31 protein-coding genes are annotated in these 47,968 nt (G+C 59.4%); 21 read left to right on the forward strand and 10 right to left on the reverse strand.

What is annotated here, in order from left to right; all coding sequences use genetic code 11:
* Window positions 1–210: 210 nt before the first annotated feature.
* The 3 genes from AAGA68_22700 to AAGA68_22710 form a co-directional block, all read right to left on the reverse strand.
* A complete protein-coding gene (locus AAGA68_22700) occupies window positions 211–1,089 on the reverse strand; it encodes a hypothetical protein (protein MEM9387881.1) in 879 nt (292 codons plus the stop codon).
* A gap of 745 nt (window positions 1,090–1,834) precedes the next feature.
* Window positions 1,835–3,046, reverse strand: coding sequence for a hypothetical protein (locus tag AAGA68_22705; GenBank protein ID MEM9387882.1), 1,212 nt, complete (start codon window positions 3,044–3,046; stop codon window positions 1,835–1,837).
* A gap of 675 nt (window positions 3,047–3,721) precedes the next feature.
* Window positions 3,722–4,933 carry a hypothetical protein gene (locus AAGA68_22710; protein ID MEM9387883.1) on the reverse strand — a complete coding sequence of 404 codons (1,212 nt, stop codon included), beginning with the start codon at window positions 4,931–4,933 and terminating at the stop codon, window positions 3,722–3,724.
* Window positions 4,934–6,337: 1,404 nt separating this feature from the next.
* Between AAGA68_22710 and AAGA68_22715 the strand changes: the two genes are divergently transcribed.
* The 7 genes from AAGA68_22715 to AAGA68_22745 all read left to right on the forward strand — a co-directional run bounded on the left by AAGA68_22715 (window position 6,338) and on the right by AAGA68_22745 (window position 17,168).
* Window positions 6,338–6,511: a hypothetical protein gene (locus AAGA68_22715; protein ID MEM9387884.1), complete on the forward strand. Its 174-nt coding sequence runs from the start codon at window positions 6,338–6,340 to the stop codon at window positions 6,509–6,511.
* Window positions 6,512–6,842: 331 nt separating this feature from the next.
* Window positions 6,843–8,150 carry a hypothetical protein gene (locus AAGA68_22720; GenBank protein ID MEM9387885.1) on the forward strand — a complete coding sequence of 436 codons (1,308 nt, stop codon included), beginning with the start codon at window positions 6,843–6,845 and terminating at the stop codon, window positions 8,148–8,150.
* A 3-nt stretch (window positions 8,151–8,153) separates the two neighbouring features.
* On the forward strand, window positions 8,154–9,716 hold the full coding sequence (locus AAGA68_22725; GenBank protein MEM9387886.1) for a hypothetical protein: 1,563 nt from the start codon (window positions 8,154–8,156) through the stop codon (window positions 9,714–9,716).
* Between the two features lie 370 nt (window positions 9,717–10,086).
* Window positions 10,087–10,953 (forward strand): hypothetical protein, encoded by an 867-nt coding sequence (locus AAGA68_22730; protein MEM9387887.1) that lies wholly within the window; start codon window positions 10,087–10,089, stop codon window positions 10,951–10,953.
* Between the two features lie 1,366 nt (window positions 10,954–12,319).
* Window positions 12,320–13,516 (forward strand): sodium/glutamate symporter, encoded by a 1,197-nt coding sequence (gene gltS / locus AAGA68_22735; GenBank protein MEM9387888.1) that lies wholly within the window; start codon window positions 12,320–12,322, stop codon window positions 13,514–13,516.
* 401 nt (window positions 13,517–13,917) lie between these two features.
* The gene (locus tag AAGA68_22740; GenBank protein MEM9387889.1) at window positions 13,918–16,380 is read left to right on the forward strand and encodes an Ig-like domain-containing protein; all 2,463 of its coding nucleotides are present in this window, start codon (window positions 13,918–13,920) and stop codon (window positions 16,378–16,380) included.
* Complete coding sequence (locus tag AAGA68_22745; GenBank protein MEM9387890.1) at window positions 16,377–17,168, forward strand: hypothetical protein; 792 nt, start codon at window positions 16,377–16,379, stop codon at window positions 17,166–17,168. The genes AAGA68_22740 and AAGA68_22745 overlap by 4 nt, the downstream gene beginning before the upstream one ends.
* 524 nt (window positions 17,169–17,692) lie before the next feature.
* Here the strand turns inward: AAGA68_22745 and AAGA68_22750 are convergent.
* On the reverse strand, window positions 17,693–18,961 hold the full coding sequence (locus AAGA68_22750) for a hypothetical protein (GenBank protein MEM9387891.1): 1,269 nt from the start codon (window positions 18,959–18,961) through the stop codon (window positions 17,693–17,695).
* A gap of 840 nt (window positions 18,962–19,801) precedes the next feature.
* On the opposite strand from AAGA68_22750, the gene AAGA68_22755 reads away from it, so the two are divergent.
* The 7 genes from AAGA68_22755 (at window position 19,802) to AAGA68_22785 (ending at window position 30,932) form a co-directional block, all read left to right on the forward strand.
* Window positions 19,802–20,116 (forward strand): hypothetical protein, encoded by a 315-nt coding sequence (locus tag AAGA68_22755; GenBank protein MEM9387892.1) that lies wholly within the window; start codon window positions 19,802–19,804, stop codon window positions 20,114–20,116.
* A gap of 82 nt (window positions 20,117–20,198) precedes the next feature.
* Window positions 20,199–22,073 (forward strand): hypothetical protein, encoded by a 1,875-nt coding sequence (locus AAGA68_22760; protein MEM9387893.1) that lies wholly within the window; start codon window positions 20,199–20,201, stop codon window positions 22,071–22,073.
* A gap of 295 nt (window positions 22,074–22,368) precedes the next feature.
* Window positions 22,369–22,515: a hypothetical protein gene (locus AAGA68_22765; protein ID MEM9387894.1), complete on the forward strand. Its 147-nt coding sequence runs from the start codon at window positions 22,369–22,371 to the stop codon at window positions 22,513–22,515.
* Between the two features lie 194 nt (window positions 22,516–22,709).
* Entirely contained in the window at window positions 22,710–24,554 is a 1,845-nt protein-coding gene (locus tag AAGA68_22770; protein MEM9387895.1) for an integrin alpha, read from the forward strand.
* Between the two features lie 403 nt (window positions 24,555–24,957).
* A complete protein-coding gene (locus AAGA68_22775; GenBank protein MEM9387896.1) occupies window positions 24,958–27,777 on the forward strand; it encodes a choice-of-anchor Q domain-containing protein in 2,820 nt (939 codons plus the stop codon).
* Window positions 27,778–27,788: 11 nt separating this feature from the next.
* Window positions 27,789–29,582 carry a hypothetical protein gene (locus tag AAGA68_22780; GenBank protein MEM9387897.1) on the forward strand — a complete coding sequence of 598 codons (1,794 nt, stop codon included), beginning with the start codon at window positions 27,789–27,791 and terminating at the stop codon, window positions 29,580–29,582.
* A gap of 294 nt (window positions 29,583–29,876) precedes the next feature.
* Entirely contained in the window at window positions 29,877–30,932 is a 1,056-nt protein-coding gene (locus AAGA68_22785) for a S41 family peptidase (protein MEM9387898.1), read from the forward strand.
* Between the two features lie 147 nt (window positions 30,933–31,079).
* Here AAGA68_22785 and AAGA68_22790 read toward each other — a convergent pair whose 3' ends face one another.
* From AAGA68_22790 to AAGA68_22800, 3 genes are all read right to left on the reverse strand, one after another.
* A complete protein-coding gene (locus tag AAGA68_22790; GenBank protein ID MEM9387899.1) occupies window positions 31,080–31,634 on the reverse strand; it encodes a nuclear transport factor 2 family protein in 555 nt (184 codons plus the stop codon).
* Window positions 31,635–32,021: 387 nt separating this feature from the next.
* Window positions 32,022–32,900, reverse strand: a complete 879-nt coding sequence (locus AAGA68_22795) for an aminoglycoside phosphotransferase family protein (GenBank protein MEM9387900.1) — start codon at window positions 32,898–32,900, stop codon at window positions 32,022–32,024.
* A 22-nt stretch (window positions 32,901–32,922) separates the two neighbouring features.
* Complete coding sequence (locus AAGA68_22800) at window positions 32,923–33,516, reverse strand: TetR/AcrR family transcriptional regulator (protein ID MEM9387901.1); 594 nt, start codon at window positions 33,514–33,516, stop codon at window positions 32,923–32,925.
* Between the two features lie 120 nt (window positions 33,517–33,636).
* Between AAGA68_22800 and AAGA68_22805 the strand changes: the two genes are divergently transcribed.
* A complete protein-coding gene (locus AAGA68_22805; GenBank protein ID MEM9387902.1) occupies window positions 33,637–34,026 on the forward strand; it encodes an MAPEG family protein in 390 nt (129 codons plus the stop codon).
* 383 nt (window positions 34,027–34,409) lie between these two features.
* Here AAGA68_22805 and AAGA68_22810 read toward each other — a convergent pair whose 3' ends face one another.
* Window positions 34,410–35,285: a MipA/OmpV family protein gene (locus tag AAGA68_22810; GenBank protein ID MEM9387903.1), complete on the reverse strand. Its 876-nt coding sequence runs from the start codon at window positions 35,283–35,285 to the stop codon at window positions 34,410–34,412.
* A 1,058-nt stretch (window positions 35,286–36,343) separates the two neighbouring features.
* Here AAGA68_22810 and AAGA68_22815 point away from each other — a divergent pair.
* From AAGA68_22815 to AAGA68_22835, 5 genes are all read left to right on the forward strand, one after another.
* Window positions 36,344–37,045, forward strand: coding sequence for a response regulator transcription factor (locus tag AAGA68_22815; protein ID MEM9387904.1), 702 nt, complete (start codon window positions 36,344–36,346; stop codon window positions 37,043–37,045).
* A gap of 4 nt (window positions 37,046–37,049) precedes the next feature.
* Window positions 37,050–38,330: a HAMP domain-containing sensor histidine kinase gene (locus tag AAGA68_22820; protein ID MEM9387905.1), complete on the forward strand. Its 1,281-nt coding sequence runs from the start codon at window positions 37,050–37,052 to the stop codon at window positions 38,328–38,330.
* Between the two features lie 119 nt (window positions 38,331–38,449).
* On the forward strand, window positions 38,450–39,229 hold the full coding sequence (locus AAGA68_22825) for an MBL fold metallo-hydrolase (protein ID MEM9387906.1): 780 nt from the start codon (window positions 38,450–38,452) through the stop codon (window positions 39,227–39,229).
* A gap of 12 nt (window positions 39,230–39,241) precedes the next feature.
* Window positions 39,242–39,880, forward strand: a complete 639-nt coding sequence (locus AAGA68_22830; GenBank protein ID MEM9387907.1) for a hypothetical protein — start codon at window positions 39,242–39,244, stop codon at window positions 39,878–39,880.
* Between the two features lie 160 nt (window positions 39,881–40,040).
* A complete protein-coding gene (locus tag AAGA68_22835; GenBank protein ID MEM9387908.1) occupies window positions 40,041–41,207 on the forward strand; it encodes an alpha/beta fold hydrolase in 1,167 nt (388 codons plus the stop codon).
* Between the two features lie 268 nt (window positions 41,208–41,475).
* Here AAGA68_22835 and AAGA68_22840 read toward each other — a convergent pair whose 3' ends face one another.
* A complete protein-coding gene (locus AAGA68_22840) occupies window positions 41,476–43,749 on the reverse strand; it encodes a hypothetical protein (protein ID MEM9387909.1) in 2,274 nt (757 codons plus the stop codon).
* Window positions 43,750–44,181: 432 nt separating this feature from the next.
* Between AAGA68_22840 and AAGA68_22845 the strand changes: the two genes are divergently transcribed.
* Window positions 44,182–45,078 (forward strand): hypothetical protein, encoded by an 897-nt coding sequence (locus tag AAGA68_22845; protein ID MEM9387910.1) that lies wholly within the window; start codon window positions 44,182–44,184, stop codon window positions 45,076–45,078.
* Between the two features lie 140 nt (window positions 45,079–45,218).
* Here the strand turns inward: AAGA68_22845 and AAGA68_22850 are convergent.
* Window positions 45,219–47,968: RHS repeat-associated core domain-containing protein (locus AAGA68_22850; protein ID MEM9387911.1), on the reverse strand; the 2,750-nt coding region annotated here is incomplete at its 5' end.

Raw genomic sequence — 47,968 nt, forward strand, 5'->3', positions numbered from 1 at the left:
ATTTTGTTTCGAATGATCCTCTGTGTAGACTCAATCACGAGGGTTATCTCCATGGTTTTGATTGAAAGTTCGCACTTCCATCAAAGTCGATAACCCTCACTTTTTTCAAGTCAGGTGTCAGATCAAGTCGGAACTAGCACAGGTAACGGTAACGTCGTCCTTCGCCCCCAAATGAACGCTCCGCACGCGACACCGACCGGGCTGCGGCAATCAGAGGGAAGCGTCTCGGAACCAAGTGCCAACGATCACCTTTTCATTGGTCAGCTCATCACCGACGAGCACGCATTCGCCGTCACTCACAACCGTCTCATGAACAACGCCGAACGGGCCGCCCGGTATCCCCGAAGCAGGGAGCCAGATGTTCCCGTCGAAGACTCGAGAGCTGTACTCAAAGATGCTGCTATCAAGATAGGTCGCGATCGCCCGCGCCTGGTCAAGATAGGCAACACGCACCCGTTGAGCGGAGTCGCCTTCGAGGGAGTAGATGGGCTCAGTCGTCCAACTCCGCGTGTCTGCGTCGAAGCGGACTGTGTAGAGAGTTGTCGGTTGTCCGGGAGTAGGGAGCTTGAACGCGTAGGTCACGTTGCCACTCGCACTGTAGTCTGCGTCCGCCAGCTCGGCGATCAACGCCTCGAAGTCTGATTGGACAAGTACCCTCGCAGGACGCTGCCAAACTCCGTTTTCTCGTCGGCTCATTCGCAGAATCAACAGCTGTAGATCACCAATCTGTACGCGTTGATAGAACGGAAGCGTGGCATCCCCGCTGTCGTCTATGACAATTGGGTAGGCCGTTGTGGCACCGGCTTGCGGTATGTAGGCGCGAGCACTTCCACGTACTCGCACGGCATCACTCCATCCATCTTCGGCGGAGATCCACGCACGAGAATAGATACCAGGCTGGATGCCACCGCGAACCCAGTAGTACACCTCGGTATGCTCTCGAGAGCGGCTGCTCACTACGGTGGGGATCGCCACGTTGGGTTGTGTGTCCGGCGAGATGAACTCTTGAGGACCCCAGGCACTCGATTCGTTGTCATACACGACGGAGAACACTCGGTTGCCCAAGCCGCTTTCCAGCATTGATGCCACGATCACGTTCCCACCGGCATCCGCTGCGGCACTAAGGTCCTGAAAGACCTCCTGAGGGGTCTCACCTCTGTAAATCGTGGTCGGACCTGTCCATTCCGATCCAGGCGCCTTCTGGAAGGCTTGAATTCTCCGTGTGTCGGACAGTTCGCGTACGACGACGGTAATCTGATCTTCCGAGTCAATCGTTATCGCGTTGTCGCCGAGTGAGCTACCTGGCTCATCTACTGAGTATACAAACTCATCGGTCCAGGCGCTGGTCGCCTGGCTAGATCTGACAACTCGTAGCGTGTCTCCACCGACTATCACAGCCCAGATATCGCCGTTGGAATCGACAGCTGGCTGTGAGAACACATCTCCGGCTGTGGCAACTTCTATCGCCGGTTCCCAAGCGCCGCCTGTGTGGTCAAGTGACTGCTCATGACTCACAACGTGAGTAGTGGTTGGTTCCACGGAAAGGACTGTTCCCGACGCACTGAACTCGTAGCGAACCGACCCTGTTTCCATAACGAGCCGGCCCCCAGGCTGTTCTCTCCACGCGAAGTGCGCTGCGTCTGTAGCTAGCGGAGATCTCCAGTGCAGTCGGCCGTCCGCACCCACCGCTTCAACCGTTTTTCCGCCAAGTGACTGCTGCAGAGCAAGTGGGGCACCTTGCCCGATCGCGCTGGAACACAAAAGCAGGACTGCCATCAGGCATGTTGCTTTTCTCAATGCCACAACTCTTGATCCCATGTGTTTCTCCACTTTGTTAGGGAGTTGTTGGCCTGAACCAGTTAGCTTCGACTTCCTCTTGCTCTACGAGTATCTGGTACAGCATCGCGACATCGCCCCTGGTCGCCACCGTCTCGTGAGATGCCATGAGCGGATTCCCGGGCAATCCAATCGAGTCGAGCCACTGCTCATCGTCATAGAAGCGCGACGCCGCACCGAATCGTTCGGCATCTAAGTACGTTGCAAGCGCTCTGTTAGGCGCCGTGAACGCCACGCGCGATCGCTGGCTTCCGTCTAGCGGATTGGAGTAGATGGAAGTTGTGCTCCAGGTATCGGAGCTCGCATCGAACTGAAATGCCCAAAGGTCAACAGCTAGGGGGTCGACCGCATTTCCTTGATGCTTGAAGACGATTGCCACGTTGCCGTCTTCATCGTAGTCAGAGTCGCCGAAGTCAGCTATGAAACCGTAGGCGAGCTCTCCGACGCTTACCCGCAACGTTACTGGCCTTTGCCATGCACCGTCCACGCGCCGAGTGGCGCGAAAAAGCCAGACAGTCGTAGCTCCGAGTTCGATCGGCAGATAATAAACGACAGTCGCGTTACCGAACCCGTCTAGGACTACAGGGTAGTCGGACGCACCACCGCCAACTGGGATTACCGCGCGTCGAGTTCCACCGACGAGAGTTGGCGATGTCCAGCCCTCGGAAGGAGAGAGGAAAGTCCGAGCATACATACCACTGCTTTCCCCACCTTCAATCAGATAGAACGCTTCTATAGAGTTGCCATCTCTGTTCGAAACGACAGTGGGAACCTTGATCCTGCCTGCAGCTGGCGAGATCCATTCAGGATTCATCCATGCGCCGCTCTCAGCGTCATAGACAACGGCGAACATGCGGTCTATCGAGGTCTCCAACATAGAAACAATGACTACGTTGCCGTCCGCGTCGGCTGCTGCGTTGATATCTTGGAAGAAGAAGTCCGGTGAACTCGCTTTGTACACAAGCTCTTCTTCCCATGCGCCGCCCGGTGAGTAGCGAAGGGCGCGCAGTTCGTTGGTGCCATCGAGAGTCCTAAAGGCAACGGTGATGTTGTCTTGCTGATCGATGACCATCTTCGTGTCGAGGACGAGGGCTGAACCCCCGTCGTACTCAAACTCGGTAGACCAGGTTCCACTCGCCGGGTCGCCGCGCACTATCGCGTAGCCGCTCCCCGCGAATAGCACAGCCCAAACCGACCCTGCGGAATCCACCACCGGCTCGACAAATATCTCGGCAGAATCCGAGATGCCTCCCGAGAGCTCAGAGATGCTATCCCACGTTCCGCCCGCGTCTACCGGACTAGCTTTCCCGTAGGCAGTTGCTGGAGACCCTACAGACCTAAAAACCCCATAGCGATTGACGGTTGCCTCGATCGCTCCATCTCGAATGACTGTCGCCCCATCGGGCGTGGAGTGCCAAGTTGTATCTCTGCTCCCCAGCCAATCAACTGACCAAAGCTTTTGCCCATTTGGTCGATAAGCCTCGAGCTTGGCTTCGGAAGCCTTCGCAATATGTAGGTGCTCCGCCGCTCCAGCTGCGCCGCACCCCAAGAGAGCGCCAATCAAGACGCCTTGTAGAAGACTTCGTAAGCGCTTCCGCATACTCGAAGTTGACATCGCCACAATCCCTCCATGGTAGTCTTCTGATTTCCGTGTAGTCACTAGCCCCGCACCCGCACAGCGCGCTCAATCGTCAATTGTACGGTAGCCGTCCGCCTGCCGTTCGGGCCCAATGAACTTGGGTGCATTTAGTACATCTCGAACGTAGTTGACGAGAGCAACTTACTCGTTGCGATACCAAGTGCCGAAGACTTCGTCGACTGGTTCCACACGGTCGCCTACGAAGGCCACATCACCCCCGCTTCCCACGTTCCACAGTGCATTCGGTTATCGCTCGTTGGTCCTGAACCAGCTGGCGACCACCTGCCCCTGTCCTTCGGGAATCTCCATGAGTATCGCCACATCGCCGCCGGTGGAGACTGTCTCGTGGGAAGCGACCAGAGGACTGCCAGGCAAGCCGGTGGATTCAAGCCATCGCGAGCCGTTGAAGTAGCGTGATGCTGCTCCAAATCTGTCCGCATCGAAGTAGGTCGCCAAAAGCTCATTCGGAGCAGTGAAGGCGAGACGGACCCTTTGTTCGGCATCATCGGGTTCGAAGTAGAGCGACTGAGAGCTCCAGCGTTCGGTGTCCACCGTGAGCTGAAACACCCAGAGGTCAATGGCGCCAGGGTCAACGATGTTCCCTTGCTGCTTGAACAGGAAGGCAACGTTACCTTCGGTGTCACTGTCGCCATCCCCTAGGTCGGCAACGAGACCGTAGGCCAAGTCACCCACGCTGACGCGCAACGTGCTTGGGGTTTGCCAGTCGGCATCGATACGCCTTGCTGCTCGGAAGAGCCACAGGGTAGTCGACCCGATATCTATCGGCACATAGTAGGGGACCGTGACGTTCCCAAGGTCATCCACGACCAACGGATAGTCGAGAGCAGCCCCAAGCGTAGGGACCGTTCCGTTACGCGTGCCCGGGACGCGTTGCGCAGACTCCCACCCGTCGGATGGTGAGATGAATGAACGGGTGAAAACTCCCGGGTTGTTCCCTCCCTCCACCACGAAAGAGAGTTCCAAGTGCGACCCGTTCGGGCTTGCCGCGACTGTCGGGACATCAGTGTCTCCCGGAGGTGAAACCCAGTGTGCTTCTCCCCAAGACTGGGTGGAGGCGTCGAAGATGACTGCGAACATCCGGTCCACGGTGGGCGTGTCCAACATAGAGACCACCACCACGTTCCCCGCGGAATCCGTCGCTGCGCCGATATCTTGAAAGAAGAAGTCGGGGGAACTCGGCTCGAACACGATCTCTTCTTGCCAATCCGCATCTCGCGGTTTCCGCAATATACGGATCTGGTTGGTGCCATCCAACGCCCGAAAGGCGAGCGTGATGTTGCCCAGGGGGTCGATGACCAACGATGCATCGAGTAGCAAAGCCGGTGTTCTGTACTGATAGTCCACTACCCACTCGCTAGTGACTGGGTCTCCCCGCACGATTTGAAACCCACCTTCAGCGACGAGTGTCGCCCAAACGGTTCCGTCGCTATCGGTCACAGGGGCTGTTCGAACGTCGGCTCCCTCGTCGGAGCTCTCCGTTATGGCGATCAGTTCCTCCCACGCGCCACCTGCGTCGAGCGGAGTGGACCGGCTATAGCGTGAGGATCCTCCCAGACGTGAAACTAGGCGACCGGCTGAGTCAATCGCGTATTCCTGCCCATCGCTAATCAGTGTGGTTGTCTTCCCAGAAGTGAAGCCCTGGGAGAATTCGGTGGTGCCGAGAAGCGGTGGTTCGGTAGTCCAAACTAATTGCCCATCTGCGAGCCTTGCTTCAAGCCCGCCTGCGGCGTTGGATGCGACGTACGAACTGCCTGCAGGAGGTGTGGCGTGCGAAACACCCGCGAGCAACCCGATAGCGACCATCACCAATATCGGAGAGGTGGCCAAGCTGGTAGATGTCATTCGCGATGTCGTCATAACCGAGTTCTCTTCCTTGAGTTGGTCTGGATGTGAGCGAGCGAATCGCGTCGTCAGCGTCGAGCAAGGGATCCGACTACCCAATGCCAACACCGGATTCCAAGCCGCGCCCCGAGGCTCCAAGTGGATTGCAGCTTGTCGGGCGGGAAGCGCCCGGCTTGGGCGGAAACCCCAGGCGCCATGCACCAAATTACCGGCCGGGTCTTCCCCGGCGCTTCGAGCACCGTCGTGGGCTCGTGGGGCCTGCCCCGCGGTCAAGACAGCAAGCGGCCCGTCGACATTACAGCGGTTGGACCCTAAACATCTGACGTACCAAGCACAACCTCATTCACACACGCAATAGTTCAATGGACCGGCTCAATCAGATAAGCCGTTGAATTCGGGAGTGCGTGGACTAGATGTCCGTACAGATACGCTGCGCATTTGCGTGCGATGCAGCGTGCGCCTGGCGCGCACGATATGTTCCGCGGCCTACGAGGAGACTCAACCTGCCGCGCGTCGCGCATGTGTAGGCCGCAAGCAAGTGCCTTCGTTCGTTAGGAGTGCAAGCTGCGGCTGCGGGTCGTGCTATCCAGTGTCCTCACGGATGCTGCTCGCTAGCGTCGGAGACTTACCGTTCGGAGGTCTCTCGCCTTGGGCGTCATTCGTCTATGTAAAACCGACCCTATGCGCGTGATAGGTTTCTCCATATGGCGATGATATGGCCGAGGACGTCTCTGATGCGTTGGCGCACGAAGTAGGGCTCATGGGCGGGCGCAGGACAGAAGAGGTGTCGGTGCGCGCACAAGGCGTGATTCCCCCTCAATAAGCCGATCAATACCCACCTTAGTGGGGACTGGCGACCTCAAGCCTGGCCGCAGGGATCGATAAACCTAGATGCGTTGCTTAACGACCCCAACGTGGATCATGTCGCGACCGCGGCGCTAACTTTTGCCGGTACGGTCGCAGAGCCGAAACTCATTACCGCAGTACGCGACTCAGCAGGTGCTGGAGGCATTGTACTTCAGATCGATCTGGCAACTCGATTGGGATGTGCCTGTGCCCATCGTTCCAGCGGGTCAGTTCCCGATCATCCTCGATGCGAACGGTGGCGACCCACTGGTGATCGTAGCGGGCATCGGTAGTGGCGTGTACGCTATCGGAAATCCACAACAATAACTTCGTGAAGTAGGGCGAGAGCTCCGCGCTTCCAAGGAGAGCCAAATTGACTACTCTTACATCTAGGTCAAGCAATACGGTGCTTTCAGCACTCCTGTTGGGCGCCGCGGGGCTGACCTTTGGAAGCGCGGGTGCTCTCGCGGCTGAGCGAAACGGACCCGACGCTCTCGGTGCTAACTCATCGCCGCACGCGGCGTACATGCTACGCGCAGGTTCGGTACCGATCTTCGATGCAGCAGGACGTCTCGTTCAGATCGATCGTGGCGAAGGATCTTCCGTCGATCCAGACCCCGTTGGAATCCTTCGTGATGCTGGGGGGGAGTGGTCCCTGTTGGCCGACGTGCTAACGCCCGAGGATGAGTCTGTGTTCTTCGGAACTGAACCCGTCCTCGATTCCCACGGGAACTTGTGGGCACTGGTCCTAGTGGAGGGAGAACTGCGGGTTCTTCGACGGGATGCGGCGAGCGCCGAGTGGTCGGTTGATACGACTTATCTCGCATCGGGGGCCGGCGAACAGGCCTTGCTGATTGATAGAGATGATCGCATCTCGGTGGTCTTCCGGGAAGGGAATCAAATCCGGATGCTTCGCTACGCCCCGGATCTGGGGTGGGCTCCGCCAGAAACGATCGTCACCGTTGAGGACGGATTCTTCCAAGACATCAGCGCTGGCCTGGATGCGGAAGGGAACATCGTGGTGCTCTATCAAATTGAGTTGCCGAGCACGTTCCGTATCGTCGGTGTCATCTTTGATGCCGCCTCTGGAACATGGTCTCCGCCTCAGCTGATTTCCGGGCGTCAGCAGCGAGTGGTAACAGTGCCGACTGTCGTTGCGAGCGACAACGGGGAGCATATGTTTGTCGCTTATCTCGACATTGATACTGCGAGGCGCCCAGGTTTGTATGCCAGGGAGTTCATTTCACCCAGCGAGGGATTCGGTGAGATCGAGCGTGTGCCTGGCACGGCAAGAGCCTCGCTGCCACAGTTGGGGTCCTTCGCAGAGTACTCAGCAGTGGTGGATGATCAAGGCGCTTTGACACTTCCGTTCTCGGTTGAGATCCCCTTTGGAGATGATCGTCTGTTTCTCTTCCGAGCTGCCCGGCGCGAGAACGGGGCCTGGCAAGCTCCGCAGACCCTACACATTTACATCGGCGACTTTCCGTTCTTCCTTGAGTTCGGAGATGCCGATACCAGTAGCGACGGAGATGTCGCGGTTATCCTAAGGCACAACGACAGCTTTCTCGACGAAGTCGTCTGGGCCTTTACCTACGATCAAGAGATCGATACTTGGAGACGAGACCTACTGTACGTCGCTGAAGGCGAATCGACGACCCGGGCGCGCATCGCGCATGGAGACGAGATTGGGGTATTGGCCTCGTACACTACAGGAGGCGTCGATAGAAGGTTCACGTCGCGTTTGTTCCGCAACAGCCAATGGCTCGACGCTCTGGGTGTAGCCGACGACGTATTCGCTTCCGCTATTCATGAGACGGTGCTTGCAGATGACGCGTTCGCCTTAGTGGGTGAATTCGGCTCTTTCTTCACAAGCGATGTCCGCATTTCATCGTCGGAGTTTGTGCCGCAAGCCGACGCCCCGCAGGATGACGATAGTGCCGGCGAAGGCCCTAAGCATCAGCAGTAGTTGATGAGCTTTCATATCGAGCAAGTACTCGGGTTAGTGTTTGGGGCCGCTCTCCTTTTTGGGCCGCTTGATGCGGCTGAACAACTCGTCTTATCGCAGTCGACGAACTCTCAGTTCGAAGCGTACCGTGCCGACGGCCAGTTGGTCTGGACAGCGGTACCGATTTTCGATGAAGCAAGACGTCTTATTCGAATCGAACGCAACGAGGGATCTCGAATCGCCCCAAGTGTAGACACTGGTATGCGAGACGCGGGAGGGGAGTGGTCCCCATTAGCCGAGGTGGTAACACTCGGTGATGAGTCCTTCTTCTTCGGAACCGAACCCGTTGTCGATTCCCAAGGGCACTTGTGGACGCAAATCAACGTGGAGCGAGAACTACGGGTTTTGCGTCGTGATGCCGTGAGCGGTGAGTGGTCAGTTGATACCACCTACTTGTCATCGGGGGCCGGCGAAGAGGCCTTACTGATAGACAGCAGTGATCGCATCTCGGTGGTCTTTCGAGAAGGGAATCAAATCATAGTGATTCGCTTCGCGCCGGGCCTGGGGTGGTCTCCGCCAGAGACAATAGTCACCGTCGAGGACGGATTCTTCCAAGACATAAGCGCTGGAGTGGATGCCCTAGGGAACATCGTGGTGCTCTACCAATTGGAGTTGCCGAGCACGTTCCGTATCGTCGGTGTCGTCTTTGATGCCGCCTCTGGAACATGGTCTCCGCCTCAGCTGGTTTCCGGGCGTCAGCAACGAGTGGTAACAGTGCCGACTGTCATTGCGAGCGACAACGGGGAGCATGTGTTTGTCGCTTATCTCGACATTGATACTGCGAGGCGACCAGGGTTGTATGCTAGGAAGTTCGTTTCACCCGATGAGGGATTCGGAGAGATCGAACGCGTGCCTGGCACCGCGCGGGCGTCCCTGCCGCAGCTGGGTTCGTTCGCCGAGTATTCGGCAGTTGTTGATGATCAAGGCGATCTGACCCTCCCATTCTCGGTTGAAATTCCCTTTGGAGATGATCGTCTGTTTCTCTTCCGAGCCGCTCGGCGCCAAAGCGGAGAGTGGCAGATTCCGCAGACGCTTCATGTGTACGTCGGCGACTTCCCATTCTTCCTGGAGTTTGGAGATGCCGACACCAACTCCGATGGAGACGTCGCGATCATCCTGAGGTACGACGATGCGTTTCTGGATGAAGTCGTATGGGTCTTCATGTTCGACCGAGAGAGCAACGAATGGCGGCGCGATCTGATCCACGGAAGAGTCAATGAGTCGACTACTCGCTCGCGCGTTGCGTTTGGTAGCGGGGATGAAGTACTCGCTACTTACCTCACGGGTGGGGTCGACGAACGATTCACTTCGCGATTGTATAGAAATGGCGAATGGCTGGATGCCCTGGGCGTTGCGGACGACGTGGTTGCTTCTGCGTTACATGAGACTGTGTTCGACGGTGACGCCTTCGCCCTGGTTGGCGAATTCGGTACCTTCTTCACAGGTGATGTGCGCGTGTTGTCGTCGCAGTTTGTACCCCAGGTGGACTCAGCGCAGGGTGAGGCGGGTTCCGATACTCAGCGCTAGCCTCGTCAATCACGTGGCGCTCGCGGATTCGCCGTGTGTTTTCTTCGCCGCAGTCTCCGGGAGCGGGCGGTGCTCGGCCGTTCTTTGAAAGTACTCGTACGCGATCTCATCTGGCAGACCGGCTGGTCATCTGGTCGAAGACTACGGCTGGGTGCCGGCGTTCCCTATTCGTGACTGCCAGCTAGGAGTCGGCTTGGGGTTGCTATCATCAGGCTTTTGCGCTCGACGTGGTGGAATTTGTCCAGCGTCGGGCTTGGCGGCAGAGTAGTTCGCGCGGAGATTTCGCAAGGTTCCGGTCACTCCTCTGCCAACGAAAGAAGAGGAACAGATGAGCATGCGCCATTCTTGTGCTCCCGTAGAGCAGGCTGCGATGAGCAGCTCAGTGTACCGCGCACTGTCGGGTATCCTCGTCGGCATGATCCTAGTTGCCGGGAGCGCGATCGCGTCGCCACCGGTGTCGATTGGCCTTAGCGAACAAGGTGTAGAAGCCACTCGCGAAGATGGTCTGGTGGTATGGCGCTCCGAGCAGTGGATGGGGACCAGTGCTCAGCTAGGTCTGTCGGCTACCGGGGCCGCTCACGCCATTCCCGCGGACAGTTCGATTCTGGACGGTATTGGGAGGCCAATCGAGGGTAGGGCGCAACGGCCTGCGGCGAAGGGACCAGGAGCCCCATTGAGTTCAGAGTGGGAGCGCCCGGTGATGATAAGCGGGGATGAGCAGGACTACCAGACAGCGACGGGACCGATGATTCAATCATCAGGAGATGTGGTTGTTGTATCCGTCGGTTTGTCGGCAGAAGACTTTGTGACTACGTTTGTACTCGAGCAGGCTCGATGGAACGCGGCGACAGAGACTTGGTCCGCGCCGGAAACCGTTTACTCCACTACGGACCAGATACTGGCGATGGTTGGCCGCATCGACTCCCAGGATCGAATCAGTGTTGTGTTCCGGGTAATTTCCGGTGTCTCGAACCGACTTCAGTCGATGCGCTACACACCAGAGCTGGGATGGAGCGGTCCACGGACGATCTACAGCACGACAAGCTTCTTCCAGCAAGTCGATCTTGCCGTAGACGAGGTCGGGAACGCTGTAGCCGTGCTCGAAGAGGATACGGACTCCGGCTCGAACGTGTTGGCTTTCACCTTCGACGCAGCATCCGAGGAGTGGGGTGGCCCAGAAGTTGTCTCCGTGCCAGGGGCGGAGCGAACGTCCTACCCCACCCTTGTGCAAGACTGAGCCGGTCGCTTCGTACGCCTTGTCTACTGGGTCAATAGCGAGAGCGGGTACGGCATCTATACGAGACGTTTCATTTCTCCATTGGAAGGGTGGGGTAGCACAGACTTAGTCCCCGGTACGCGGCGACTCGCGGGCTACCCAGGGGCCAGCGGCCCGGAGTCATTCATCCCAGCGACGGTTGATGACGGTGGAGTACTAACGGTCCCATTCTACGTACCGATCGAGCTTAGCCCCTTACGTACCCTGTGGGTACTCCGAGCTGCGCGACTCGATGGCGGTAGCTGGTCAGGCCCTCGCACCGTGCTCACGCACTTCGATGAAGATCCGTTATTCGTCAACTTCGCCGCTGCTGACTACAGCGTGGATGGTGACGTCATGATCGTATTCATGCGTGGCAACCGTGAGCCTTTCCGGACTGAGGTGAGAGCGGTGCGCTATGACGCGGCTTCCGATAGCTGGTCCTCTGCCATCATCCATGCGAACGTCGGTGGTCCTACTCAGGAAGCTGCCGTCAGTTACAGGCCGGACGGTAGTGCTGTGGCTATCCACAGGGACGTCAACCAGTGTTGCATGTCATCCCGCACGTTTCGAAATGCTTGGTCGCCGGGAATCGAAACAGTGACCAGCGATGTACTGGCGTCGATCGAGTCGGCGGCTAATGGAATGGATATTAGTCTGATCTACCAGACAACGGAGGACGTGTTTGGCACGAGACTCCCAGGGGCTCTTCACTAAAGCAGAAGAGCCAGTGATTCCAAGGGTTTACGGTGGCCTCAAGGGGGTCCGTTCGCTCTGGAGAAAATCCTGCCATATGCGTCATTCGGCGAGGAGAATCGGATCTTATGGCGGTGATTGAGTCCCGCCATATGGCGATCAGAAAGCTAGGAAGTCGTTGGTTCGGCGGGCAAGGGAGTAGCTGCTTTTGCGCCCACTCACAGCGCGCCCCTACGACAGGCGGAGCGCTAGCTCGCTGCGGAGACGGCACGCGTCGGCGTGGCCGTCGGGGCGCTTTACCTGAAATTCACACTACGCGGTGCCATCGGCTTGGAGGCGCTATCGCCATCCAGCCTCGCCGACAGCGATAGCCGTACCTTCGGAATCGGTAGGAGCGTGCGAGAGGACCTCTTCGACGGTGGACGCACTTCACGCAGTACTGGATGCCGAACGCTCTCTTCTGGGTGTACAGAGCAATATGGTGGCAAGCGAGGGCACCATCGTTTCCGAACCTGGTGCGCCTGTACAACGCCCTCGGTGGCGGCTGGGATCCGCAAGAACCGCCGAGAAGCTAGCATCGTCCCGCCCATCTGTTCTGTCGTACCTACAGGCGCTCGAACCGCTTCGCTGATCGTCGTGAGAGGTCACCCGTGTGACTGAGGTCACCGTCCCCAGCTTCCTCGCCTACACGGCGGGCATCCTCGTGTACTTCGTAGGTGTCGATCTCACACGCAGATTCCGCCTGCTCCGTACCTACAACATTCCAGAGCCCGTGAGCGGCGGGCTGGTCGCTGCCGCCGTGACCTTCGCGATCTATCTCCTTCTAGACGTCGAGGTGACCTACGATCTCGAGACTCGCGACCGCTTGCTGGTTTACTTCTTTACTGCCATCGGGTTGAACGCCCGCTTTAGCGATCTGGTGAGTGGCGGTAAACCGCTAGCGATTCTACTAGTGCTGACACTAACCTACATTCTGGTGCAAAACCTCGTTGGCATGGCGGGCGCTCAGATGCTTGGGCTCCCTCTGGCTATCGGTGTTCTTACAGGCTCGACGTCGCTGATAGGCGGTCACGGGACGGCAATCGCCTGGGCGCCTGACTTTATGGCCCAGGGTGTCTCCAACGCCTTAGAGGTTGGGGTAGCCTCTGCCACGCTTGGATTGATCGTTGCCAGCCTGATCGGCGGGCCGATCGCGAAGTTACTCATCGGCCGTCACCAGCTCAGCGGTGGACAGGAGGCGCCTGTCGTCGGCATCACCTACGAGAAGGAAGAAACGGAGACCATCAACCATCTCAGCATCATGACAGTCATCTTGGTGCTGCATATCTCGATCATCATCGGCTGGTTCATCAACGACGCCCTCGGCCGCATGGGCTTCAAGCTACCACTGTTCGTGGCGTGCCTGTTGACCGCCATCGTGCTGTCCAACACGGTGCCTCACCTGTTGCCGCGCATGCGCTGGCCCGCCCGCACGCGAGCATTGGCACTGGTATCGGATTTCTCCCTGGGCTTGTTCCTGGCAATGTCCCTCATGAGCATGCAGCTATGGACGATCGCTGGGCTTGCGGGACCGTCGTTGGTACTTCTTTTGCTACAAACCCTGGCCGCCGTAGCGTTTATCCTCTTGGTGCTGTTCCCCCTGATGGGGAGGAACTACCAGGCAGCCGTTCTTAGCGCCGGATTCGGCGGGTTTGCTCTCGGCGCGACACCCACCGCCATCGCCAACATGACGGCTGTCACCAAGGCCAATGGTCCGGCGCCCTTGGCGTTCATCATCCTGCCTCTGGTTGCTGCTTTTTTCGTGGACGTGACCAACGCGTTCGTGATCCGCGCGATGATCGCATTCTAGAGACAATGAACGACGAACAAACGCCCCTATAGTCGGCTGACTCTTGAAGCTCCGCCATCGAGCTATTGAAGTTGGGATTGGAACAGGCCCAGTCAACGGTTCGGGCCTACGACACGAAGGGTAGCAGCTGGCGCGGCGATCGCGCCGAACCGCGACGACTGTCCTGCATGTCGACTCACCGTCATCGAGGTGCGATCACCCTTGTCCTGGCGACAGCAGTGCGGACGGTCTTTCCGGTGCCTAGATGAGATCCTTGCCTAAAAAGCGCTAGATATCGGAAAGTTGTGGATACAAACGGGGAGGGCGTCACCCTCACTACCTGCGTCAGGCTGGCCCTCTTGACCATCGGCCAGCAACGTAGCTCTTATCCCCGCACACAACCCTACAAGAAGAAGCTGGACATGATGTTGACCTCGCATGCCCTGCCGTTGATCAGCTGCACGCTGCTGTTCGCATCGAGTGCGTACGCCGATGTGCTCACGAGAATAGGTACACAGCGCGATTGGGCCGATCTCACCGCTTGGTACAACGTCACTACCGGCAACTCCGCTGCAGAGTTACCCACGGCACAGGACCTCACGCTGGTCAGTCGCGACCGCATCTTGACCATCGAGTCCGTCGACGCTGCGGCCGGAGCGATGGTCATCAACAACGACCTCGGTGTTCTAGGCACGACAAGCGTCGTGCAGGTGCTCGCGGGCGCAACGCTCGAAGCAGGCGAGATCAGCATCGGACCGCGTGGTGGTGGGGGTAGCCTGCTCATCGACGGCGGTGACGTGCGCTCACCAAACCCTGTACGAATCGCTAGTCCGAACGGCCGTTTGGTCCTCTCGCAGGGCAGGTTCACCAACTCAGGTAGGGGCGCCAGAGACTTGTTCAGTTTCGCCAACAGCGGCACGGTGACCCTCAGCGGAGGCACCTTCGCCGCTTCCGGCGAATCGCCAGAGGATGCTCTCACGTTCTACGGCCCTGACATCGTGGTGACGGGAGGAGAGCTGCTGATCACTGATGGTCAGGCCCTCGTGCATGAGAACACACGCCTGAGCGTTTCCGGCGCCGAAGCGACCATTCGCCTGGATCGCCTGAACGCGGCCTACGCCTTCGTTGCAGGAACCTTCCGCTTCGTCCTCGACAGCGCGGGCGAGGTCAGCCCGATCATAGGTAAGGACTGGGTGCTCCTGGATAGCGCTACGGTGATCGTCGACGCGGGCCGATACGCTGGCGGCGGCGATGTGTCCGTACCGCTCTTCGAGGTGACCGACAGCACCCTCATCAGCCTGCCTAGCACTGGCATTTCAGTGATTAACCTGCCGGAAGGCGTCAGTGAGCAAGTCACGATAGAGCCTACGGGCACGGGCAGCCAGATCGTACTTCGTCTGCGCCAGGGCGACTCGCAAGCCCCGGTCGCCTTCGATCGACTGGTGAGCATCGGCGTCGGCCAGGAAAGGCAGATCTATCTTCCTGCCCGCGACGCTGACGGAGATTCGCTTACCTATCAGTACTCTCAGCCGGAATTGGGTGCAGTGAGTGGTGACGGACCACTGATCACCTACACACCCAACTCCGAGGCGGGCACCACGGATAGCTTCTCCTTTTCTGCGAGTGATGGCACCGGCCCCTCCAACGAGGCGACGATCACCTTGGAGATTGAGGAGCGTGCCCTGACCCTCAACGGCCTGCCCGCTGATAGCGCCTACATTCCCGAGACCTTCGAGGAACTATGGGCGGACTACGATCCAACAGTCGACGCGCTTGAAGCTGAGGTGTTTCAGTCGACGATCACCGATGATGGAATCATCGTGCAGAAGGTGATCTTCACCATCGGCACCTTTGAGACCATCGCTTACGGCGTGGAGCGCGCCCGGCTGGCGGCCTATTACGCTTATCCCCAAGACGCCGGTCCTGACAACCCACTTCCCGCTGTGGTTCACATTCACGGCGGTGGCGGTCGTTCAGACCTCGACGAGGTGCTCTATGCTGCCCGCAACGGCTACGTGGGCCTCTCACTGAACTGGGACGCCCGCGACATGAACCCCCTCGAGTCTGCAGACGTGGACGTCCCGGGCATGGAGTTCGATCCCAACCACCCAAACACTGATTGGGGCGCCCTGCGCGACATGGCAGGCAACCTCAACTACACCTACTTCACCTACTTCGGCCTGGACCTGGTCACGGACGGCACCCTGGATCAGGTGGTCCAGTCACCGCGCAACAGCCTGTGGTTTCTGACGGCGATCGCCAACCGGCGTGCGCTCACCTTCCTCCAAGCCCAACCGGAGGTGGATCCCACACGCTTGGCCGTGCGGGGCTTCTCTCTCGGCGGCGTACAAACGACCGTCTTGGCTGGCGTAGACGACCGCCTTACGGCAGCCAACCCCTCCGTAGGCGGAGCCGGTGAGATCAGTCAGGAACGTAAGGACGACATCGGCCTGCCGGGCTTCAACGTGACCGTAGTCCCGCCGGCGCACGCCTTGGTCACGCCGATCACTGCCATCACGCAAATCGACATCCCGATCCTGTACACGGGGCCCACCAACGACTTCGCTGCGCCGATGGACAACCTGATGTACAACTGGAACAACATCATGCCCGTCGACACGCCACTGCGCTTCGCGATACCGCCCCGGGGCAATCACGAAAACCCAGTGAGCACCGACGTGAACAGCATGCTCTGGTTCGATCAACACCTTAAGGGCGAATACCTCACCCCATCGACGCCCACCCTGAGCATGGACTACAGCACGGGACGGGCGCGCGCTCACCTCACGGCGGACACGGTTACTGGCCAGGTGAACCGCGTCGACATCTACTACAGCGTGGGGACGACCCCCTATACCGCTACTGGCGCCCCTGCGAACGGGTGACCGACAACGCGGACGGCACCTGGACCGGCGATTGCCTAGATATCGTAGAAGGCCAGAACCTCTTCGCCTACGCTGTAGTCACCTACGCCTTTGACGACAACCGCTACAGCACCATTCCCCTTCGCGTAAAGGGCGATCCGCTCACCTACAACGGCGAGGATCCCTATCGAGGAGATTTCATCCTCAGCTCCAATCTCCTGCAGATACACGCGCAGGAACTGATAGATGCCGCCATCGACTTTCGCCCCGAGGGGAGTCTGGACCAACTGCACGACTTCGCGAACGGTTGGGATGACTGGCTGCTCCCAAACGGGTGGAGTAACGCGGGCTTCTGGTTCGCCAGCACCCGCAAGCCATGGGATCCGCGCTACCGCCCTAGCAGTGATGCTGCCCTATCGATCGACGTACGTGTCGACGGCACCAAGCACTTCTTTTTGGTGGCAGATCAAAATGACTCCCTGTTCTTCCTCGGCACTGAGGTGCCGCTGCTGCGCTACTACGCGGGCATCACCGTGACCGGTGACGGCACCTGGCAAACCGTCACGGTGAATCGTAGCGACTTTCGCCCGACCGTCATCAGTGTCGACTCCCTGGAGTCATTGTTTCCCGGAATGTACCCGGACCTACGCGAGCCCATGGCACGCTGGGACGATGTGCTCGTGCTCACGATAGAGTCGAACGTGGGCGGAACCTCCGTGTACAACCCGGACGGCAGCATCAGCGTGTTACCGGGATCCTCCTGGGAGGTGGAGGAGCGGCAATTCCGCAACTTGCGCTGGGGCGACTGAACCGTGCAGCTGCGAGCCTTCTTGGCGAGGCTCGCTGCGTTGGTGCCGCGGCCCCGCGGTAGTGAACTGGGCGCAGCGGCTGAAGCGGGTGCTCCGGATTGGGATAGGGCGGTGAGGGTTCGCTCGTGGTGAGCTCGCGGGCCAGTGGCGAAAGTGCGTGGGCGTGCTGGAAAGGCCCCCAGTGCACTGGGCAGCCCGTTCGGACAACCTCCCTAAACCCTGTAAAGCCGTTGCCGTATGCGCGGACTACCCTGTAGCCAGGCTAGGTAGGCGGACGCGCGAGTTCGAGCGTAAGTATGGAAGCGGGCGATGGCGACGACGATTCCGGCGGTTGGATGTCGCCCGATCGGTGGGTAGTCGCCGAGGCGAATACCTCCGCTGACTCCACTCAGATCGACCGAAGCGGTGCTGCGCCCATGGCGGCGCCTATCCTCCTTCTCTGCCTCGGCGTGGGAACGCCCCTCGATTGCGACTCCAGTGCACGGCAAGCACCTCGATGGAGATTTATGGTTTGACCGACGTTGCTATCGAGTTGTTGTTCTGAACCAGTTTGCTTCGACTTCCTGTTGCTCCTCAAGTATCTGGTACAGCATCGCGACATCGCCTCTGGTCGCTGCCGTCTCGTGGGACGCCATGAGCGGATTCCCAGGCAGTCCAATCGAATCGAGCCACTGCTCACCGTCATAGAAGCGCGACGCTGCACCGAATCGTTCGGCATCCAAGTATGTTGCAAGAGCTCGATTGGTCCCTGCGAACGCCACGCGCGAACGCTGGCTTCCGTCTAGCGGATTGGAGTAGATGGAAGTAGTGCTCCAGGTATCTGAGGCCGCATCGAACTGAAACGCCCAAAGGTCAACAGCGAGGGGGTCGACCGCATTCCCTTGATGCTTGAAGACGATCGCCACGTTGCCGTCTTCATCGTAGTCAGAGTCGCCGAAGTCAGCTATGAAACCGTAGGCTAGCTCTCCGACGCTCACCCGCAACGTTACCGGCTTTCCCCATATTCCGTCCACGCGCCGAGTGGCGCGAAAAAGCCAGACAGTCGTAGCGCCGAGTTCGATTGGCAGATAGTAAGCGACGGTTGCGTTCCCGGACCCGTCGAGTACCACAGGGTAGTCGGACGCGCCACCGCCAACTGGGATTACCGCGTGTTGCGTTCCACGGACAAGAGTTGGCGACGTCCAACCCTCAGAAGGGGAGAGAAACGTTCGAGCATACATACCACTGCTTCCCCCACCTTCGACTAGATAGAGCGCTTCTATCGAGTTGCCTTCTCTGCTCGAAACGACGGTCGGAACCTTGATCCTGTTTGCAGCCGGCGAGATCCACTCGGGGTTTGCCCATGTGTCATTGTCAGCGTCATACACCACGGCAAACATGCGGTTGACTGACGTCTCCAGCATCGAAACAACAACTACGTTGCCATCAGCATCGGCTGCTGCATTGATGTCTTGGAAGAAGAAGTCCGGGGAGATCGCTTTGTACACAAGTTCTTCTTCCCACGTACCGCCCGGTGAGTAGCGAAGGGCACGCAGCTCGTTGGTGTCATCGAGCGCCCTGAAAGCAACAGTGATGTTGTCTTGTTGATCGATGACGATCTTCGTGTCGAGGATAAGGGCCGAACCCCCCTCGTACTCAAACTGTGTAGACCAGGTACCACTCGCCGGGTCGCCGCGCACTATCGCGTAGCCATTCCCCACGAACAGCACAGCCCAGACCGAACCTGCGGAATCGACGACGGGTTCAACAAATATCTCAGCAGAATCCGAAATGCCGTCGGATAGCTCAGACATGCTATCCCAGATCCCGCCCACATCTACGGGGCTGTTTTGTCCGTAGGCAGTAGCGGGGGACCCGATAGATCTGAGCACTCCATAGCGATTGACGGTTGCTTCGGTCTCGCCTTCTCGTATGACGGTCGCCCCATCGTGCGTGGAGTGCCAAGTCGCGTCTGCGCTCCCCGCCCAATCGACTGACCAGACTTTTTGCCCATTTGATCGATAAGCCTCGAATCTGGCCGCGGAGGGCTTTGCCATATGTAGGTGCTCCGCCGCGCCAGCAGCGCTGCACCCAAAGAGGGCCCCAATTAAGACGCCGTGTAGAAGACTTCGCAATCGCGTCAGCTCATTCAATATTGACACTGTTAGGGGCCCTCCATGGACTTCCTCTAATACTGATGTACTTGGCTACGTATGGTTGAGGGGTATGTCCAGTGGAGTCGAACGTCTGCGGCCACCGCGTTTGCTGCATTGCAGTCAGGTGAAACCGCAGAGCAGTGGGGCCGCTGTCGACTTGTACTGAAACACCACGGCAGCGAGGCCACACCAGGCCAACTGCTCCTCTCCATCCCGAAACTCTTGGTGCCATCGTTTTCGTCGTCCCTGCGTTCCTTTGTTCAGTCGCTGTGGCCCGGCGCGCTGAACGCGCTCGCGCGAGATCTGGCGCACACAGGGATCCGACCGTCGCGGAGCGGATGATCTAAAGTTCGTCAGATAGTGGGTCCAATCGCCGCCACCCAATACCCATACAGACATCGTCGTTTACCAAGAACGGGACGCGTTTTCCTGCTATCTCCTGAGGCGTTCAATCGAAACGTACCGACTGGGCCGGCGGCAGGCGATAAGACTTATCTGTTGCTCAGTTCCTCCAACGCGGAACGATTTACCAACACGGATGGCGATGGCAACGTCTGGCTGGTGCGTCTGCGCCCAGATAACCAGGCAGTGTCTTCGCTGAGGCTAAGCGATCGGACGAACGGCGCGCGTATTCGTGCGGAGGTTGAGGTCTACTTCCCGAATAACGATAACACGCAGCTTCCGATCTTCTATTACTCAGAGGTGGTGGGAACCACCGACACGGACAACACCTGTGTCAACAACGAGGTTATCCTCCAAGACTTCTCGCTCCGAAGAACGACCGTTGGAAGCGCACAGCTGAACGCGATCTAGAGATCAGGTCACCGGACCGAAGTGCGCCGGGGCGTGAGCCCCGGCGCGTTCTGCTACAAACAACCCCACCGGAGAAATAATTATGACTATATCCGACAGGGATCATTTGCTCCGAGCACTCGCAGCCATTGCCTTTCTTCTTGCTTTCTCAAACGTAGACGCTGGCGTTTTCCCACAACGTTTTGACCTCAGCAACTTCACCGAGGCCGACGGTGTGATTCTGACGGGGATAGAGCTCAATTCGAACGCAGGTGCGCATGCGCGAGCGGCCGGCGACTTCAACGGCGATGGGATCGACGACATCGTCATTGGCAGCTCCGAGGTGGAGCAAGGTTTCGCTGGAGCCGCGTTTGTGGTTTACGGCTCAAACAGCCCACCTGCAAACATCGAGTTAGCCAGTCTCAATGGCGCAAACGGTTTTCTCATGAGAGGTGGTGACGGCGACGATTTGGGTGAGCAGGTTGCCGGGCTAGGTGATATCAATGGAGATGGCTACGACGACATCGGTGTGGGGGCACGCAACAAAGACGTCCTTCAACGGGAAGCGCCGGGTGTCGTGCACGTGATTTTTGGGGGGCCCAACGTAGCGCCTTCGGGTGAACTTGATCCTGATGCCCTGGATGGATCAAACGGCTTCGTTGTTAACGGGTTTTTCCCGGGCGGAGACGCCTCCATGGTGAGTGCGGCGGGTGATGTCAATGCTGACGGGTTCCCTGACATTGCGATCGGTGCCTTCGGCGTAGATACGCCCACAAAGGGTAACGTCGGGCAAGCGTACCTCGTCTTTGGTGGACCAGAGGTGGGTAGTTCGGGGGTGATCAATGTGTTGACGCTGAACGGAAGTAATGGCGTGATTCTGGAGGGGCAAGAAGCGGACGACTTCACCGGCCGGGACACCGCTGGTATCGGCGACATCAACGATGACGGCATTGATGATGTGCTCATTGGTGCGTTCTCCGTTGACTTCGGTGAACTCGCCGACGTTGGAGGTGGGTATGTGCTCTACGGATCCTCTGACCCGTGGCCTGACCGAATCGCCCTCGGCGAGTTGCTACCTACGCAGGGCTACTTCTTCGGTTGCATTGGCGCCGGCTTTGACTGCGGTGCTGGGGTGGATGGCCTCGGAGACGTGAATGCAGACGGCCACCCCGATTTCATTGTCTCCGGTTCTCGTGCTCAGCCTGACGGCGTGCTAGATGTTGGTGAAGCCTATGTGGTGTTCGGTGGTGGAACCATCGGCAGCGATGGGGATGCCCGCACATCCGAATTGAACGGCAACAACGGGTTCACCATCCAGGGGATCGATCGTGAGGACTTTTTTGGTAGGCCATCAAGCACTGCAGGAGACATCAACGGAGACGGCATCCCGGACATCGTAATTGGTGCGAACATGGCCGAGCCGGAGGACGGAATCGACAATGGGGAGGTGTACGTGATCTACGGCAAGGCAGGTGTCGGTTCCTCGGGGCGCCTCCTTGCGGAAGAACTGGATGGCGACAATGGGTTCACACTGGAGGGTGCAGATGTGGGCTCCGCGCTCGGGGCGTCCGCCACAACAGCGGGCGATTTCAACGCGGATGGGCTAGATGACCTGATGATCGGTGCGCCGTTCGAGATTGCGAAGGGGCAGGTCTATATCCTCTTCGGCCGCGACGGCAACCGCGATATCGACGACGATGGCGTTAGCGACGTGGATGACAACTGCATCGAGCGCAGTAATGCCGATCAGCGAGACAGTAATGGCGATGGCTACGGAAACGTCTGCGACGCGGATCTTACCGATGATTGCGTGGTAAACATTCAGGACTGGCTTGCCATGCGAACTGTCTTCGGTACAGATGATGCGGATGCTGACTTGGATGGCGACGGCATCGTGAACATTGATGACGCTCGCGCGTTGTTCGGCGATCGGCTCTCTCCGCCAGGACCGAGTGGGTTGACTGAAGTCTGTCAGTAGCAGCCGATGTACTCTGCCAGCCCCTCTTGTGGCCAACAGTGGCTGCAAGGGGGGCGGCGAGCGAAACGTGCCGCTAGGATGTGGAGCGAGATGTCGCTCCATCGACTTCAATATGAGGCAGTAGTCGCCGGTCGGTCTTTGATCTGCACTCGATGCGAAAGAGCCCGCGCTCTTCCAATGCGACCGAAGTACCCGGTGATATCCGAATCTGCTTTCAACCAGCAGGTGAGCTTCACGTGCGTACCTTCGGCTCGTGAGCGCGTGCACCTCTGACTGAGAATGCCCGAGCTGGAAGATGGGTCGCATGATCGAATGCGAGTTGCTCAACGGACTCATCGACGCTCGGCTCTACGATGTCGACTCAGACGTAGTGACTCTCCGCGGCTACGAGCTCACCCGCATGCAAGCTCATGCTGAGCTCGTAGCTAACACCGTGCTATGATTCAAGCTAGGTAAAGTCATAGGGTCTGCAGCGTAGTAGGCAGCAAGCCCATGGGGGATGGAAGCGCCAGCCTGTCGGTTGACATCGAGGCGCTGAGCGCTGGTGCGGGCGCAGCAGCTCAACTCGCTCAACAGTCCACCTTGACGACCAACTCCTCGAGCAGATCAACCGGCTCATCGCAACAAGGAAGAAGCATGACATCTATCAGTCTCTCCAGTAGCGTGCGCTGCGCACTAGGTGTAGGTGCTATCGCGTTTCTTGTTGGCGCAGCCACTGCTCAGGACGCGCCGTTCCCGGCGCGCCTGGACCTGAGCACGCTTGACGCCAGCGAAGGCCTCGCCATCAACGACAGGCTCGGTCGGCGCCGCTTCGGTTACGCCGTGGAGATGGTGAGAGACGTCAATGGCGACGGTATCGACGACCTCCTGGTCGGCGCCCCTTATACGCAAGTGGATAGCCAGACCGACGCTGGCACGGCTTACCTCATCTTCGGAAGTCCTTCCCTGGGCGAGGACGGTGTCCTGGACGTCCCGGAGCTAGCCATCGGTGAAGGCGTACGCTTTCCGGGCCGCTGCGAGGACGCGCGCATGGGTGCTTTCGTCAGCGGGGCGGGTGATGTGGATGGCGATGGCCTGAACGACTTCCTGATTGCCGCGCCCACGGTAAACGCCACCTGTACGGGAATACTCAATCAAGGCGATGTGTATCTGATTTTCGGCAGCGAAGGTCTGAGCGACACGGTGGAGTTCAGCGTGCGTGACATCAACGGCACAAACGCGGCCTTAGTGCGCCAGCCTGAACCGGCCTCCACCTTCAAGCTGAACGGACCTGTCGGTGCAATAGGTGACTTCAATGGCGATGGGCGCGACGACTTCGTTATCGGCGGCGAATACGGCTCCAATGAGGGGATCGCCTGGGTCGTCTTCGGCGGGCCCGATCTTCGCGGGTCACCTGTCCTCGAGCTCGGCGAACTCGACGGCAGCAATGGTTTCACCATCCGCACCCCTAGGGAACTCGATAATGTAGGCGGTGGCGGGGATCTCAACGGCGACGGTCTGGATGACCTGGTCATCGCGTCGCCCTTTGAGAACACGGACGATTCCGACGGCAACACCTACATACTCTTCGGCAGCCAATCCCTGGGTGCCGACGGCGGTCCAATCGACGTGGAGGCGCTGGATGACGTGCCTTCGCTCAGAGTGCGTGGTGAAGATACGGTGGGTGGGCGCGCAGGCTACGGCGCTCGCGTGGTCGGCGACGTCAATGGCGACGGTTTCGATGATCTTGCCCTGGGAGATTTCTTCCGTGATCCCTCCGAGGCCTACCTGATCTTCGGTGCAGCAGACTTGGCGCAGCCGGGGGGAGATCTGCAGCTCACGGAGCTGGACGGCACCAACGGACTGACGATACGCGCGAACCCAATACAAGGGCTTGGTAACGATGTGGCTCCAGCGGGCGACGTCAATGGCGATGGCATCGATGACGTGCTCATCGCCGACGCCAACACTGCTTCCACCTATGTACTCTTCGGCGGCCCCTTGCTCGGCTCAGTCCCCTTGCTGAGCACGAATGACGTTGACGGCCTGATTGGCTTTCGCGCTGAGAGTCCGATACTCGATCTCACAGGTGCCTCTGTTTCCGGCGGCAAAGACCTGAACGCTGACGGGGTGGCGGACTTCGCCCTGGGGGCGCCCGAGGTGATCCGCCAGGGCGTGTATGTGGTGTACGGCCGCGTCCTGCCATCGGACCTGGATCGAGACGGCGTCAGTGATGAGGCGGACAATTGCCAGCTGGCGATCAACGCTGACCAGCGCGATAGCAACGGCGACGGCTACGGTAACCTGTGCGACGCTGATCTCAATGACGACTGCGTCGTCACGGCGGCGGACTGGTTCATCATGCGAGACGTGTTGTTCACCGACGATGCGGATGCGGACCTCGATGGGGACGGTGAAGTCGACCTGCAGGATGCGCGACGTCTCTTCGAGCACCGCGGCGAGGCACCAGGCCCGAGCGGTGTGACGAACCTCTGCGACTGAGTGTCGTAGCGCAGCGCGTGCTGCTCTGAGCCCTGAAACAGGTTCCAAGCCAGTTATGGTGAATATGCGAGTTGATCAGGCTCACTTTCTGTTTTCGGAAGTGGTGGATTCGGTTTTGCCGAAGGCTGTATTCGGCAATTTCGATTGACACTTCCTTGTCAGGTAAGTTGAGTGTGTGGCACTTCTAGCTCCGCATCGTTAGCGCCGCGGTGCTTGCGTGTGCTGCTTGTGCAGCGTGCTTGACTCGCTGAAGTAAGTTTGTGCCGGAGATAGACGAGCGCGCATACTCGCCTCGGAAAGAGTAGTACGCGCCCGACAAGAAGAAGTAGCGCTGGCGCGTTGCTGGTCTCTACTACTAAGCACCAGCGCCAGGAACACGAAACCGCCGTAGCAAGGATGCTCCATGCACTCACGTTCACAGCGATCGCTCGCGTTCGCCTTCTACAGTCTGATCCTGGCAAGCGTCGTCGCTGCCAACCCGTCTCGCGCCCAGGAGTGTGAGGATGGCCTCACCGTGACCACGACGGCGGACGCAGGGCCTGGCTCCCTGCGTCAGGCCGTAGATCTCGTCTGCCCCGGTGGCACTATCAACTTTGATCTGCCCACGCCTGCGACTATCGGCTTGCAGCGCCCGTTGCGTATCCGCCAATCGCTCGTGGTGCTCGGTCCCGGGCAGGAGCTGCTGACGATCGACGGCCAGGGCCCCGGGTCCGTGATCCAGGTAGGGGCCGGCACGGTCACCCTCATTGGGATGACGGTCTTCGGCGGCAACACGGACACGAGCGGCGGGGGCATCATCAACGGTGGGTCGCTGCGCCTGGTGGACGTGACCGTGGCCAACAACACGGCCTTCCTTACGGGTGGCGGTATCGTGAACGACGGCGTGCTGTTGCTCGATCGCGTGACCGTACGCGACAACAAGGCCGGCCCCTTGAACAACGATAACGCGGGCAGCGGTGCCGGCATCGTCAATCGCGGAGAGCTCGTCATACGCGACAGCTTGTTCGAGGACAACCTCGTGCAGGGGGCGGGCGGTGGCGGCATGCTCTATAACGTTACTGGTAACGTGCTCATCGAGCGTAGCGCCATCATCGGCAACCAGTCTCTGGGCACGGACGCGCGGATCGGGGCCGGCGCCATCCTGGTTCTTTCGGGCACCGTGGAGATCGTGAACACCACAATTGCCGAGAACTTCGCGGGCTTTCAGCTTACCTCTGCCATTAACAACGTGGCCGGCGCCGTCACCTTGAGCCACGTCACGCTCGCTGACAACGCTAGCGGATCGAACTCTCAGCTACTGCGCACCGATGAGGGCATCACCACCTTGCGCAATACGCTGCTGGCGAACAACGGTCGCTCTGGTGACGACTGTCGTGGCCGAGTCGTCTCGATTGGTTACAACCTCACGGACGACTCCATTTGCGACTTTACGGGCCCAGGCGATCAGCTAGTGGAGGACGCGGAGGTCGGTGCACTCGACCGCATCGGTGCCATCCCCACCTACCCCCTGGAGTCGGGCAGCGGCGCCATCGACGGTGGGATCTGCATAGGGGTTGATGGCGCCCCCATCACGGAGGACGCCCGAGGGCTGCCACGCCCCGTGGATGCTACCGACGTGCCCAACGCCATCGATGGGTGCGATATCGGTGCGCGCGAGATGCGGGCGGCTGACTTGGTCATCGACAAGGGCCTCGGGCTCGGCACGCCCTTACCAGGTGCGCGCATCGACTACCGCATCAGCATCACGAACCGAGGCGTTGGTGACGCCGAGGATATCGTGGTGACCGATGTGCTGCCCGCCGAAGTGGTGCTGGCAGGGCCCGTGACCCTGACGCCGCCGCAAGCGGACGCGGAGCTTGCCCAGACCGCGGGTGATCTTCCAATTCTCGCCGGCAATGTACGCCTCGGCACTAACGAGATGGCTAGCCTGACGGTACCAGTGCTGATTCTGCCGCAGACGCAGGCAAACGTGGAGATCACCAATGTGGCAGGCGTTCGCCGCGCGGGTGAGGCAGAGCTTCGCGAGGACAGCTTCACCTTCACCACCTGCGTCACGGCGCCGCCGGTCACGAGTACCGCGGACAGTGGTCCCGGCAGCCTGCGACGCGCCCTGCGCATCGCCTGCTCGCCGGCGGACATCACCTTCGACCTGGCCACGCCCGCCTTCATCGACCTCACCAGCGGGGAACTCCTCGTGGACCGTCCCTTGACCATTTTCGGGCCGGGCGCTGATCAGCTGACCATTGATGCGGGTGGGCGCAGCAGAGTCTTTCGCGCCACCGACGCACTCAGTCTCTCCGGGATGACGCTCCGCGGGGGATCGGCGGAGATCGGTGGCGGCGTGTTTGCTAGCGGCGATCGGTTGATCCTCGGCGACGTCGCCATTACCGACAACGAGGCAGAACGCGGCGGAGGCATCGCCATGGATGGCGGCGAGCTATTTCTCAGTGACTCGCGCGTCATTGGCAACCGCGCAGTCAACCTGGGTGCCATCGCGCGGGGCGGCGGCTTTTACCTGGAGAACGCGGTCGGGCGAATAGACGACGTGTTGATCGAGAACAACATTGCTCGCGGAGATCTCGGCGAGGGAGCAGGTTTGTGGGTGGATGATTTCTTGGCCCTCGATCGCTGCGCAGTGCTTGGCAACCGGATTGACGGTGCTGGCAATGGCGGCGGCCTGTGGGTGGAGTCGGGCGCCGATGTGTTCCTGCTGAACAGCACACTCGCGGACAATCAGGCTGCCCTCGGCGACGGTGGTGCCATTGCCGTGGAGTCCGGTGCCACGGCCGAGCTGGCGTTTCTGTCGGTGGCGAATAACAGTGCCGCGGCTGGCGGCGGACTCGATAGCGACAACACCCCGCCCGTGCGCATCCTCAATTCGATCATTGCGCTGAATACCGGCGGTGACTGCCGCTATGCGCTGGAGGCAAATCAAAACTCCTTCGGCCACAACATTGATGGCGACGGCAGCTGTCGCCTCGATCAGCAAACCGATCAACCTGGCACGGACCCCCTGCTGCTACCCCTTGGAGATAACGGCGGACCCACGCCGACCCTCGCCCTGGATCCCCTGAGTCCTGCCATCGATGCGGGCACCTGCGTGCTCCTCGACGGTAACGCCGTGGGCGTGGACCAGCGCCGCAGTCCCAGACCTGTGGGCGCAGACTGTGACGTCGGCGCTTTTGAAGCACCTGCCGACTCCGGCCCCGGTAACCGCCAGTGAGGTACGCCAACATGCACGCCGCTGACCACTCGATCTATGCGAAGGGGGCGATCGCCACCGTAGTCTTCCTGGCGCTGCCGCTCTCCGTGCATGCCGAGGAGGTGGTGGACTTTCGCAACATCGGCACCTTCGATGCGCCTGAGTACACGGAAGGTGCACTTACCGTGAGCGCCGACCCTGGCCTAGGGATTCTCGAAGGGAATGCCGGCGGCCTGGGTGTGCTCGGCGGCGCGAACGACAAACGTTTCGACGCTGGTGAAAGCGCCTTCTTCGAATTCGGCCTGCCACGCGGCGCGCAGAGCGTGATCATCGACTTCAATGGTAATAGCCGCCACTTCTTCGAAGTAGCTGCGCAGTTCAACGGTGTGTTTCTTGGCGTGGTCGAGGTCAACGCCCTCGACGGATTCCTCGACCTGACCGAAGCAATGGGCGGTCAGATCATCACCTCCTTCAGCGTGAGCTCAGTGGACTTCCAGGAAAGCACCGGGGACATCGACGCCATTCGCTTCGAACCCGTGCCTGCCCCCGATTACGGGTGGGGCGAGCCCTTCCGCATTGAGCCGCCTGCCGACGATATCGATGTGACCCGAATGGAGGCGGCGCAGGCCGTGTTCGACAGTACGGGTCAGGCCATTGTCGTCGCCATCGGGCGACGCGAGTTCCCAGGAACCGCGTCGCTCTACGAGGTGCGGTCCCTGGGCCGCGAGGGCGCCTGGACCGACACGCAGACGATCTACGACTCGACCGCCGAGGTGTTTTCCGCCTTGGCGATGGTGATTGACGATGAGGATCGGATCACCTTGCTCGTTGGCGAAGACCGCGACACGAACGACATTCTGGCTATCCGCTACCTGCCTGACCTTGGCTGGCAGGAGCCCGTACCCGTGTTCGAAGGCTTTCCTATCAATTTTGGTGATCCGGTCACGCTGGTCGCCGACGAGCAAGGCAATCTAGTCGCCGGCCTCAACCAGCGCCTGTCTTCGCTCGAATTCGTCGGGGCCGTGTACAACGTGAACACGGGGCGCTGGAGCTCGCCCTTCTTCATCTCGCCCCCGGGAGAAACCGCGAGCAACGGTGCCATCGTCGCCAGTAGCGATGGCCGGCATATCCAGGCCGTGTACTCGCTTAGTCGACCGGATCGAGCGCTGCTCCTTACGCGACGCTTCCTGTCCCCGGCGCAGGGTTTTGCGCCGGCGCAGGCAGCCCCCGGCGTCCCTGTCCGACTCGGCGATATCGCGCCTCCTGTGATGGACGAGAGCGGCGCCCTCACCACGCTGTTCTACGACTCCCGGTTCTTTCCCAACACGGACCAGGCGCTCTGGATCCTCAAGGGCATTCGCTATGAGGACGAGCAGTGGGGTCTGCCGTCTGTGGTGCAGGTGCACCGGGACGAGGATGGTGACTTTCGCAATTTCTCGAACACGGACGTAGCGCCGAACGGCGATGTGTTCTTCATCTACACCCGTTTCGATCGCTTCACGAGCGTGAACCTGAGGACGCTCCTGCGCTACGACGCTGCCAGCGATCTCTGGGACCCCGCCTTTCAGCTGCAGATCAGCGAGCGTGCCTCCTCCTCGCGCACGCGTGTGGCTGCGCGTGCGGACGGCACGGCCCTCGCCGCCTACAGAGGAGAGGGCGGCATGGTCTCCAGGCTGTTCAGCAACGCCGTGTGGGACGAGCCCATCATGATTCCGCAGGCATGCTCCTCCTTCTTTCGACTGTTGGCGGACGGCCAGGATGTGCTGATGATCGATCAGGACGACGATGGGACTGGCGGTGACCTGATCTGGTTCCGCGACCGCTAGGCACGCTTGTAGGGAAGTCTCACGCGGGCGCTGTCCCGTACGATAATGGTGAGTTCCTCGTCGCCCCACTCGGCCCGCCGCGTTTTCGGGTCAGGCTATCGCGGCCGGCCCACGGAGGTAGTGGTTTCGCGGGTACCATCGAGCGACACTCGGGCGGCTATGAAACCCTGCTGAGTCTGCATAGCACCATTTGCCGGTCGTCGGGATTTGTAGCTGTCGGATGTAGCGAGAACGTTGGCTCGGAGTTCTACCTCGAAGAGGCGACGTCAGCTCTATCGGCACTGAGGCTCACGGATGAGATCACCTATCGCACTGCGACGTATCATATCGTCGGTTCTTGTTCTATGCGTGTGTTCGCTGCTTAGCTGCGGCGGCGATAGTGGTTCGGGAAGAAGTCCGTCCGCCGATACGAGTGCATTCGATGTATTCGATGAAGTCTGGTCGGATTTCGACCGGAACTATTCCTTCTTCACGCTGAAGGGAATCGATTGGCAGGGGCTTGGCGATGCCTATCGAGCCCAGCTTACCGTGGGTAGTTCAGACTTGGAGGCGTACCAAGTCATTTCTGCATTGCTTCTTGAGCTACAGGACGCCCACGTAGAGCTATCAACGCCGTTCGGCACAAGTAGATACACGGGTTGGTACGATGTCTATCCTGATAACTTCGACAAGGGCATCATCTCGGCAAGCTATCTTGGCGGATCGGAGAGGCTAAGTCCTCAGGCGGGCTTCACGTACGGTCTCGTGGCCCCAGGAGTCGCCTATGTACACATAGGTAGTCTCGCCGGTAGCGGGTTCGATGACGACCTGGAGCTGGTCCTTGAGGAGCTTGGTCCTGTCCTGGGTCTGGTGATCGATCTGCGCCACAACGGCGGCGGCAGTGACCAAAACGGTGAAGCGCTTATGGGGCGACTTACCAGAACGTCAACAGTCTATCGGCGTGTTCGCTTCCGCGATGGCCCCCTTCACGATGATTTCGGTCCGTTTATTGAAAGTAGCACGAGTCCGAATCCGCCTCAGCTATATGACGGACCGGTTGCAGTTCTCGTCAATCGACGTACTGCGAGTAGCGCCGAGTCGCTCGTGCTTGCTTTGCGGACGCTTCCGACGGTGCGAGTGATCGGAGACTACACCGCAGGCGCATCGGCAAACCCCGCTTCACGAACGGCGAGAAACGGATGGCGTTATACGGTCTCGCGGTGGGTGGAGTACCAGCCAGACGGGACTACCTTTGAGGGGATCGGGCTAGCCCCGGATAAGCTTGTGAGCATCACGCCAATGGATGCTGCTCTCATGCGAGATACGATCCTCGACGAGGCGCTGACTGATCTTCGAGGGCGAAACAAGTGAGGCGAACGCACGTTTCGCCACTTACCACTGCTACGGATCCCTGGTGTGTCTACTTTGCCGAGACAGGCACGGGGCTTTCGACATTGAAGCAGGCAGCTGGGCAGTACTGCGATGTGAAATCACTCGGTCACAAGGTCCGTGAAGTTGTCAGTCACGCTGTACCTGGCGTAGAAGCGACGCGTAGTCGACGAAGTCCGTGTGCGATGCGATGCGTCCGTCTTCGATCACCAGAACAGTCACTGCCGCCACCCTGATGCTCGCATAGCCTTGGCCCATTCCCATGGATGCCCTGTCGATCTCCGCCTCATAGTCGATAACCAAGACGAGCTGTGACCCGTTCGAGAATGAGCGCTCAATAGTATAGTCAGCCCTCCTCAGTGCGGCCGCACCTGCACGGAAGAGCTCCACAATCGCCTCCGCCCCTCTGGCGCCGACCACGCTTCCTTGCAATGCCGTGGCCGACTCATCGCGGAACTCCGCGTCCGCACTCAGCAGGCGTTTGGTCTCCTCGAACCGAAAGGAGTAGACGCTATCAAGATAGGCGACTCCGAGTTCTTGGCTAGTGGACACCTCCGCGGGTTGAGCATCCAACGCTTGGGCGTCCAGGTTGCCCACGCTCAAGCTCAAACACAGTAGCCACGGTAAGCAAAAGTAGACTGTGACCTGCAGTCCTTGTGCGACCCCAGCGATCGGATACTTCATGCGATCTCTCCCTGATGGTGAGCCCGGCAGCGCCTCGCCATGCAAATTCGCTCCTGCTCGCGAACTCTCGGTTGGTGAGTTGCCACTGAATCGTAGTCCTCAACTGCTTCTGTTGCAACCTATTTGACCAAAACAGATTCATGGTCATACACCGGTGTGTCTTTGGAGGAAGAACCTGCGGGTTCGCGATCTTGAGGAGCTCATCGAAGAGCTGCGGCGAGACAGAATGGTCGTCGAATACCCAGCGACGTTCCAAAATGTCGCTTCGCGCGCCTCAAGGATCCTGAGGGAAGCCCAATCATGCTGTGGGGCCCATCGCAGGGGGATACCGATAACTGTTAGGGCGCTCAGGTGCAGTACGCTCACCAAGCCGGCTCGAGCCCCGCCTTAGCTAGTCGATGGGTCGTCTTCCCGCAAGCGGCGCAGGATGGTATGGCCGATGACCTTAGATGCCGCCGATCCCGCCAAACCCCTGTGAACGAAGACAAGCCCGAAGAAGGCCGCCCAAGCCATCGCTCGCGCTATCGTTGACTCTGTGGCCGCGTACTCCGTTAGCGCAACCTGTCGTGAGGCAGGGGTGGGTAACAAACACCAAATGCTTGCCAGGTCCGTCGCCGGATCACCCACGCATAGATCCCCCCAATCGATCACGGCGGCAAGCTTCGAGTCTCGCACCAGCACGTTCTGCGAGTGCAAGTCACCCATGATGAGTGATCTCGGTACATCTATGGCGGTCGCGAGCCCCCTGCGCCAGATAGCCTCGATTGCTGGCGACACGGACACGCCACTCTCCCGTAGCGTAACAAGTCGACTCTGTACAGCAGGATCCTTCCCCGCGAGACGGCAGTCTCTAAGACGATTCCGCGGTGGGTGGCTCGGCAGAGGTTGGCGGTGGAGTGCCTGTAGGAAGTGCACAAGAACCCCCGCCTGGTCTGCGGCGGGTACGCTTACGTTCGCAGTAACGCCTGGTAACCAACGTTGCAGTGTCCAGTGATACGGGTAGCTACCTTGGGGCTTGCCGCAGTGGACGGGCAGCGGTACGGCGAGCGGGAGGTGAGGGGCGAGTACCGGTATCCACTGCTGTTCCTTCAGGATCAGCTCATCCGCCGTTGGATGGTACGGCAATCGCAATGCCAGCGTAGACCCGACACGCACGATCACGTTGTCCCAACCGTGCCCGACCAGCTGGATCGATTCTCCGCTCAGTTCGGGGCACTGCGCGAGCAGTGAGCGTACCAATGACTCATCGATCTGAAGCCTCTCCATCAGCGGGTTTGACTAGCTGTCCCTAGGGGAAGAAGCAAGATGAGAAGCTGGCGACGATCGCATCCTCAGCGTGGGGATATAGTCTATCCCCGAGCAGGGTCTCATTGTGCTGGATCATCAACAGTAGGGAGAAGTGGGCAGCCACCTTCTCCGTCGGCGGTTTGCGCGATCGTTGGTTCCATCGCGCTACGACGGTCCGGATGAACTCCTGATCACGTTGCTGATGCCGAGCCAGCAACTCCGGCGGCACCCGCCGTGCGAGTTGCATGAGTTCGTCTGTGTTCCCGACGATACGCATGATCGGCTCCTTTCGCAGGCATGCCAGCACCTCTCGCAGTAGGATCTCGAATTGCCGGCGCGTCGCCTTCTTGGTGCTGGGGGCAGCCCGCACCAGCGGAGCTCTAACCTCGTCCTGCACGCCTTCGAGGAGTTCGAAGAACAGTGCCTCCTTCGATGGGTAGAACTTGTAGAAGGAGCCTTTCGCAATACGCGCGGGCCGCGTGATCTCCTCGATACTGGTTTTTGCGACGCCGCGATTCTCGAAGAGCTCCTTGCCGGTGCTGCGCAGGGCCGCGCGTATCGCCTCTTCTTCGTGTGGGTGAAATGCTCGTGGCATCGAAGCTCCTTACTTTGACCAGAATCGCCAAATAGCCATATAGTTGGATGCTACGCAAGTGTTCTTCGCGCACCTGGTACTCAGAAGTACTAGCTGAGCTGCGATCTGTCGGAGACTCTGATGACCTCTGTGTTGTGGGCGGTGTTTGCAACGTTGGTGCTGGCCATGGTGCAAGTTGGCGTGCAAAGCGTTGTTACGCTAAGGCAAGCGGGCGGCGCCTGGGTGGCGGGCCCTCGTGACAGGCCCTTCCATGTGACCGGAGTCAGCGGGAGACTCGTGCGGGCGCATCGGAACTTACTGGAGATCATTCCGCAGTTCTTCGCGGCGGTGTTTCTGGTTCATCTCGCAGGAGAGCCCAGCCGGATAAGCGACTACGGCGCCTGGATTTTCGTCGTTTCGCGTGTGCTCTACGTTCCCGCCTACGCATGGGGGCCGATCGGTCTGCGTCCCTTGTGCTGGCAAGGTGGGCAGACAGGAATTCTGGTCGTATTGGCAGATCTGTTTGCGTAGGGAGGCCCTCGTGCGTTGCGCAAGGGCGTGCTACAACCATCTCGCAGCCACCGCGACCCAGATTGCTACTGCGTTCGCGCCGGAGCGGTTCTGGCATATCGATACCTATGAGGTGAAAAACGGCCACTGGGTGGCTGTTTGGTCGCACGCAACGGCTATTGCAGAGTAAAGGTAGCCTTCGGCCGTGCGCGATACGGCACCCTTGCCGGCGGCACTTGTGAGCGAATCGACGCTGCGGTGTGTGATCCTCCGTTCGGCTTGTCAGATCTATACCCCAGAGTGCGGCTGTGGCCTATTTCATCCAATAAGTCGCGGTCTGCGATGGGGTCCGATCACAATAGTGCACTCGCATTGGCCAGCAGCTCCATTGCAGTGGGCGTTCCTCAGAAGCGATAGTTGAAGAACACGCCACCGATTCCCTGGGTCTCGCTACCTCGTTGTTGGACGAGTGGAGAGTCAGCGGATTCACCAAGCAGGCTGCTGAGTCCGGCAAAGCCTGTGAGCGTCATCTTCCCTGTGAGCGGTAGTAGGAGTAACGCCTGGACACCGGCTGCGTTGAGGCCACCGCTAGCGTCATAGGCCGGAAGGCCCGAGGCGTCGGATTGTTCGGGATTCACATCGAAGAAGGCGCTATTAAATGCCCCGTCTCCGTAGGTGATCTCCGGACCCACAGAGTAAAATGCGCGCTTGCCGACAAGTTCGAACGTTCCGTTGTACTTCACCTCGGCCTCGCCCACGAGGCCGTCATGCCCACTTACCGCTTGGCGCACTTCAAGGGCAGCGCTAAACCGCTGTTGGCGGTACTTTACGAAGGCGCCGACCTCCACGGTGAAATCGATATCGCCGAAGCCGACTAGATCAGTCGTCTCTCCTCCGATGCCGAGAGGGTTGCTGCCGTCTTCATCGCGCCCAAAGTTGAATCGGGCGACTGGGCCCGCGCTAAGTCCGTTGTTATCGAATAGGGAATAGGTCATCCCCTCTAGCAGGGAGGCTCGAAATCGATTCCTATACTGGACTGCGAGATTAGGGAATACGCTGACCTGATAACTATCGTCGCCGAGATAGGTTGGCGAGACGAAGGCTCCTGCAGACACAAAGAACTGCCAGTCAGGTTGTGTTTCACGGTTGTCTTGGGCGTGGGCCGCGGCAAGTGAAAGCAACCCCAAGATAAGGCATGTTGAAAGTAGGGGGGCCATTCGTGGAGTCATGAGAGTGCCTTCAGATCGATGTGGGTTTTCCACACCATGACGAGCCCCCATTGCTCCGGTTTGTCTGATTTGTTAAGGAATATGAAGGAGTACAGTTTCGACGAACAGGTTGGTCGATAGCAGAAGTGACTGCTGGACAGAGATGGGTCATCGCTGTAGTGGTCGACTCGCTCGCGGGGCAGTGGTGTAGTGAGGCGGTTGCCCCCGAGGGGCTGCGTTGGGCTGCCGCTGCGCAGGCCTTCACACTTGTTCGTACGCCAGGCGAATCAGCAACACAATCGAAAACCAAACTGTGCATTCGGAAGGCAGCGAAGCTGTACCTGACCCAATGGAGAGTGCGAAATTGACAGTGATTGTCATTGCGCGCCACTGAGATAGAGATGGATGATCCGGGCATTGCTCGCATCTTCTTGGCTCGCGCTAAGGACCCTAGCGGCTGTCTTGTTGGCGGGGTGTTGCCTCTGCGCAAGTGATCTCATGGGCGCTGACGAGATATCCTCAGTCTTGGCTCCGGTGGCTGCGCGATGCTTGTCGACAAGAGCACTCGATGGTCGAATTGAGGTGTAACATCGGGAACTGTCAGGACGCACCGTCTGGTCGACTCACTCCGAGCGGGATGTCCCAGGTCTTATGGAGACGACCAGTGAGTTCGCTGACTCCGGGATGGCGCCGCTCGATGTACGCTTTGGACTGGACGGAGAGGTCAGTTCTCAGCTGAGCGTCCGGAAGCCAGACCTAGGTCCTATACGATCTTCCCAAAACCAGCTTCTTTTGGACGATGCCGCTACGATAGCGATTACTACATCTGCACTACTCCCGCAGATTTGATGGCGACGCGAAGCGGGGCTGGTGGCCGGATCGAGTGGGAGCTCATCGTGGTTGAGTAGTATCACGCTCTCTGAAGCACTGGACAGATGATCGTTTTGCTGAGTGCTCCGCATTGTCCTACCACAAACAGGCACATGATCTGATCGTGCACACTGGAACGATGCGACTGACCTTCATACTTCTTAATATTCCGGAGAAACGGCGTACACACTAGAGGGCCAAGCTACACCCCCCCTTGGAGGATCTCTGTGCCAGAAGACGTCATCACTCGGACGGTCGCTATGCTTGCGTCGAAAACTGCAAACCGAATCCTCGTGATCGATGACGACCAGCGAATGGCAGAGATGGTTAGCGAGTATCTATCGGAGAACGGCTTCGAGGTAAACGTCGCGTTGGATGGTCACCATGGACTTGATCTGCACAGTCGGCGTCCTTTCGATGCCGTTGTGCTGGACTTGATGCTGCCCGACATCGAGGGCTTGGAGGTGTGTCGCCGGCTCCGCCTTCGAGATAACATCCCCGTGCTCATGCTGACGGCTAAGGGCGATCCCCTTGATCGGGTGATTGGTCTTGAGATGGGAGCGGACGACTACCTCCCCAAGCCGTTCGAGCCGCGCGAACTGTTAGCCCGGTTGCGAGCAGTCTTGCGCCGCGGTCGCGCCGCAAGTTCCGATGCTGTGGCTCGCTTCGGTCGCCTCGAGGTAGATCGCGAGGCGTTTGAGATACGACTCGACGGTAGACGATGTGATCTGACCGCCTACCAATTCCAGATCGTCGACGTACTCTCGCAGGCCGCCGGCCGAGTGTTGTCACGCGAGTACTTGCTTACCAATACTCAAGGGGATGGGGCTGAAGTGTTCGATAGAGCAGTCGATGTTCATATCTCGCGCATCCGCGCCGAGATTGAAGACGACCCAAAGCGCCCACGCCGCGTCATCACCGTGAGGGGCGCGGGGTACGTTTTTGCAAAGAGCCAAGACTGAGTCGGTGATCAAGCGCCGCCTCTATCTCCAACTCGTGTTCGTGTTGGCAGGTAGTCTCTTCGTGTTCGCAAGTGTGGCAGCTGTGCTCTGGCGTACGACCGGGCACGATGAGTACGAGGGTGAGCTGTTTCAGAAGACCAGCACACTTGCCATGCTGTTGCTGCCCCCTGCCGATGCCGATCTTGCAGTACAAGTCGAGGCAATCCATCGGATTGGAAACAGCCTCGATTTGGACCTAACCATGTGGTCCCCTGATGGTGAGCTGCTTGCCGTGCGAGGACAGGCTGCGAGCCTCCCCGGTGACTTGCCTAGTGTGAACCAATGGCAGCCTTCGAAAGGACAGACTCAATGGACGACCAGATTGCCGGATAACCGAGTGCTAGTGATCAATCTGCATCGGCTGGCGGTACCAAGTGATGCGGTCGGCTTCGTTTCCACCCTGTTCCTGCTGGCGAGTTTTATCGCTGCAGTGTCGTACCAGTTCATTCGCAGAATCACAAAGCGCTTGGAAGAGCTTCAAAAACAGGTGCTGCAGATCGGTGCCGGAGACTTTAGTGCTCGCGTAAGCGCAAAAGGAGACGACGAGGTGGCTGCGCTAGCGGCTGCATTCAACCGTTCGGCGGAGCAAATCGAAGGTCTCATGACAGCGCAGCGCTTGCTTCTCGCTAACGCCTCGCACGAGCTTCGAACGCCGCTGGCGCGCATCCGACTGGGCATCGAGCTGCTTCAGACGAGATACGACGAGGCACGCCGCGAGGCGCTTCAAGCGGATATACGAGAGCTTGATGAGCTTATCGACGAACTCATCCTAATGACCCGCCTTGATACTGGGCTTCAGACCGAAGATGCCTGTGAAAACGTCGATCTGACCGCCCTTGCGGCGGAAGAGTGTATCCGCTATCAGAATTGTGAGCTCAACGGCACTGCAGAAGCGGAAGTCAGCGGTGACCGTCGTATGCTTCAACATCTACTTCGCAACCTTATTGACAACGGATTCGCTCATGGTAAGGCCCCTGTCACTGTTGAGGTACGTAAGGTCAGGCAGGTGACCTATCTGACGGTTGCGGACGAGGGTGATGGGATTCCGACCGCTGAGCAGGAGATGGTTTTTCAGCCGTTCTATCGCGCCAATGGGAAGCAGAATGTGCCAGGGTATGGGCTCGGTCTGCCGCTTGTCGAGCGGATCGCCTCCTACCATGGGGCGTTCGTTGCAATAGAGAATCGCCCGATATCAAAGGTCAGCGTGGTGTTTGGGGCTGACCGTAAACGCCACGATTTGGCGTAGGTGAAGATGTCTGGCCGACAATCTACTTAACATTTCTTAAGCGACCCGAGAAACGATAGAAATAGAGCTCAAGCACACTGCCTCCCACAGTAGAACTTCGCCTCGAAGGGAGCCGCAAGATGCTAGAGCCACCTACCGTTAGACTCACTCGGATCAACAACGCCTGTGCCCTGATCGAGATTGGCGAGCACGCCATACTCACCGATCCCTATTTCATTAACTACAAGATGGTGGGGATCAACGAGCCGGTTGGGCTCTCCGTTACTGAACTCCCACCGATTACAGCAATTATTGGGTGCCATTGTGTTATCGATCATTGGCAGATGGAGAGCCTTGTCGACTACAAGTACAACAAAGACGATGTGCGCGTGTTCGTCGCCATGAGCAAACAAGCAAGGGGGGCGCGCAGAGCTGGGTTCCACCGGGTGGAGGTCTTGGAGTGGGGTGCAATCCGGAGGTTGGGCGACCTGTCCATCAGATCGGTTCAAGCCCATAAGATGGCCGGAATGACCGTCAACAACTACGCCCTTCGACTCGGTGATAACACGGTCTTCTTTGGTGGGGAAGCACGGGATATTGCTCCCTTGGCGGCGTATCGCGCTCGGCATGGCGAGGTCGACGTGGCGCTGTTGCCGGTCAACGCCGTTCATCTAATGGGGCTCGTCAAGCTTGTGATGAGTGGGCAGGAGGCAGTGCATGCGACGAAGATCCTTGGGGCAAGGGCACTCTTCGTAATCCACGATGCCCATCCGGACATTCCTGGGGTTATTCGCGTTAGGAGTTCGGGCGATGACGCGGAAGCCGCGGCGGTAAGCAACGATTCGCCCGACGTGGTACGCGTTCCGCCAGGCGTAACCTGGGCGTTCGACCGTGCGCCGACGCCTCGCGCGCACGCTTGAGGGAGCAGGGACATGAACGCTGAACCGTTACAATTTTCTAACGCCTTGGGCCGGGCGCTTGCGCCGTTGCTTCTTGCGATTCGCAGTACGGGCTTCTTTGAAGCGAGTGCATTTCTCCCTCTGATGACGTTCGCTTCTGTGGCTTTGTTTCTCGTCCTGTACAGGCGCCTTCACCGAAACGGCTTCTTCGAAGAGGGTCATCGAATCGTCCGCTACACGCTAGCGCTGGGCTACTTTACTCAGTGCTTCCTCGTGCTGAATGCGGGTGCGGTGGCTTTGAAGAGCATGATCGTGCAGGAGCTGGATTACAGCGAGTGGCACTGGTACATCCCCTGGGTGTCACCACTTCACTTCTACATTGCTAGTGTCGCGACGGCTCACCTGTGCGCCATCTGGCGCAGCGATAGGGCCGCGATCGACAACGCGCTGTGCGGGTACGTGCAAGTTGGCTTACTCGGGGGGTTCTACATCGCTGCCCATCGGTTGCTCACCGAGCCATTCGAAGTCACTGACGTCACGACAGGGGTCGGAGCTACCTTCATGCTGATCTGGTTCGCCGTCCTCAATTGGGACATCGTACTACGCCTCTGCCCGCGTGATTCTAGCGGCATGAGCACCAGCGAAGAGCTGCAGTTCCTTCCGCCAAATTAGCTCGCAAGCGGGCGCATGCGTGGTGGAGTGGCCTTCTGGCTGTCTCCGTCCGACCGTCGAGGCCAGCGGCCATTCGCTACACATTCCTTCATATACCAGAAAACCTGCAGCAATGAGACCTGAGCAGGCTAGCAACTCCAGATCATTGCAGGCACATGTCATGAGACGTTCAAAAGTCGTTGAGCTGCTTCTTGCGGGCGCAGCGCTCGTGTTTTCTTCGGTCCTCCAGGCGGAGGACCGGTTCTCCGTCAACAGGCCCATTTTGTTGGACACTCAGGGGAGTTTTGCTGTGGGGGGCGAAGTGATTCAGGCGCCGGGCTTCTTTCCGACGCTGGTAGATCCCTTCAGCCCTCCCCTCCCGGACGGCCAGACGCTACACGGCGACCACGCGTACGTTCAGTACCAGATTCCCGTTCAGGCCAGAAAATATCCGCTTGTGATGTGGCACGGTGATGGGCAGTTCTCGAGAACGTGGGAGTCCACCCCCGACGGACGTGAAGGATTCAAGACACTGTTTCTGCGGCGTGGGTTTTCCACTTACGTGATAGACCAACCGGGGCGAGCGGGCGCGAGTAACACGACGGAGATCAACACAACGCAAGTCAGTAGCAATGAGGCGCCATCTGTGGGTGCCGTACCGTCAGATCAAGAGTCGTTCAATGTATTCCGTGTAGGAGACTGGATCGGCGATGACCCAAACTACTTTCCTGGAGTGCAGTTTCCTCAAGATCCCGCCTCCCTTGAGCAGTACTTCAGGCAACGTGTGCCAAGTGCAGACCCGGACGACGAAGAGCGCGATGCTGCAGTCGTCTCTGAGCTATTTGATCGTATCGGCGATGCGATTCTAATTTCTCATTCGGCCGCTGGTCGACGCGGTTGGTTGACTGCGATTGGCAACGAGAGAGTGAGATCGATAGTGGCCTACGAACCTACGCAGTTTGTGATTCCCGAGGGCGAAGTCTACGATACGCCCTTGTTCGGATTTAACGATCCTGTGGAAGTGCCTTTTGATGACTTCATGTCATTGACCACGAGGCCAATCCAGATAGTCTTTGGTGACTACATCCCTGACCCTGTTGATTTCGATCCCTTCGACTTCGTCAACAATTCCCAAGCGGAGTTCTTCTGGGGGCTGGTACTGCTGATGTCGCTTGAGTTTGCGGACCGCGTTAACGAACTCGGAGGTAACGCGCAGGTGGTGGTGCTCCCCGACATTGGAGTTACCGGTAACACTCACTTTCCGTTCTCTGATCTGAATAACCGAAGGATTGCAGCACTGCTGTTTCAGTTTCTGCGCGACAACGAGCTTCACGTGCGCGATCGCTAGCAGTAGTGTGGAGGCCAGTTCCGTCGAAAGGGCGTATTCAGCTGTTTACGGACTCGTCGCGGAAAGCCTGTAGGACAGGCGTGCCGGGCCATTTATCATTGAACACGAACCTGGCGGTCGGCGAGAGAGCTTTGCACTGGCTGTTGTGAAAGCTGATGTAGCAGCACTAACTGCAACAAGCAGCAGGGTAGCTGGTAGACCGCTGGTCTTCGATCAGCCCCCCCAGTTCTGGGTGTACGGGTAAGCTGTTACTTGCCGTAAGCGCCACCTACTCCCGCCGCGGCTCCTGGGCAGCGAGAACCTCGCGATTGGTCAGCACGAAGGGCAGCAGTGCACCACTGGCGTCAAGCTGCATGGCGATCTCCCGCCGGCGGCAACGCATCCCCACCGGCTCCCGTTGCGATGCACTCACATCGATCGCGACCGCTAACGAGCGCACCTGCACGCGTTCCTCATCACTCAGCTGTGCGGCAGACGCCATCAGCGCTTCAAGCGCCTCCAGGTAATCTACATGCAGGATGTCCGGATCACTCCGGGCGATCCTGACGTTCAGTTCGCTGAGCAACGCCGAGGACATCTGCTCGATCCGCTCCCGCAGGGCCGGCAATTCCTCCAGCAGGTAGGGAAACAGGTGCGCCAGGCGGTCACGCCCCACGATCACCCGGTCTCTGCCCCACAGATGAAGCACTTCGGGGCCGCGGGCGATGCTGAAGATGTGCTCTGGATACCGCCCTCGCAAAGCCGTTCGGCTCACGCCATCGAGCTGCCGGAAGGCCGTGAGCGTTGCGCTCAGGGCCTCGAACTGCTGCCGGAAGCTCGGCACGCCACGGGCAACCGAGTAATGCCTGGAGACATACCAGCGCCAACCAAGCTCCTGCTCCAGCTCACCGATGGCCTTGCGCATCGGCAGCAGGAATGGCACCACTTCCTCCCGGAAGTAGGTCACGGTATCGGTGGCGCTGAGGTGACCGGCCTCGATACGCGGCACCCGCCCACTCGGCCCGGCGGATACTTCACGCATGCCCCGGGGCTCCTCAGCGAAGACGCGCTGAGGCAACACGGTCACTGACACCATGGTCTTCTCGTCCGGCCGGGCGATCGCCAGAGCCTGCGCAGAAGCCAGCGCGCCTTCAAGGAAAGCGACGAAGTGGGCCTCGGAGACGGGTGGGCATTGCGCGCCAAGGCGAACCGGCTCGCCCAGGGCGGGTTCGGGTGAGTCGCTCGCCGCGGCGTGTCGGCTGTAGACCGATCGACGCTCGGCCCTCAGTCCGGTCATCGCCTCCAGTTGAAGGCGCAGAGACTCGACGGTCGAGGCCTCCGCGAGGCACGCCTGGTAGGCGCTCAGACCCTGCGCATCGGCGTCGGTCACCACCAGAAAGGCATCGTGATCCGTTGAGCTGAACCCGCCCAGAAAACCACTGGTACTGCCAGTGAACGCGATCGAACCGTCGCGCAGCTCCAGCGCTCGTTCCAGGCTTGCCAGGCGCTTGGTGGAACGGACACGCTCATACCAGGCGATCCCGCCAGCGGAGTCGAGGCGGATCAGCACAGAAACGTCCTCGTATGAACCCGTCACCAGCAGACCATCGTCACGCAGGGGCAAAGGTCGTCCCTGTCCGTCGATCGGTCCTATGCGCTGTCGCCAGAGCAGGTCGCCATCGATGGAATAGGCACTCACAGTTGATTCGCGGCCCCGGGCGGGCGAACTCACGAGGAAGATGCGGGTGGTGGTCAGCGCGACCCGGCTGCGCGACTGCTCCTCGTCAAAGGCGATCAACGTGGTCAGGCGACCCTGGCGGTCAATCTTCTTCACTCCCTTTGGAAGGGCGGCCTTCGAATAGGCCTGAAGGAACACCAGTTCGCCTGTTGCTGTCACCTGAGCCATCGCGGGATGGGATGCGGAAGTGGCGCCGGAGCGGCGCTGCCAACGGCCCTGCCCATCGAACGCGTACTGCCTTCGCAGTACCGCACGCGCTTGCGTCTCTGTGAGCCCCCTGGGGATCGCGGCCAGCAGCAGATCCACCAGAGGATCATCATTGCCTCTTACAGCGGCCCACGGATCGAGTACATCCACCCGTCGGGCGCTGCTGCGCGTGGTTCGCCCATCCCCATCGATCTCCAGTAGCACCAACTCCGGGTGCGAGTGCGTGCCGTCCTTCAGGCGTTGAGACGGGCCGACCAGGAGCAGAGTTTCACCGCCTGGGTCGGCGCGAAGTTCGGTCGCCCGATAGTTGTCGAATCCCTCGAGAATGTGCTGGTAGATAAGCTCTCCCGTTCGATCGAAACGGGCGAGCATGGGTTTGGTGTGATTGCCCGTGTCGGTGTACTGCGAGGCACCGTCGCCGGCGACCACGAGGTCGCCGCCGTGGGTTTCCACCAGCAACTGGCCGGTGTCGGTAACCATGCCCCGCTCGCCGGGCCCTAGGCGAGTACCAAAGGTGACCTGGAAGGTCTGCTCTGCGGATGCCAGTATCGGCGAGATCCACGCACCGATGGAAAACAACAGCAGCGCCGCCGATGATGGTTTGAAATCGTGATGCATTCTGGGCTCTCCAGCGAACGTATTGCCGGCGGTCCTGCCAATCGTTAGTAAGACCTGCCACCGGCCAAAGCGACCAGTTACTCTCGCATAACGGCGAACAGGGCACCTTCGGGTTAATCGCCAACCAGAAGTTGATAGTGACCAGTAAGATCTCGCCGAACGCGGTACTCGACAATGATGATTCATCGCCGGTTGCGGAGACCTTCGCCTATGAATGTCCCATGGGGAAGACGAGAGCTGAGAGGCGCGCGTGCCATCTTCAACGTGGTCTTCGTGGTGTATTGCTTGGATTCGGTCAACGCGGATTTTCGATTGTGGAGGGCCAGAGACCGCCTGGCGGCCGTAGCCCGCTCCACGTTTCCGTTCGGCCTGTTCACTGATAAGCTCACCGCCATGCAATATCGACGCGCTTCCCTTCTCGCCGGAGCGATCATGCTCCTGGCTTCGTCGCTGCAAGCCCAAGAGCCATCGGCCGAACTCGTTTCGTTGCTCGACGTCGGCTTCTACAAGAACAACGGGAACTTCTTGGCGGACGGTCTGTGTCTCGTCTTTCCGCCTGAGGGAGATGCGACCTACGAGCTCGTGGTTCGCGATGGGAGCGGAGCTGTGAAGGGTAAGGCTTCCCTGCAAGTGCAGAAGTGGACCGGGTATCCCGTCTTCGACGGTCTCGGTTCCCTCGGCGTGCCCACCCTGAGTCTCGGGGAGCCGGGCAGCTACGTGATGAGCGTGGACAAGGATGGCGAGCCCATCACCTCCTTCCCCTTTCAAATGGAGGTGGAGGAAAGCGGCGATCCCTTCCAACCGGGTAAGAGCTTCTATCGCCAAGGCCCATGGCAATACCTCGCCTTCCTGGCCAGCCCGGCCGGCAAGCCCGATCAGCCTCTCAGCTTTCACTTCTGGACGAACACGCGGGAAATCGGCTCCGAGGGTAGCAAGCCCCCCAAAGCCCAGGTGCGCGTGCTGCTCGACGACGAGGTCGTGGGCCTCTACAAGGATCCGGTTTCGATCGCCGGTAGCCAGTGGCGACGCTACAGGAGAAACCTCGCCACCCCCCAGAGCCCCGTGGGTAACTACGCGTTCACGCTGGAAGGACTGCTCGCCCGGGAAGGCAACTACAGGTTCGTGGTCGAGGTGGAGGAGCGCGTCGTCAAGAGCTTCCCCATGACCGTGTCGGGCGGTGCGGTCACGCCTCACCCCCGCACGAGCTTCGATACGCAACCCCACACCGACTACATCGTGCCCAAGTTCGTGGACCGCTCTTCGGGCAGTTCCGGCGGCTACAAACTGTTCGATATCTTCTGGCTAGAAAGCGAAAGCCGCGGCAACTGAGAACAGGTCGCGTGCGATGGTCCGTGCTTCGAGCACCTAAGGCACGTGCTCCCCGAGCATCGCCCGCTTTGGTCTACGGTAGCTAAGGAACGCCTGGAAGGCCGCTGAAAAGAACGGGGTATTCCACGGCACGGAGTTCGTCATCGATCTCGCCTGCCAATAACTCCGCCAGCCGTTCGGATCCGGACTACCTTGTCCAATTGCTCCTTCCTCCGAGCGTTGAACCGCAGTCTTTCGAAGAAGGACAAGTTCAAGTCCCTCGCCGAATCCGAGTAGAGCACCTCGAATCCACGCATCCCGGTGATGACCGCTGACGCATGGATATCGAGGTTTCCTCGCCCTCCCATGAGAAAGCGGATGGATGCTTGGGTGGAGCCATCCGTGCGAAGCACATCGCCAAGGTAGACCGGGTCGCCCACCTCGACACATTGGAATCCACGACCGTCCCCCCGATCTATCTGGAGTCTGCCGATCTTGCCGCGACCATCTCCTCGTCGCGTACGGCCGTTGATCTGCTGTACGCGGGCCACCAAGGTTCTGGGCGAGGTCGCCTCGGCACCGGCAGGATCTATCAGGTTCACGGGGTCAGATGCAGCATAGCTGTACAGGTTGTTTGGACTCCCCTGAAAGCCTGTGGGGTCTTTGCGCGTCCACTGAGCAGACTGCGCATCGTATTCCCTGAAGCCGAATTGCGTCAGCGCAGTATCTCGGTCATACAGGCCGCCGGCGAATCCGAAGGGCTGGAATCCTGGGTTGCTATCCGATAGCACGTGCCCCCAGGTGTCGTAGTCCAGTCGCTGAATGATGACCCCGTTGGCAGCGTCGATGATCAACCTGATGCTGCCTAGGTGGTCGGCAATTACCTTGTACCGGCCGGTGCTGGCATCCACGTAGTCAGGCACATGATCTCGGCTCCCGTACACATATCGCTGAGTAACTGCATTGACACCGTCTATCCTGGCGACCGCGTGTATCGTGTCGGCTCCATAGAGCCATCCAGCAGACGTGACGCCATTGACCCGCTTGGCCACGCGGCGGCGCTGTCCGTCCAGCACATATTGAATCTGCTCCCCATTCGCCAGCGTCGCGCCGATCAAAGTTCCATTGGCGTCGTAGGCGTACCGCGTGGTTTGGTTGTTCTCCGTCTTGGTGACTCGTTCTCCTTGTGCACTGTAGCTATAGGTTGCTCCCCCCTGACTTATCAGGCGGTCCTGAGCATCGTACGTTCCGCCCTGGTCGAGTCGGTTGTCGTTGCTGTCGTAGGAGTAGGTAGCTGTGAGTGTGCCGTCTTCAGTGACCGTAGAGACTCTTCCCGCGGAGTCATACTGATAGGCGACTGTGGTCGTATCCCCTTCGATCTCGCTCGTCAAATCCGTCAATCGCCCAAGTGAGTCATACGAGTACCGCGCGTCGTAAACGGTAATGCCGTCCGCCCTCACTGTGTGGCGAACGAGTTCGCTGAACTCGTTGTACTCATAGCTCTCGGAGATCGCGCCGAGTGTCGTGCCCGTGAGCAATCCTGAAGCTACGTCATAGGAGTAGGTCTGTTCGCCGGCTTGCAGGAGATCATCGTCCTGGTTGTAGGCATAGGTGAAACTCTGCCCAGCGATATCCATCGCTTCCATGCGTCCTTTGGCGTCGTAGCGATAGCCGATAGCCCCTGCAACGACCCCCTCCCAGGAGACCTGTGTCAGCAGTGAGTCATCGAAGGTATGGCGCTGAGTGACACCATCGGGCGAGCTGATCGAGGCGATGAGTCCGGTCGCGACGCTGTACTCGATCGAATACGTTCCCTCGGGTTGAACCACTCCCGTAAGGCGGCCGGCGGCGTCGTAAGCGAAGTCGATCGCAACGGAATCCGCCCTGGTCACGCGAGTAAGCTGCCGAGCCAGGTTGTAGGTGTAGCGAGTTTGATTCGTTCCCCCGTCCACAACCGCTGGGTATCGCTCTGCTCCGAGCAGCCCCACGTTGTTGACGTCGAACTCATAAGCTTCGCGGCCGGGGGGTGTGAGGCTCGTCAGGTGGCCTGCGGCATCATATCCGTAGCTGAGCTGTCGCCCATCCGGCAGGGTTGCCGTTGTCAGTCGACCCATGGTGTCGTAGTCGAGGTCAAATTGTCTCGATGCGGCATCCGTGCCGATGTCGATGTAGCCTTCCTCTGTATAACTTACCTCCTCGGAACGCGATGCCTGCCCGCTGCCAAAGGTGCGTTGGATGGGTAGCTCGTGAATGTCGTAGACAAATCGCTCGAGAGTGCCCAGAGCGTCGGTGTGCGCTTCAATCAGGCCTGTTGGCGTGAAGGTGGTGCCGATCGTCCGCCCCTCGGGCGTCGTGACTGCCGTGAGGTTGCCTTCTTCGTCGTAATCGAGCGACGTGATGCCTGTATCCGGCCGCGTCAGGCTGGTGAGCAGGCTGAACTGCGCGCTGTAGGTCGCGGTGGTCTCCCCATTGAGCGTCTGTTCCACCTGGGATATCAAGTTCCCTCGGGTATCGAAGATACGATCAGTGATGGATCCGGAAGGTAGATGCGTTGAGATCTCATTGCCGTCGGTATCTCTCTCCAAGGCGATTGGCAAGCCGGCAGCGTCTGTGGCCTGTGTGAGCTCGCCGAAGGTCCCGGTCAGCATGCTGGCGCTGCGTCCCTCTGGATCGATGAGCTCACTCAGTGCGCTAGCTGGGTCGACGAGGGCGGGTTCCTCGTCTGCGAGGCCGATACTCTGCGCCGGGGTGAGCACTCTGAGTGAACCGTCTGGCTGTGTGCTGCTGACTACCTGCCCCACCTCGTTGTACGAGTAGGTGGTGGTGAAGTCGCGTTGATCGGTCTGGGCGACCATGAGATGCCTAGCAGCCCGTTGAAAATTGGCTAGCAGCATCAGCTTGACCAATGCGC

Source organism: Pseudomonadota bacterium (assembly GCA_039193195.1).
Lineage (GTDB): Bacteria > Pseudomonadota > Gammaproteobacteria > Steroidobacterales > JBCBZW01 > JBCBZW01.

What these genes read in the sequence shown, in the direction of transcription:
- AAGA68_22725 (MEM9387886.1), top strand. Translation starts at nt 8,154, where the DNA reads ATGAGCTTTCATATCGAGCAAGTACTCGGGTTAGTGTTTGGGGCCGCT.
- AAGA68_22730 (MEM9387887.1), top strand. Translation starts at nt 10,087, where the DNA reads ATGAGCAGCTCAGTGTACCGCGCACTGTCGGGTATCCTCGTCGGCATG.
- AAGA68_22740 (MEM9387889.1), top strand. Translation starts at nt 13,918, where the DNA reads ATGATGTTGACCTCGCATGCCCTGCCGTTGATCAGCTGCACGCTGCTG.
- AAGA68_22750 (MEM9387891.1), bottom strand. Translation starts at nt 18,961, where the DNA reads ATGTCTGAGCTATCCGACGGCATTTCGGATTCTGCTGAGATATTTGTT.
- AAGA68_22760 (MEM9387893.1), top strand. Translation starts at nt 20,199, where the DNA reads ATGACTATATCCGACAGGGATCATTTGCTCCGAGCACTCGCAGCCATT.
- AAGA68_22765 (MEM9387894.1), top strand. Translation starts at nt 22,369, where the DNA reads ATGGGTCGCATGATCGAATGCGAGTTGCTCAACGGACTCATCGACGCT.
- AAGA68_22770 (MEM9387895.1), top strand. Translation starts at nt 22,710, where the DNA reads ATGACATCTATCAGTCTCTCCAGTAGCGTGCGCTGCGCACTAGGTGTA.
- AAGA68_22775 (MEM9387896.1), top strand. Translation starts at nt 24,958, where the DNA reads ATGCACTCACGTTCACAGCGATCGCTCGCGTTCGCCTTCTACAGTCTG.
- AAGA68_22780 (MEM9387897.1), top strand. Translation starts at nt 27,789, where the DNA reads ATGCACGCCGCTGACCACTCGATCTATGCGAAGGGGGCGATCGCCACC.
- AAGA68_22785 (MEM9387898.1), top strand. Translation starts at nt 29,877, where the DNA reads ATGAGATCACCTATCGCACTGCGACGTATCATATCGTCGGTTCTTGTT.
- AAGA68_22790 (MEM9387899.1), bottom strand. Translation starts at nt 31,634, where the DNA reads ATGAAGTATCCGATCGCTGGGGTCGCACAAGGACTGCAGGTCACAGTC.
- AAGA68_22795 (MEM9387900.1), bottom strand. Translation starts at nt 32,900, where the DNA reads ATGGAGAGGCTTCAGATCGATGAGTCATTGGTACGCTCACTGCTCGCG.
- AAGA68_22800 (MEM9387901.1), bottom strand. Translation starts at nt 33,516, where the DNA reads ATGCCACGAGCATTTCACCCACACGAAGAAGAGGCGATACGCGCGGCC.
- AAGA68_22805 (MEM9387902.1), top strand. Translation starts at nt 33,637, where the DNA reads ATGACCTCTGTGTTGTGGGCGGTGTTTGCAACGTTGGTGCTGGCCATG.
- AAGA68_22810 (MEM9387903.1), bottom strand. Translation starts at nt 35,285, where the DNA reads ATGGGGGCTCGTCATGGTGTGGAAAACCCACATCGATCTGAAGGCACT.
- AAGA68_22815 (MEM9387904.1), top strand. Translation starts at nt 36,344, where the DNA reads ATGCTTGCGTCGAAAACTGCAAACCGAATCCTCGTGATCGATGACGAC.
- AAGA68_22825 (MEM9387906.1), top strand. Translation starts at nt 38,450, where the DNA reads ATGCTAGAGCCACCTACCGTTAGACTCACTCGGATCAACAACGCCTGT.
- AAGA68_22830 (MEM9387907.1), top strand. Translation starts at nt 39,242, where the DNA reads ATGAACGCTGAACCGTTACAATTTTCTAACGCCTTGGGCCGGGCGCTT.
- AAGA68_22835 (MEM9387908.1), top strand. Translation starts at nt 40,041, where the DNA reads ATGAGACGTTCAAAAGTCGTTGAGCTGCTTCTTGCGGGCGCAGCGCTC.
- AAGA68_22840 (MEM9387909.1), bottom strand. Translation starts at nt 43,749, where the DNA reads ATGCATCACGATTTCAAACCATCATCGGCGGCGCTGCTGTTGTTTTCC.
- AAGA68_22845 (MEM9387910.1), top strand. Translation starts at nt 44,182, where the DNA reads ATGCTCCTGGCTTCGTCGCTGCAAGCCCAAGAGCCATCGGCCGAACTC.